Source organism: Gracilimonas sp. BCB1 (genome assembly GCF_040117685.2).
In the GTDB taxonomy this organism is placed as follows: domain Bacteria; phylum Bacteroidota; class Rhodothermia; order Balneolales; family Balneolaceae; genus Gracilimonas.
This window is the reverse complement of sequence record NZ_JBEDYP020000002.1, coordinates 173,015-230,685: the sequence shown is the minus strand read 5'-3', so window position 1 is coordinate 230,685 and position 57,671 is coordinate 173,015. Positions and strand designations below refer to the sequence as shown.

The following is a 57,671-nucleotide window of genomic DNA, read 5'->3' as shown; positions in this document are numbered from 1 at the left end:
CTGAACTTGATTCAGATCAATACTGATCTCTTCATCATCATTTCTGCGAATTTCAAATTCCCGGGTTTGCGTATCAAAGTTGAGTAATTCAGCTGTTAACTGATAGTTACCCACCGGTATGTTTCTGAAGGTCTTTGAACCAACCCATTCTTCTTGTACCTGACCATCCTTACGTAGGGTGAACTCGGTATTCTCTTGCTGGGCAATTACGAAAAGGTTACCTGTAATTTGTCCGAGAGTGATATTCTCGACAAGTGAATCGCCCTGACTTATGTCTACAGTTCTTCGAACCGGATCGAAACCGGAAGAACGTACTTCAAGTATGTGCGCCCCTGGAACCAGTTCTATATTTTCCCGCTGGCTTTGTGGCTGATCATCAATGAGAAGAGTAGCATCTTCTGGAGTGGTATTAACGGAAAGGTAGCCAATATACCGCTGCAGGTTATAGCTGAGCTCCGGGTTTTCGCCTGTAAATTCAAACTCATCCTCTACGTTGGAATATCCTGGATAGGTTAACCTGATTTTTAAATTTCCGGGATATATGTTTACCCTGAGGGGGGTAACTCCACGTGCACCGGGTTCATCATTTAAATAAATGGAGGCACCGGAAGGTGAAGAGTTAATTAAAACGGTAATAGGGTTGATTTCATCCATCGTATATCTAAAGGTATTTACCCTATCTGCTGAAATGGAAATGGAATCATCAATAAACTCATGCCGGTCTTTACGAATCTGTACAAAGTGATCGCCGGTAGTAAGTTCAGTATCAAACACAGTGCCCGGCACATTAAACTCTTCACCATCAATAAAAATCGTACTGTTTTCAGGAGAAATATTAAACTGAACCGGTTCCATCGTAGATTTTTGATCACCGGTTACCTGGATTTCCCACACTTCGCCGGCTTCCAGGTTGATGCCCTCATCATTTAAAACCAATTGAAAAGGAGGGTAGCCATCTTTGTAGATACTTACTACGCGTTCATTGGTAGAGAGATAAAGAAGGTTGTATCCGGGAAGCTGCTGAACCTTATGGATTCCGTTGTTCGACCGAAATGTTAAACCCGTAAGGTCTGAAATAATCCGTAGGCCAGCCGTCAGGTTACCATTAATGTCGCGGTTGTCATCCCTGTCAGCAATGATTTCGCTTGGCAGGCGTTCAGCCTGCCCAACGATTCTCAGTGAAGACATTTCTTCGTTATTATCCTGAGCCAGAATGTAGTTGAGGGGGGCTGCCCCAAATAACAGAGATAGGATAATGGGAACAAATAAGAGTTTAGATCTTTGTTTATGCACTTTTTTGATACTTCTTAAGATTAAAGTCACCGGTAACCCCCTGGCAAAACAGTCCCCATGAGGACTTTACCAAAGACATTACAAACATTTATGAAAACATTAACTACATATATATGTAGTATTAGTAACATACAGCTTGCCCACTACAAAGAGGGTTCAGCTATATCATATTTTTTTTATAAATAGAGAAGAATTGACGAACAGAAATCCCCAAATTTCTGTGCATCTGAAAAATTACCTAAAGCACCATTGCAATGCCTTTGGTTTCCCCTCCCCAAAACGATTAAATCGCAGTAATTAAGTTAAAAATTCACGTTAAAATTACCTAATTCCACTAATGCTTCCTCCGACCATTCCTTCGGCTGCCATGCCCGTACATAAATCTTGGGCTCTTCGTCATTAAAGTCGATCAGCAGGAATAGATAGCCTTCATCTGAGTAATTGGTAGAAGTATAACTTTGACGCATACTGATACCATAAATGCCTTCCTGATTATTCTTCCGAATGATATTAAAAGTGGAAAAACCTAAATGGATGTCCGGTTTGGATGCAAACAATACTTTCTGACGCTCTAAAAATTCCTGTTTTGTCTGTCGGAGGTATTCCACATCGGGCTGAGAAGGCTGATTCTGCTCATAGGCAAAATTGTTGCTGGCACTTTCGTCCACTTTCAGGACACGGCCTGTGATAATCACGGCTTGTTCAGCAAACATAGTTCCCAACTGGTTTAAATCACGGGTCATGTAAGCAGTTCGGTATTTTTCCACAAACTTGATCATTACCTGTCGCTTATCCCAGTCCTTTCCAAACTTAGAAGCCCGGCGGAATTCTTCATACATCCCGTCCATAATACCAAAGTTGATGTCGGTCATAGCTCCGGTGCTGTCAAAATCGGGAACCAGATACTCTTTGCTCTGCATGTTTACGGAAGGGTAACGAGCAGTAGAAGAGAGCTGCCGGAATTCCCATCCTTCCATCGTTTTATTAATATCAGACTTAGAGGTGTTGTTGGAAATACTCAAATTATTGAATTTCTCGAGGCTGGCCAGTTTGTTATCGAGGAACTCGTCTTCCTTCCATTCATCCGTTTCTTTCTCTTCATTAAAATAGGCCTGAAGGTTTTTCAAATGGTCGGGCACAATTTCTTTGAGTTCTTCAACATCAACAGCCTGCACTTCTTGCACGGCATCAGTTTGAGCAAACTCTTCCATGAATGTATTCAGCGTGAAGCTTTCATTCATGGGTTCATGAGCCACTTTTTCTTTCAGTTCTTCTTTCTTCTGTTGAGTTATCGGCTGGTCTAAATCCAGTTCTTTCGGGTAGTTGAAAGGAGGGCGGCGTACCAGCTCCCATAGGTCTCCCACTTCCTTAATTTCATCCTTATTCTCGTAATAAGAATACTTCACGTTAATTCTCAAAGAATTAAACTGTGTACTGGAACCATACAGGTTTATTGTAGCCGTTCCGTCAATAGATTTTGCCGAAACAGAATTACTTCCATCCCAAAAGCTGAAATCAAGCGTTTCGGCTTTTTCGCCATCCACCAAAACGGCTACGGTGATTTCCCGTTCCTTAGTGGTAAGCATTTCATCAGACAGGATATCGAACCTCACCGACTGAATGATGTCCGGGATACGAAAGCCGGGCTCTGTGTACAAATTGTTTCCGTTGTGCATCAACGTTGACTCGGGTATGGAATTCAGCAGCACAATGCTGAAATAATAGTATTTGAGGGCATTGGCAAAGTTACCTTCCTCTTCAAACTCCTCTGCTTTATCAAAAATGTCTTTAACCAGCTGTTTCCGGTTTTCAAAAATTTCGTTTACCGAAGATTTTTGAATATACCTGAACACATAGATTCCACAATTACGGGGTTCCTTAAAGGTCTTGAGGTTTTTTAGCTGAGCCGATGAATAGGTCTTAACAATTCCTTCTACTTCCTGCTTATACTCACCCTGATTGTCGGTGATACTTTCGGATACTTTATTGGTGAAGGAAGACTCAATATTTACCGCGATCTTTGACAGAAGCTGGTCGATGGCAGCAGACTCACTTTCGCTTTGGTTCTGTGAACAAAATTCACCCCAGTAATGGTCATCGCCGGCTTTAATGGCTTCTATGTCCGGAGTTTGGGCTAATGCATTCGATGAAATAAAAACAGCGAAGAGCATCGGTAGAATCAGTTGACTGATGGAATATTTCTTTGAATAGTACATTGTGATTATTGTAAGCTTACAATTTCTGGTTTTTCGTTTTTGTATTGAGTCATGGTCATTCCAACAGATGCATTTATATAGGTCGGATCTGCAACGATATATTTTTTCCCTGAATGATAATGGCTGTCGCCTTCCACTGTATTACCGGTGAAGGAAACGGCAGTAGCAAGATGCTTACTGTAACGCAGCCCAACTACTTCCAATCCCACCAGCTCCTGAACAAGGTTGGCAAACAGGATAGAGCGGTCATCACAATCAGAATAAGGATAGAAAAGAGTTTCTTCCGGAATCATGTATTTCTCACGATCAAATTGATCCTGATCGGTTTTATAATCAAAAGCCGTTTGTACAAATCGGAGGAGGAAGTTTACCGCTTCTTCTTCAGTCATATCCGCTATGGCAGGGGCCAGCTTTTCATAAATTGATTTTTTGGACGATTCAGAAAGGGAAGCCGTGAAGAATACGGGTAGCTCGGTTAGCGGGAAATATTCGAAATAGGTAATCAAATTCTTATCGATGGAAACCGGAATACTGTAGTCCTTATTATTAAAGGAAAATTCGAGAGTTCGGGACTCAACATTCTTGGTATCGCCCAAATTTGGAAAATCTTTAATTCTAAGATCCAGTTTTTTGCTCTGGCTTTGATGAGAGCCGGTGTAAGTAAAGATAGAGCTTGGGGTCTGCTTGTCTTCATTCAGATCAATTACATAGTACTGCTCGCCATCCAGTGTGTAGTACTTGGTGTTAAATACATTGTATTCTACCGCAAAGAGGATGTAAACATCGTTTTGGTCATAACCGATGCGTACCTTATAGCCTGCACGGGTAAGTAAAAACCAGTTGTACAGGTTTACAAGCTTTTTGTCGTACCCTTCATAAACGGTATTGGCAAAGTCGTTGATCAACAGCATATAGCCCCAATCGTTCAGCTTTAATTCTTCACGTACTTTATTGGAATAGGATATGATAGGGTCGTGGTTAATCCGGCTCACTTTATCCCAAAATTCGGCTATGCGCTTATTGTCTGTTTTCCTCATGGAAAATTCGCGGGGAGAATACAGAGCTCTGAGCTGAGTAGGATACTCAAAAGGAATAGTAGAGGAAAAGTAATTGATATTGGTGGTTCGGGTTTCAATATCCCCAAACATGGATTCCCGGGGCGGCATCTCTATCTTAATAGGCTCCGGCTCCGGAGCATCCGGAATGTCGATACTAATTCGTTCGCGAACCGGGGTGTCATCCTTGGGGGCCGTATTCTCAACAGTGGGTTTAGGCGGAGCTTTCGGGATGGTAATAGGCTTCCTTTCTTTGTAGAAGTCAGACCCCTGGTTGATACCCACTTCTTCCCAGGTTTTTTCCAGCATCTCAATAAACTCTTTATCAAATTTATCCTGATACTCTTTGAATTCAGCTTCTTGCTGTTTCTTCCATTTTTCGTACTCGGTGTCCTGAGCAGAAACCAATGCCGGCATCAGTATAAAGGAGAAGAAAAAAATCAGAAAAGCGGAAAAATATTTTTTCCCTGTATTATTGCAATCGAAAAACCCCATCTTTAAACCTCAACGTTACTTTTAGTAGTATATACGACAAAAATTGAACAAAATAGCGTGATAGTCAAATTAAAAAGATTTGTGTTGGTTGATATTTCATTTTATTATTCGCGAAACCAAATAATACCACAAAGGGGTAATTGATATGAAAATTAAATCTATTCTTTTAACGTTATTCGCATTTACATTCATGGTTTCCTGCGGGGGCGAAAAAGCCGTAACCAGCCAAAGCTCAATGCCAAACTGGGTAATGGTTCCTCCTACAGATACTGAAGAATTCTTTTACGCACCGGGACAAGCTGAAAGTAGTCGTCAGGGTACTGCACTGAGAATGGCTCAGAACAACGCTACCACTGCAATGGCTCAGAAACTGGAAGTAAAAGTATCTGCCCTTCAAAAATCTTTTGAAGAAGAAGTACAAAGCGGACCAAATGCTAACTACGCAGCTACTTTCTCCAGTGCCAGCGAGCAGCTCGTGAACAACACGATGAATGGTGTTACCCGCGACCGTGCCGAGTGTGAGCAACTGAATCCTGAAGTAACCGGCGGTAACGTAAATCAGCGATGCTATGTACTGGTTCGTATGCCGGTAGGGCAAGCCCGTTCCGTACTAGAAAATGCACTTTCTAAAGACGAAGAGCTTTACACCAAGTTTAAGGCTTCCAAAGCGTTTGAAGAACTGCAAAACAAACTTCATGAATTAGAAGACTAAATTCGAAATACAGTTTTCGTGAGATTTAGTCACATACTTTTAATTCAGACCGTTCTTATAAATTTAGTGCTCTGTGGAAACTTGTTTTCGCAGAGTACTTTTTTTTGGATGAAGATGAACAGCCTGTACTGATCTATCAATCTGAAACCGTACATGGATTCGGAATTGAACCGGTCTATTCCTACTCGGCGGAAGAAGAATTTGAGGATGCCTGCCAAAAGGCACTAAAAGAGTTGAACAGCAACTTGTTCATGTCGGTGTATATCGAAGAATTTCAGGCTAACGATTATTCAACGTATAATTTTCCTGAACTAAGTATCAGAGACACTGTTCTTACTTTTGATGATAATATTGTAAAGCAGGATTCAGTCATCATCGATGAACAAGCGGTTTGTGTAGCTGCACCGGCAAACAGGTCTTCCGGTATTAATGTTGAAATACCTTCTCTTTCAAAGTTATTTATTGGGCCGCAAAAAGTGGGGGACACCTGGTTTGCGGTTGGTAAAACCCGGGCTACTTCCTATAACCCCAGTCTGGCATGGATGAAAGCCAAGAATAACGCTCTTCAGGATCTGACCAAAGCCATCCGTATTTCGGTTCAGTCTATTGAACGACAGCTGGAAGAAGGGGATTACACCCAATCAGGCGGTATTACCTATTTCAAATCCAACCTGATCTACAACAGTATCTATAATGTAAGGAGATACACCACTCATAAATCTTTCCTGACGGTTATAGCGGTTAAAGAAAGTGATGTAATTGAGTATTAATCTTCACGGTTAATTTTGAAGGAAGGGTTTGTATCCTGCTTCAGCCGTTCCTGATCTATTTTTTGTTGATACAGCCGCTCCACATCTTTCAGGGTATCCACATCATCCGGGGATAAGTCCCAACGTATAGCTTTGAACCTCGGAAAACGGAGCGTGTAATTAGCTTTGGTTCTCTTGTTTTCCTGGATGTCATCAAATTCCAGTTCCACCACAATATCCGGATACAAACCCAGAGTTGGTCCGTATTTCTCAGCAGTAATTTTTTTGATGCGGTCGTTCATCATTTTAAGCTCATCATCACTGTAGCCCCCGTAGGCTTTCCCGATGGGAATGAATTCTTCTTCGTACCGCTCGTCGTCCCGAACCGAAACCCCAAGGGTGAAATCGGAATAAGTACCGCCACGTTTTCCGCTTCCGGCATGGGCGTACATCATGATGGTATCGATGGAACCGCCGGGTTTCTTCACCTTTAGCCATGATTTTCTTCGTTGCCCGTATTCATAGGTTGAGTCCTTCTGCTTCAGCATCAATCCTTCATTGCCATGAGCCAGTGCCAAGTCAAAGAGTTGCTCAATGTGTTCTTTGGACTGTATTTCCTGCTGTGTGGTGATGGGAAGGTTGTATTCTTCAGAAAGCTTGCTAAGCAGACTTCGTCTTTCGGATAAGGTGTGTTCAAAAATGGGCTTTCCGTCGTAGAATAACACATCATAAGAAATAAGCAGGCAGGGATACTTTTGCAGGACTTTCTTTGATGGCTTCTTCAATCCCATTCTTTTTTGAAGCAGCTGGAACGGAAGGATGGTATCATCTTTGAATACGCAGATTTCTCCATCCAGTACCAGTTCGGGTAAATCTTTTTCAGAAAAGAAATCTACAATCTCCGGGAAAGAGTATGTGATTTCGTTTAAATCACGGGAGTAAATTCTGACCTTACTTCCTGATACATGAAGCTGGCAACGCATGCCGTCAAATTTTTCTTCAGCTATATACGTGCTGTAATCCTCTACGGCTCTGCTTTCAATCGGAGAGGCCAGCATAAAAGCGATGGGCTGGAAAAGAGTGAACTTTGCCTCATCAAGCTGATTGTACTTTGCAAGCACAGCTGTTTTGCCAATGCTTCCGGTAATCATGTGCACATAGCGAACTTCATCAACTTTATAGCCGAAGGCTTTGGCGATGGCCGAAACAATACTCTTGGATTCAAACCCAATCCGTAACGAACCCCGCCCCATAATCCGCAGAAAATATTTCACCTCAAGCGGTGTCATTTGGAACCAGGCTTCTTTCAGGATTTCCTGCTTGTCGGCCCGGGATGAGACCTCATAGAGCTGATTAAACAAAACTTCCACATCTTTCAGCGACAGGTTCTCAGCTGTCCATTTTGCCCGCGCTTCCGGAATGTTGTGCAATAGCTTTTCGATGGTTTCGGAAGAACTACCGGTAGCCGTTTTGGAAGGCTTGAACACTTTCTCGTAATCAATTTCACAAATTTCAGCAGCCAGGGTAGAGTAGGTGCGACTTCCCACCGAAGCCCGTTTCCCTGACACATCCGAAAAAGCTCCTTCGCCTAAAAATCGAGCAGCCCGTCTCAAATCTTCATCATTATCAAGCGACTTAAAATATTCCGCACAGATTTTAATCTTGGCATTACTTCCCCGCGTCTCATTGATCTGCTGTGCCGTTTTTGCCAATGTGTGGAAGGTTGTATTTGGGGATGCTTTACTCATCGATGCGGGGCAATGTTAAGTGTTAAATTTTAAATGTTAAATGGGGTTATAGAAGTCACATTAGATAGTTTAATCAAAGACATCTTTAAGAGGCTTATATTTGTGATAAAGGCTGTATGTCACTTAGCACTTAATATTTAAAATTTAGAATTTATAACTAGTCATTCGGTTTCGCCGTTATATCTAAAAACTGTGCCGGAATATTCCGCTGGTCCAGGTAATGCTTTACCACATCCGGATTGGGAGTATGCGTGATATAGGTCATTTTGGGCTGAAGTTGTTCACAAAGGCAAATCAATTCAAAAAAGTCGAGATGATCGGAGAGGGGTATTAATTTATCAACCGTTAGCTGACTACGCCTCGCCTCCATCGCAGCCCAGCCGCTACAGTAGGCAATCCGCTTCTTCCGGACATTAGAAGCAAAGCCATTATTGATAGCTGAACTCGGACAAATCAGGATTTTTCCTTCACAAGTATCCCGGTCATAGGTTTTATAATTACCCAGGTCGATGCCTTCCTTCTCATACACATCACAGAGTTTGAACCCGGCGCCATGTATTTGCATGGGATGATTCAAATCCTTCACCAAGTGCATAATTTCCTGCGCCTTGCCAAGGTTGTATGCCAGAAATACCGGAGTATATCCTTCATCCAAAACAGATTGTGCAAAGTTGGTGATTTCAGCTCTCAGTTCATCATAATCAGCCCAGCGGTACACGGGCAGACTAAAAGTAGCCTCAGTTATAAAGCTGTCGATTTGGGCATTGGGGAGTTCGAAGCCTTCGGTAGCGGGAGCTGGTGGAGTGCGGTAATCTCCGGTGTAGAGCAGGTTACCGAAGTCGCTTTCCACGAAGGTCATAGCGGAGCCGAGTATATGTCCGGCCGGATAGAAGGTAACCCTGGCGTTATCAGTTTCTATAGATTGCTTAAAGGGGAGTTCCTGCACCTCGTATTTGGCTCCACGAAGGTTCATGAACTTTTTAGTAGCCGGAGTGGCATACACCACCCGGGCATTGGAACTCCAGGGAATGTGATCGGCATGGCCGTGAGATACAAATACATGCTCTGCCTTTTTGCCGCTATAATCCAGCCCTATTCCGAGCTGGGGCAGCAGTATTCCATGGTTTCCGGCTTTGGTGATTTTAAGCATGTGTTTCTCTGGTCTAAACTTGATGGGAGTGATTCTTCGCGTTAGCCTCAGGATGACAATAAAAAGAGGGCGCTTCCAATTCCTCCACACACTAAACTAAGAAGAACGAGTGACAGTTCGTGGCAGGGTGCTTCCATAATTTTCGAAATAGATAAAGAAAGCTAATCACAACAGCTAAATCCTTATTGCGCTTGTTTCCCGAAATTCTTAGATAGGATTCAACCTTTAAAATTGTTTCTACTATGAATCGAATCATTGCTTTTGCACTTCTTATCGCCGGCGGGCTCCTTCTTTATTTCGGATATCATGAATACAATTCCTTTGGGTCAGAGCTTGATCAGGCTTTTGGTGGGTCGGGTTCTACTGATGCCATTGTTATGCTGGTGGTTGGGGTAATCGCCGTTATCCTGGGTGGTTCGAGGCTGGTAAAGAAAAAGTAGTTCAAGAGAATTTCAGAGGATCTTACTGCAATTGCCTGTCCCTATCTCTGTCTCTTTCTCTAAGGCACTTTGTGAATAGGGTGTTGGCTGGTCATTACTTTAGATTTCAATCAGTGTCCTTGCTGAATCGGAACGTATGCGCCAGGGAAAGCGGACGCATGATTTAGTTATGGTGTAAAAGTATCTTTTCGTAGGAGACCTCATTTTTCTATTATTTTCAACAATAAAGTCATATGAATATTACCATCCGAAGAGAATCCAAAGCTGACCATTCTGATGTATTTGAACTTATAAGAAAGGCTTTTGAGGGTGAAGAATACAGCGACCAAACGGAGCACTTTTTAGTGGAGCGTTTGAGAACTTCAGACGCGTTCATTCCGGAATTATCTTTGGTAGCAGAACTGAAAGGAGAAATAGTCGGGCATATCCTTTTTACCCGCATTTTAATTAAGAGCGAACAACAAGAGTGGGAGTCTCTGGCTTTGGCTCCGGTTACGGTTCAGCCGGAATATCAGGGCAAAGGAATTGGGGGCGAGCTGATCAAAACCGGGCATGAAGCAGCACGGGAGGCAGGATTTACTTCTGTTATTTTAGCAGGTCATGCCGGATATTATCCCCGCTTCGGATATCGACCCTGTACTGATTTCGATATAACTCTTCCTTTCGACATACCACCCGAAAATTGTATGGCTATCGAGCTTGAGCCCAATGCTCTTAATGATGTTCATGGAGTAGTGGAATATCCTGCTGAATTTCACTAAGTCAGATCTGTGATGCAGTGTATCCGTACCATACTAAACTAATGCCCCATGGAAAGAGGACTCATGACAAAAGCAGGATGTTGAATCAGGTGATGTGAATATGCCGTTTGTAGGAGTAAAACTTTCTTCCTGTAAGCAAGTGAAGGGGTTCAGCCCTTCGCTTTCAAAAATCAAATGAATTGCGATTAACCATCGACCGAATGATCAATTTTCGAAGTAAGCAGTATTATTATTCTTCTTCAGGAGCCTGAGGTATTTCATTTTCTTTTTTGGGGAAGAGCATAGAAGCCCCAATAGATCCCACCAAAGCCAGGGCTACAAAACCCAGAGCCCAGGGAGTAGGAACGTGGTAAAATTCGGCAATCAGCATTTTGATTCCCACAAAAGATAGGATGGCCGCCAGCCCGTAGTGCAGGTAATGGAACAATTTCATTACCCCGTTTAAAGCAAAGTAGAGGGCACGCAATCCTAAAATGGCAAAGGCGTTGGAACTGTACACCAAAAACTCATCGGTGGTGATGGCAAGGATGGCCGGGATAGAGTCGATGGCGAAAACCACATCGGTGGTTTCGATCACAACAAGCACTACAAACAGCGGAGTGGCCATTAGCTTTCCGTCAACGCGGGTGAGGAAATGAGGCCCGTCAAATTTGTTGGTGACGGGTATGAACTTACGTGTCAGTTTTAACAGTGGATTTCGTTCAGGATGTACTTCCTTCTCGGTCTCAAAAGCCATTTTCAAACCGGTATACACCAGGAAAGCTCCGAAGATATAGACGATCCATTCGAAGCGCTCGATGAGGGCGACGCCCAGAAAGATAAAAAGAAAACGAAGTACCAGGGCGCCAAATATTCCCCAGAAAAGCACTTTATGCTGGTATTTAGCGGGGACCCCGAAATAGGAGAACACAAGGATAAACACAAAGATGTTATCCACGCTTAGCGATTTCTCAATCAGGTAGCCGGTGAAATAATCGAGAGAGCTGGCCGGGTCCATGTAAAAGTAAATACCCACGCCGAAAACACACGCCAGGAAAATCCAGACCCCTGTCCAGATCAGCGATTCCTTGATGGTAATCTCGTGTTCTTTACGATTGAAGACCACCAGGTCCACAATCAGCATGGCTACAATAAAAACATTGAAAATGATCCAGAGCGTTAAGCTATGTTCCATTATTCAATGACCATCGCTTCGTCCTGAGATTCCAATTCTTCGGGAATGGATTCTTTGATAAGATCAGCGAAGGCCTCGATCAGGTTTTTCTTTAAAAATTCGCGACTGTACACCAGTCTTATTTTCCGGGAGGGAATCGGATCCTCAAATTGCTTTACCACACCGTTGGCACATTTGGTGTCGTAGTCGTCCATGGCCAGGTAAGGCATCAGGGTGATACCAAAGTTCTGTTCCACCAGTCGTTTGAGCGTTTCCAGGTTACCGCTTTCAAAAACAATGGGTGCTTTGTTCAGCTTCTCGTTGTTCTGCTTGCAAATTTTGATGGTTTGATCACGGAAACAGTGACCTTCATTTAGTAACCATAAATCTTCTTTGTAGAGATCATCAATACATAACTTGTCTTTCTTAGCCAACTCGTGATCCACACTCACGTAACCCAGAAAAGGCTCTAAAAACAGATCTTTCTCATACATGTGTTTATCGGTTGGGGTGGCTATGATTCCCACATCAAAGTAGTCTTCATTCAATCCTTTAAGGACTTCCGCAGTCAGTGCTTCTTCAAAAACCAGCTCAACTTCAGGGTATTTATCCACAAAAGACTTTAGGAAAAGAGGAACTAAATACGGAGCTATAGTCGGGATAATGCCCACCCGGAAAGAGCCTTTGAGATTATCACCCTGAACGGCGACCATATCTTCAATATGTTTGGCTCCGCTTAAGATTTGCTTGGCCTGTTCAATAATTTCTTCGCCCATTGCTGTAGGTACAACCGGTGTTTTTGAGCGGTCAAAAATAAGTACTCCCAATTCATCCTCCAGCTTTTGAATTTGCATACTGAGCGTAGGCTGGGTAATGTAGATTTTCTGCGCTGCGGTGGCAAAGTGCCGGTGTTTGTCGACTGCAACGATGTATGAAAGCTGGGTTAAAGTCATATTCTTTTTATAATAATTGAACTCTAAGGTAAAGAAACCTTTTAATAATAGTAGCGGGTCTAAAATAGAACATTAAATTCAAAAAGGTAGATTTGTGAAGAAACATATTTTCATTTCCGGACGAGTTCAGGGTGTGGGGTTTCGCCATTTCACAAAAACCAGGGCCAGGTCTTTGGGGGTTAATGGTTGGGTCCGGAACCTCCCGGATGGTCGGGTTGAAGCCGTTTTTCAGGGAGACGAGCAATTAGTAGATCAGCTTATCGAAAAGTGCAAAAAAGGGCCGCGTTCAGCTTATGTGCAAAGCATAGAGGTGGAAGAGGACACGGGAGAGGAGGCATACACATCTTTTGACGTGAAGTTTTAAAAATTGTGGAAAACCCGTTGGCAACTTGGACGGTTTTGCTCGGGCAAGAATTGTATATTCATCCAGAAGTTTTACCAGAAGCTAACGCACGTATATGTATCTGATATTTGATACCGAGACCACCGGTTTACCGAACGATTTTTCTGCTCCTATTACCGATTTGGATAACTGGCCCCGGTTGGTTCAGCTTGCATGGCAACTTCACGACCACACCGGAAAGCTCATCAACAGTGGCAACCATATTGTTAAGCCGGAAGGGTTTACCATTCCTTTCAACTCAGAGAAAATCCACGGCATATCTACCCAACGTGCCATTGAAGAAGGGGTGGATCTTGAGTTTGTGCTGAAAGAGTTTTCCAAAGATATCGACAGAGCTCACTTCCTGATCGGCCACAATGTTAGTTTTGACGAGAAGATTATGGGGGCGGAATATCTTCGGAAGAAGATTCCCTCAGCCATTATCGACAAGCCCAAGATTGATACCAAAGACGATGGTACTGATGTAGCTAAAATCGAAGGCGGCCGCGGAGGAAATTACAAATGGCCATCTCTCGGTGAGTTGCACCATGCGCTTTTTGATAAAGGCTTCGAAGATGCCCACGATGCTGCAGCTGATGTAGAGGCAACCGCCCGCTGTTTTCTGGAAATGGTGAGGACAGGGGCTACCAAAGTCAACTTCCCGATGGATGCGAAGCTGTATGAGTCGTCGCAGAGTTATATAAAACGGGATGAATACATAGATCTGGTTTCACCGTCCCGCTTCAAGACCAAGCAAACCGACGAAGAAAAAGCGGCTCAAAAAAAAAGTGGAGATCAAGACGGGGTTGATGCTGAGCTGCTTGAGAAGGCTACTTTTACCCATCTTCACAATCATTCCAAGTTTTCGGTACTTCAGGCAACGGCCGGGATTAAAGAATTAGTGGCCAAGGCTAAAGCCGAGGGGATGTCGGCAGTGGGGCTGGCCGACCTCGGAAATATGTACGGAGCTTTTGCCTTTGCTGCAGCGGCGCATGCTGAGGATATCAAACCCATTATTGGTTGTGAGTTTTATGTAGTGGAAGACCGTCTTCAGAAGAAATTCACCCGCGATAATAAAGACCGGCGCTATCAAATCCCGATGTTTGCCAAAAACCAAAACGGGTATAAAAATCTTTCCAGACTTAGCTCCATCGGTTTTACGGAAGGATATTATTACAAATATCCGCGGATTGATAAAGAAGTGATTGCTCAATATGCTGAGGATATTATTTGCCTGAGTGGAGGCGTTCGGGGTTGGCTGGCCGACCTGATTCTGAATAAGGGGGAAGAGTTTGCCGAAGAAGAATTGCAGTGGTGGATGGAAACCTTCGGGGATGATTTTTACCTGGAAGTATTGAATCACGGGCTGGAAGAAGAGAAAAGGGTGAATGAAGTCTTCAAAAGCTATTCTGAAAAGTATGGAGTGAAGCTGGTTGCCACCAACAATGTATTTTACCTGGAGGAGGAAGACGCCAAAGCCCATGATGCCCTGATTTGTATTGACGACGGCGAACTGATGAGTACACCAAAGGGCAGAGGCCGTGGTTACCGGTATGGGTTCCCGAATGATGAGTTCTACTTCAAGACGCAGGATCAGATGAAGGAGCTCTTCGTAGATATGCCATCTGCTATTGAGAGAACCCAGGAGATTGTTGATAAAATTGAGCCGATTAAACTGGAGCGGGATGTAATTCTTCCCAATTTTGAACTACCGGAAGGTTTTGACACTGAAGATGCTTATCTGCGCCATCTTACCTACGAAGGCGCCAAGCCTCGCTATGAGGAAATGACCGATGAGGTAGTAGAAAGAATTGAACTGGAGCTGGGTATTATTCAGGAAATGGGCTTTGCAGGTTACTTCCTTATTGTGCAGGATTTTATTGCCGCTGCCCGAGATATGGGCGTGTATGTAGGCCCGGGAAGGGGTTCTGCTGCTGGTTCGGTGGTTGCCTATTGCACCGGTATCACTAACATCGATCCGCTGGAGTATGATCTGCTTTTTGAGCGTTTCCTGAACCCGGAACGTGTGTCCATGCCCGATATTGATATCGACTTTGATGATGACGGGCGACAGCGCGTGATTGAATATGTAGTAAATAAATACGGTAAAGATCAGGTGGCGCATATCATCACCTTTGGGTCGATGGCAGCCCGCTCTTCGGTTCGGGATGTAGCCCGGGTGCTTGATCTTCCGCTGGCCGATGCAGATCGTATTGCCAAATTGGTACCGGAGCGCCCGGGAACTTCTCTTGATGATGCTTTTTCGGAAGTCAAAGAACTCCGTGACATTAGGGATGGAGAAGGTCTGGAAGCGGAAACCCTTCGTATGGCTTACGTGCTCGAAGGCTCGGTTCGGAATACGGGGATTCACGCGGCCGGAGTCATTATCGCCCCGGATAAACTAACTGAATACATTCCGGTAAGTACGGCCAAAGATGCCGACCTGTATGTAACACAGTTCGATGGCAGTGTGATTGAAAATGCCGGTATGCTGAAGATGGACTTTTTGGGATTGAAGACCCTGTCTATTTTGAAAACAGCTATTGGTTATGTGAAGGAAAATTTCGGCAAGGAATATAACCTGGATGATATTCCTCTGGATGATGAAGCTACTTATAAAGTATTCCAGCAGGGAGGGACGGCCGGTATTTTCCAGTTTGAGAGTGACGGGATGCGCAAGCACCTCAAGAACCTGAAGCCGACCAGCATCAACGACCTGATTGCCATGAATGCCTTGTACCGTCCGGGTCCGATGCAGTTCATTCCGGATTATATCGAACGTAAACACGGCCGCGAGAAGGTAGAATACGATCATGAGGATTTGATTGAGTTGCTGGAGCCCACCTACGGTATTATGATCTACCAGGAGCAGATCATGAAGGTAGCGCAGCGAATGGGTGGCTACTCGCTTGGTGAAGCGGATGTACTTCGCCGAATCATGGGTAAGAAAAAGCCGGAACTCCTGCCACCGGAGGAAGAGAAGTTTGTAAATCAGGCCGTCGAAAAAGGTTATGATGAGAAAACCGCCAAGCAGGTTTTCGATAAGATGGCCATGTTTGCGGGTTACGGATTTAACAAATCTCACTCTGCCGCCTACTCGGTAGTGGCTTATCATACCATGTATTTTAAAGCCAATTACCCGGCGGAGTACATGGCTGCGGTGATGACCCACAATATGAGCAACATCGATAAGGTGTCGGCTTTTATTGAGGAATGTCAGCGTATGAATATTCCCGTTGACCCACCGAACATTAATACAGCCTGGGGTAAATTCCGCCCGAAAGAAGGACGTGTTCAGTACGGAATGTCGGCCATTAAAGGAGTGGGTTCTTCAGCCATTCAGCATATAGTAGAAGAGCGGGAAGAGAATGGGGATTACACCTCCATATTTGATTTTGCCACCCGCGTTGATCTTAAAGTGTGCAACCGAAAAACGCTGGAAAGTTTAATCATTGCCGGCGCTTTTGATACCCTGAATCCCAACCGGGCTCAACTTCACCATTCGCTGGAAGATATTCTTGCTTATGCTGTGCGAAAGCAGGAGGAAATCCGCTTGAATCAAGGAAACTTGTTTGGTGGTGACAGCGGAAGTGCTGCTTTGCAGGAACCGAAGCTGCAGGAGGTACAGCCGTGGACTCAAATCGAGCGGCTTAATAAGGAACGGGATCTTATTGGGTTTTATCTGAGTGGGCATCCCTTAAGCCGGTTCAAGGAAGAAATAAGGTTGTTCGGAAAGCAGAACCTCAGTGATGAGGTATTTGGTCAGATGAACGACCGGCAGGATATCCGGTTCATAGCCATCATTACGGGAGTAAAAAGAGTCACCGACAAGAAAGGGCGTCCTTTTGCTTTTCTTCAGGTAGAAGACCTGAATAACTCCACGGAAGTGATTGCTTTCAGTTCCACCTATGATAAATACATGGGACTCCTTCAGACCGACAATGTGCTATTTATAGACGGAACGGTGGATACGCGAAGCGGTCAGCCAAAAGTGATCGCAAATACCTTTGAACGGGTGGAAAATCTGCGTGAGAAATTTCAGGAGCAGTTGAATCTGAGAATCAGATTGAAGACCTCGGATTTGCAGAAAGATCATCTCAAACAAATCGAAACATTATTCTCTATAAACAAAGGAAGCACGCAGGTTAAACTGGCGGTTCACAGTGAGGAAGCCACGGCTCCGATTAAGATGAACGTTCGGAATTTCGTGGTGGAACCAAATGACGATTTACTGCGCGGTTTACGGGATGTGTTGGGGGAGGAAGCGGTGCAGTTGGTGCATGGGAGTTAAGTTGGTTAAGCACGAAGCACCAAGTACCAAGCTCAAATTCCAATGATCAAATATAAATGTGAAGCATCCTTGCCAATTCATTAAATGAAAGGGTTTGGAAATGCCGGGCGAGGATTTGGAGTAATTGTATGGCTACAAATGTGTTACTAAAACAGACTTCTCACTCATAAACCCCCGCTATTACGTCAATAATTTAAAAGTATGTGTAATGTTGAATGAATTATTCCGATATTTGTTCAGAATTGATGAACACTCAATAAAGAAATAAATATTATGTCAAAACCAATCGAGTTAACCGACTCCAATTTTGATGATGAAGTACTGAATTCAGACAAACCTGTATTAGTTGATTTTTGGGCTGAATGGTGCGGACCTTGCCGAATGATAGGGCCTATTGTTGAAGAATTGGCCGGTGAGTATGAAGGAAAAGCAAAAATTGGAAAAGTAGATGTGGATAGCAATCCTGAAGTATCCGTTAAGTACGGTATTCGAAGTATCCCTTCTCTGTTGATTTTCAAAGACGGCGAAGTTGTTGACCAAATTGTTGGTGCTGTTCCTAAATCACAGCTAAGCAAACAGCTTGAGGCACAAGTAGCTTAAGTAAGCGATTGTTAAGAGTATTAAAGCGATGTGGGAATCTCCTGCATCGCTTTTTTTTTTAATGTGATCAGTGATTCAGGTTCTGAAGGACAAATATTTTTTTACAAGGCTTTTCATGATTAAAGAATGCTAAAACCTGCACAAAGGTTACCTTTAGCAACACATTTCAATTTTCTAAACAGAATAAATGAAACGCATACTAATAGTTATAGGCGTATTGATTGCGGTGGGGCTGCTGGCCATTCCCAAATTAGAGGGATTAATAGGGCCGGCAAGTAATTCACCATCCAATAATTCAGAAAATAATACCCTTTCGGTGGATGTATATATTACCAAGCCTGATACCATTGAAAACAATATTTTTACCACCGGTACTTTGCTTGCCAATGAAGAAGTGGAGCTTGCCAGTGAAAGTTCAGGATTGATTGAAGAAATTTTTCTTGAAGAGGGGGAGTATGTGGAAAAAGGGGAGTTGCTTATCAAAATTAATGACAGTGAACTTCGGGCCCAGCTGAACCGGGCTGAGTTCAGGCTGAATCTTGCCGAAGACCGCGAAAAACGTCAGGCTCAGCTGCTGGATAAAGGAGGAATCAGCCAGGAAGAGTACGACGCCACGCTGAATGAAGTAAATGTAATGAGGGCTGAAGTGGCCCTGATAGAAGCTCAGATTGCTAAAACTGAAATTCGTGCACCGTTCTCCGGACAAATCGGTTTGAAATATGTAAGCGATGGAAGCTACATCACCCCTAATACACGAATAGCTACCTTGCAGGATATAGATCCAATCAAAATTGATTTCTCCATTCCTGAGCGATATGCAGCGATGGTGGAAGTGGGAAACAAAGTAGGATTCACCGTTTCCGGCCTGGATAAAACACTCACAGCAAGTGTGTATGCCAAAGAGCCAAGAATCGATACCGAAACCCGCTCGTTACAAGTACGGGCTAAGAGTCCGAATGAAAATGGAGCCTTACTGCCCGGCGCATTTGCAGATTTAGAACTCACGCTTTCCACTATTAATAATGCCCTGATGGTTCCTTCCATTTCTATTGTGCCCGAACTTCAGGGACAAAAAGTATTTGTGGTGAAGAACGGAATGGTTCAGCCTCAAACGGTTTCAACCGGACTCAGGAATGAGGCAAAAGTTCAAATCACCGAAGGTATCGCAGAAGGTGACTCGGTACTAACCAGCGGATTATTGCAGGTTCGTCCCGGGATGCCGGTTAATATTGGTAATGTAGAAACGGAGTAGCATGAGTTTATCATCACTGAGTATTCGTCGCCCGGTATTAGCTACCGTTTTTTCTATCGTCATTGTTCTGTTTGGGATTATTTCCTTTAACTACCTGCCTGTCAGAGAATATCCGGCCGTTGACCCGCCCATTGTGACCGTGAGTACCTCGTACATCGGGGCGAATGCGGAGGTCATTGAATCGCAGATTACTGAACCGCTGGAAGAAGAAATTAACGGTATTGCCGGCATCAAGAACCTGACTTCTGTAAGCCGTGAAGGGCGAAGTACGGTAACTGTCGAGTTTAATCTGGATGTGGACTTGGAAACCGCAGCCAACGATGTACGCGCCAGGGTTTCGCGAGCTGTCAGAAATATACCACCCGACGCCGACCCACCCGTAGTTTCAAAAGCGGATGCAGACGCCCGTCCGATTCTGTTCTTTAATATCAAAAGTGATTCCCGGAATCTTCTTCAGCTAACGGATGTGGCCATCAACTACTTTAAAGAGCGCGTTCAAACCATTGATGGTGTCAGTAGCGTGCAAATTTGGGGAGATAAAACCTACTCGATGCGTCTCTGGCTCGACCCCATGAAGCTGGCTGCTTACGATTTAACCCCGCTGGATGTACGAAATGCACTGGCCAGTGAGAACGTAGAATTACCTTCCGGCCGAATTGAAGGAGACCTGACTGAACTGACGGTTCGGACGATGGGCAGGATGACTACGGTAGAAGAGTTCAATGATCTTATCATAAGCCAGCGAAACGGAAGTAACATCAAACTTCGTGATTTGGGCTATGCTGAATTAGGTCCACAGAACGAGCGTACTATTTTGAAGCGAGATGGTGTGCCAATGGTAGGGGTAGTGCTGGTACCTCAGCCGGGAGCTAACCAAATTGACATAGCCGATGAGTTTTACAAGCGGGCGGATGCCATCGAAGAAGACCTTCCGGCCGATATTGAAACCGCCATTGGTTTCGATACAACCGAATACGTACGGGCTTCCATTGATGAAGTACAGCAGACTATTTTCATCGCCTTTTTACTGGTTATCGCTATTATATTTTTATTTCTGAGAGACTGGCGCACGACCATTATTCCGGTTGTAGTAATACCTATTGCTTTGATTGGAGCCTTCTTTGTGATGTACATGGCCGGATTTTCCATCAACGTATTAACATTACTGGCTATCGTATTAGCCATTGGTCTGGTGGTAGATGATGCCATTGTGGTACTGGAGAATATCTATGCTAAAATTGAGCAGGGCCTGGAGCCGACTATAGCCGGAATTTTAGGATCCAAAGAAATTTTCTTTGCTGTTATTGCAACGTCGGCGGCATTGGTTTCGGTATTTATGCCGATCCTGTTTTTAGGAGGAATAACCGGTCGTTTATTCCGTGAGTTTGGCGTTGTGATTGCAGGAGCTGTAGTTATTTCATCGTTCGTGGCTTTAACGCTAACTCCGATGTTATCTACAAAACTGCTCAAGAAAAGAGAACGGCATAACAGGTTTTATGAGATGACCGAGCCGTTCTTCCTGGCTATGAATAAAGCGTACAAAAACTCACTTCAGGCATTCATGAACAATCGCTGGGTTTCGTTTCTGGTGATTGCAGCATCCGGAGGATTGATTTACTTATTCATGATGACTCTTCCTCAGGAAATTGCTCCCCTGGAAGACCGAAGCCGGGTAAGGATGTTTGCACAAGCCCCGGAAGGAGCTTCCTATGAGTACATGGATAACTATATGGACCGCCTTATAACATTGGTGCAGGATAGTGTTCCGGAAGCAAAATCGGTGATCTCGGTAACCTCTCCTGGTTTTGGCGCTTCCAGTTCGGTGAATTCCGGTTTTGCCTTTGCCATTCTGGAAGAGCCCGAGAACAGGGAGCGTTCACAGGATGATGTAGCCAATGACTTGTCTCAGCTTGTAACAAATCTTAGCGGAGCTCAAACTTTTGTGTCTCAGGAACAAACGATTGGCAGCAGCAGGGGAGGCTTGCCGGTGCAGTATGTACTGCAGAACCAGAACTTCGAAAAGCTTAAAGAAGTGATTCCTGAATTTCTGGAAGAAGTGCGAAACAACCCGATGTTTACCTATCAGGATGTGGACCTGAAATTCAATAAACCGGAACTTCAGGTTACTATTGACCGGGAACGGGCTCAGGACTTAGGCGTTTCCGTCCGGGATATTGCTGAGACTTTACAGCTATCGTTGAGTGGCCAGCGGTTCGACTTTTTTATCATGAACGGAAAGCAATATCAGGTTATCGGACAGGTAAGCCGTACAAACCGAAATGAACCCGTGGATTTAAAAAGCCTGTATGTTCGAAACAATTCGGGTCGGCTCATTCAGCTGGATAACCTTGTAATGGTAGCTGAGCAAAGTAGTCCGCCCCAACTTTATCGTTTTAACCGGTATGCCTCAGCTACTATCTCGGCGAGTTTGGCACCCAGAAACACCATTGCCGATGGTATTGACACGATGGATGAAATTGCAGAAGGCGTTCTGGACGATACATTTGTAACCAGCCTTGCGGGGCCTTCCCGGGACTTTGTTGAAAGTTCATCCAGCCTTGGCTTCATTTTCCTGCTGGCTCTTGCTTTGGTTTACCTGGTACTTTCGGCTCAGTTTGAAAGTTTTCGTGACCCGTTTACCATTATGTTAACCGTGCCATTGGCTTTAGCCGGGGCGTTGCTGAGTATGTGGTATTTCAATGAGTCGCTCAACATCTTCAGCCAGATTGGAATGATTATGCTGATTGGGCTAGTGACTAAAAATGGAATACTGATCGTGGAATTTGCCAACCAACGACAGCGACAAGGGCTTTCCATTATGGACGCCATTCTGGATGCTTCTGCAGCACGTTTCCGCCCGATTTTGATGACCAGTATCTCTACGGTACTGGGAATTCTGCCTATTGCACTGGCTCTTGGTGCCGGCGCTGAAAGCCGAACTTCTATGGGTATCGCTGTAATTGGTGGATTGATCATTGGTAGTTTACTGACTCTGTTTGTGATTCCCGCCATGTACTCCTACCTCTCGCCGGTGAAATCCGATGATGATATAATTGACGAAGAGACGATCAAGAAAGCTGAAAAAGAATTAGATACTGCTCCTGTTTAAAATGAAAAGAATCTCCCTGTTTATACTGATCATTGGTACCGTTTGTATTCTGCAAAATCCGCTGATGGCTCAGGATACACTAAGCATTGAAAGCGTAATCAGAACCGGACTCGAGAATAATTTTGCCATCCGGATAGCTGAAAATGAAGTCCGTGTATCATCTAATAATAATTCACCGGGAAATGCCGGTTTTCTGCCTGTGATTACTGCTGATGGTACTTTTAATGAAAGCGTTGAAGATAATAGGGCCGAATATTCAACCAACGCTATTCCTGACCGAAACGACCAGAATGCCCGCACTACCATCTTCAGCTATGGGGTGAATGCAACATGGACTATTTTTGACGGTTTATCTATGTTCGCCACTTCCGACCGGCTATCACTGGAAGAGGAGATTGATGAAAAGGAAGCCCGTCTTCAGCTTGAACAAGTGCTGGCTGATATCATCAGTACTTATTACCAAATTGTAGGCCAGCAGAATGCCTATCACGTGCTGGAGAATACCGTTGAGGTATCTCAGGAAAGAATTCGTATAGCCGAGACTCGGCTTGATTTAGGTTCCGGTTCAGAATATGACCTCATACAATCCCGGGCCGACTTCAATGCTGACCGTGCAGCACTCATTCGATCCGGAACAGGCCTGAAGCAAGCCAAGATTTTACTTACCCAGGTTTTGGCAGATTCTAGCTTATCAGGATATGACGTAAGTAGCGATATCATTTTGGCAGAGAAGCTAAGGCTTGAGCCTTTAATTGAGGAAGCGCTGCAACAGAATAGTGAATTACAAATAGCACGATTGAACCAGGATGCTGCCGAGGCCGAAATCCGTGAGATTACCGGAGAGTTTTTTCCACAGATAAGTTTAAACGGGGGGTATGGTTATCAGCGAACTGAAGCCAGTAGCGGCTTTGCGGATTTCACAGAAACCAGTGGATTTACCTATGGTGTAACGGCCCGGATCAACCTGTTTGATGGGCTGAATAAAAACCGGCGCAGACAAAACGCTAAGATTGCCGGGAAAAATCAGGAGTTGCTTCTGCAGGATGTTCGGTTTCAGATAACCTCCCGGATTCGCCAAATCTATGCTCAGTACAGCGATGCCCTTTCCCTGATTGAGTTGGAGAAAGAAAATCTTCAGTATGCTCAACAAAGCCAGGAAATAGCCCTGGAGCGATTTCGGTTGGGGACCATTAACTCAGTAGAATTGAGAGAAGCCCAGCAGAGTTTATTGGATGCTGAAAACCGACTGATTGCAGCCCAAATTGAAGCAAAGACAGCCGAAACTCAATTGCTTAGATTAAGCGGTCGTATACTTTCCGCTGCAGAATAATAAAAAGTCATCCTGAGCGGAATAAATATGTATGGGCCTGGTTATCAATCGCGGGACCTTAGCAAGATAACGCTTGGTAATCATTTCCGGGCAAAGGTTCATTGTCAAGGTTCCTGGACTCTGAATGACAATCATGGTAATCCTAAAATCAAGCTAATCAAGGTTCCATAGTTTTTGAACCATGGTTTATAGGATTTTTGGATTTTCTTGATCACCTCAAACCATCATATTTGGAAAAGGATCTGTTCCCATTAATAATTGAGGAGCGGTTCATAACAAAGATTCATCGCTACGCTCTGAATGACTTTATGGGATTGTATGGGATTCAAGAGTAGCTCAAAAACCCACTTACCTACATTCACTCCGGCAAGGTAAAAACCAGCTTCAGTCGTGTTCCGTTTTCAGTGTAGGAAACCTCCTCAGCATATTCTTCCATCAGGAAAACACCACGTCCGCTGGGTTTAAGTAAGTTTTCCTCAGCAAGAGGATCCGGGATAGATTCGGGGTCAAATCCTTCGCCCTGATCTTTTGAATCAAAGATAAGCTTGTTTCCATCTTTAAACGCCTCAATGGTAACCGTTTTGGATTCATCCAGTTTGTTGCCGTGAAGAATGCCATTGGTAGCTGCTTCCGAAACGGTGAGCATCAGCCGGGCATAGAATTCATCATTAAAGCCGAGTTCTTCCTGGAGAGCAGTAAGCAATTCTTCCACTCTCTCAACTTCCTCGTACGTTGACTGTAGGGTAAGGGTCTGTAGTAATTTCATTTATTAAGCATATATACCACGCAGTTTCAGCGTTGTGGCCACCCGGTCGATGGCATACACATAAGCCGCTTGACGGAGCGTAATACTATACTTTTCACTCACCATAAACAAGTTGTCAAACGATTCTCTCATCATACGGTTCAGGCGGCGGTTTACGCGTTCCTCTGTCCAGAAATATCCGTGGCGGTCTTGTACCCACTCAAAATAGGAAACCGTTACACCCCCGGCATTTGCAAGGATGTCAGGAATGACCATAATCCCATTCTCTTCCAGCAATTTATCGGCATTGGCCGTAACGGGACCGTTAGCACCTTCAGCGATAATCTTAGCTTTGATCCTGGATGCATTTTCTTTGTTAATCTGGTCTTCTTTTGCCGCGGGAATCAAAACATCACATTCAAGTTCAAGCAGATCCTGATTGCTGATGGGCTCTGCTCCGTCAAAACCTTCCAGTGAATTCCCATGCGTTTGGGAATAGCGAATAGCTTCTTCAATGTCGATACCATTCTTGTTGTAATAACCACCACTGATATCGCTGATGGCAATTACTTCAGCTCCCTGCTCATACATAAGCTGAGCCGAAACAGAACCTACATTTCCGAATCCCTGTACTACCACGGTTGTGTTGCTTGGGGAAATGCGAAGTTTACCTAAAGCTGCAAGCGTACAGGTTACCACGCCACGTCCGGTGGCTTCTTTGCGTCCTTTTGATCCGCCGAGGATAATGGGTTTTCCGGTAACCACCGCATTTTCCGTTTTCTTCTGCTTCATGCTGTAGGTATCCATTATCCACGCCATCACCTGCTCGTTGGTATTCATATCCGGGGCGGGGATATCACGGTCGGGACCAAACACGTCCAGCATATTGGCGGTGTATCGCCGGGTGAGTCGCTCCAGTTCGGCCTGTGATAAGTTCTTTGGGTTTACCCTAACGCCGCCTTTTGCTCCGCCAAAGGGAACATTAACGACCGCACATTTCCAGGTCATCCAGGCAGCAAGTGCTTTAACTTCATCAATGGTGACGTCTTCCGAATACCGGATCCCACCTTTGGATGGCCCGAGAATACTGTTATGGATAACGCGGTACCCTTCAAATACTTCGATACTTCCATCGTCCATCGTGACCGGGATGGAAACCATGACTACCTTTTCGGGACTGGATAAATATTTAAAAACACCTTCATCTAAATCGAGAATTTCTGCTGCAAACCGGAAGCGCTCCATCATAGAAGCAAAAGGGGAGTCGTGAGCAATATGAGGAACCGGTTCTTTGTAATAGCCGCTGGCAATAGAGTCTTTTGTGGACATCGTCTGTATTTGATGGTTTTGTAGCTTGAATCGCTCAAAAAAGCGGTTCCAAATATAAAAGGAATATGGAAAACAAGTATAACTTTATATGAAAAAGACGGTGAAATTTTGGCAGAATCAGAACTTCATGGACAGCGACAATGCAGGTGCGGTTTGTCCGGAGGAGGGATCATAAAGTTGGGTCGCTGAAACATTAAACTTTGATGGCTCTTGTTTTTGAGGAGCATTGAAAAACCGAATGCTGTTATAAACTAATGACGCTGTGCCTACGGCAATATTTGCTATGGAGAGGTGTGTGCGGGCTTTATTCGTATAAGTGGTAGTGGTAGTCCAGCATATACAAGGTTGTTCAGGAGCCGGTGAAGAAGTTTCCGAATATCTGTTATCGAGGTTTACCAATCCCAAGGTGAGGGAAGCAGCACCAAGTGCCGAGTTAAAAACAGAGACTTTTCTGATATCGGATGGTGAGCCATCGGTTAGCAGACTATAGCTCAATGCACCTAACTGAGCCCCGGCCAAAAGAGAAGAGCCTATGGCATATTCGGTTTCAATATTGTTTTGGTTTCTGGTAATTGATGATTGATATGCAGGCTGAATCATAGCAGCTTCTTTTTGGGTAAGCCCGTTTTCAGCCAGCCAGCTATTGATATGCTTTGGGTCAATATCTTTGATGTAATCGAACTTATGATCCCGGTTTATTCTTTGGGCCGCTTTGAGTCCTTCTGTTTTGGCAATTAAATAACCAACGGCACACAAGTTCCCATCCCGGTCTATAAAAACAGGTCTGCGATTTTCAAAATGATGATTCTTTGGGAACTCGCCGGTACCTATGTACTCCTTAAGTAAAGTGATAATGTGCTTTCTGTTTTCCGCCTGCTCAGTATTCAGGTGATGTGTTTCCGTATTCCCAAGGATTTCAATTACATATTGAAGGTGAGTTTTGATCCGGGTTTCTTCAGAGGCAGAAGCGTCCGGTTGAACCCCAAATTCTTTCTCATAACTGATATCACCAATAACGCTATTGACGGTGTTGAATTGAAATTCAGGATGTTGTGTCGGGGAAGTGAAGCTACCGATAATTATTAGCAGGGCGGATGCAAAAGGAAGTAGGGTGCGAAGCATGGCAGTAGGTTTAATTACTTATGATCATTCATAAATAAAAGGGTTTGGCGGATAAAATGAAATAACATGGGTATGTGATTTTCAAGGCCTTAGGCCTTAAAGTTTCTATTGTTATAAAATTGTTAAGTATTGGCTAAATCTGCCTCTCGTAACACTGTCTTAACATGAGCTTAGTACCCTTGGTGCAAATATTCAGCACACTAATACAAATCAATGTCAAATACACAATCTAACGAAAGTGAACAAAGCCCTATGGAACGGCTAATCCCAACCGGCTTTTACGATGTAATTAAACAAGAACGAATTTTTATAGGCCTGATTGGTCTTTTCTTTTTTATCTCCGGTGTGGTTTTTCCCTATGCAGAACTGGCTATGTGGGTTGGTTTTGTGTTTGCCGGTTATTCTGCTATAGCTAATGACAGTATTCAAACCATCGGTACCTTTCTGGCCTCCAACATGGATAAAAAATGGTGGATGCTTTGGTTATGGATCGGAGGGATTTTCCTGGTCACCGTTTCTGTAAGCTGGTATATATTTGACGGGGATGTAACTTACCAGCGCCTGACCTCCAAAGGGTTTTCGGAAGCTCCCACGGAGTTTTCATTCCTTCAGGTAGCCGCGCCTGTATTCTTGTTGATACTGACCCGTATGCGTATGCCGGTTTCAACCACCTTCTTACTGTTAAGCTGTTTCGCCACTTCTGCAGAAGGGATTACCTCGGTACTCGGTAAAAGTTTACAGGGATATGGCATTGCCCTGGTAACCGGACTTGCGGTATGGTTGTTGGTAACCAATACCATTGAGAAGAGATTTAAGGGAGAACCCAAAAAATTCTGGGTTCCTTTGCAGTGGATTATTTCAGGTACGCTTTGGGCTGTTTGGGTAATGCAGGATGCTGCCAACATAGCCGTGTATCTTCCCCGATCGTTAGACTTCACTCAATTCCTCGGATTTGCACTCTTTATCTTCTTCGGCCTTGGACTGCTGTTTTACCTAAGAGGAGATAAGATTCAGGAAATTGTTACCGAGAAATCCAGGGTTACCGATGTTCGTTCAGCAACCATCATCGATTTTGTGTACGCCATCTTGCTGGTGTACAAACTAACAATCAGTACCGTACCGATGAGCACTACCTGGGTGTTTCTGGGACTGCTTGCCGGCCGTGAAATTGGAATGAGTATTATGGACGGAAAAGAAAAAGGACGGCCTATGGGTAAAGTGTTTGGCATGGCCTTCAAGGACCTGAGTTACGCTTTAATAGGGCTGGCCGTATCTATTATACTGGCAATCTCAATCAACGATGAAGTGCGAGATCAGCTGTTAGGAATGATTGGCTATTGATATTTAAAGCCAAATACCTCATACTAAGGCGTGCTTGCATCAGCGAGCGCGCCTTTTTTTTGTTTCATATTCTGCATTCATCATGGAAGTAAATTTTCGAAATATCATCAACAGACCTTAAACCCGGATGCACGATGAACGCCAACGTGTTAGTTTTAAATCAAGACTACCAGCCGCTTAGTATTTGTTCCGTACAGCGGTCTATGAAACTGATCTTCCTTGAGAAAGCGGAGCTTCTTCATGATGATCCGGAAAAAGAGGTGCGTACCCCACGGGAGTCTTTTCAATTTCCTTCTGTAATCCGGTTGCGCAACTACATTCGGGTTCCCTATACCAAAATTGTGCTTTCCCGCAGAAATGTAATGCGCAGGGATGATTTTACCTGCCAGTATTGTGGTAAAAAATCAAGCCTTACTATCGATCATATCATCCCCAAAAGCCGAGGTGGTAAAGATACCTGGGAGAACCTGACCACAGCCTGCGATAAATGTAACGTGCATAAAGGAAATCGCACCCCGAAAGAGGCCCGTATGCCGCTGAAGAAGAAGCCCTACCGACCCATTCCTATTACCTTCTTCCGCGACTCCAACGGTGGCGTTCAAGAGCCCTGGAAACCCTATCTGTATATGACTTAATAAACACCGAACAAGAAACGCCCAACGCTGAACACCTAAGTTCAAAGTTGGATGTTCGATATTCCTTGTTCAATGTCCCCCCGGCTCTGTCAACCGTCCTGAAAAAGCCTTATCTTTGACGTTCATTAAACGTCAAGAAGTATATTTAACTTCCTTTCTATGAGTAAAAAAGGCAGAGTATTAGTAGCCATGAGTGGCGGTGTCGATTCATCCGTAGCAGCCGTGATGCTGCAGGAACAAGGCTACGAAGTGATCGGTATTACCATGAAAACCTGGGATTATCACCGGAGCGGCGGAAATTCTGACAAAGAAACCGGCTGTTGTACGGTGGAGTCTATGAATGATGCCCGCCATATTGCGGTCAATCATGGGTTCAAGCATTTTATAGTTGATATCCGTGAAGAGTTTGGCGACTGGGTTATCGATCGTTTTGTAGATGATTACCTGGGTGGGAGAACACCAAACCCATGCGTGCTTTGTAATACGCATATCAAGTGGGCGGCTCTGCTGAAAAGAGCGGATAACCTGGGTTGTGACTTTATAGCAACCGGGCATTATGCGAAAGTTCGGGAAGAAAATGGCCGTTATGTAATTTCACGCGGACATGATCCCAAAAAAGATCAGTCGTACGCCTTATGGGGAGTGGCTCAAAAACATTTGGCCCGAACTATTTTTCCACTCGGAAACTATCCCAAAACGGAAATCCGGCAGATTGCTGAAGACCACGGACTGTTGAATGTGGCCAACAAACCGGATTCCTATGAAATCTGCTTTGTGCCGGATGATGATTACCGTCGCTTCCTCAGAGACCGTGTGGATGGACTCGAAGAGCGGGTGTCCGGTGGTAAGTTTGTAGATAAGGATGGAAACATCGTTGGCGAACATGAAGGCTATCCGTTTTATACCATCGGTCAGCGGCGCGGGCTGGATTTAGCCATGGGCAAACCGGTGTATGTAACGCACATCGATCCGGCCACCAACACCATCACCATAGGTGAAAAGGAAGACCTGGTAAGCTCCACACTTATTGCCGGGGAAATGAACCTGATCAAGTACGACAAAATCCCTGAAGACAACATGGAGATTACGGGAGCCATCCGGTATAACGATGACGGTGCAATTGGTCAGCTTACCCAAATCAGCGACAATGAAATGAAAGTTCACTTTCCGGCCGGAAGGGAAGCCATCACTCCCGGACAGGCTATTGTCTGTTACGAAGGCGATGATGTAGTTGCCGGCGGCTGGATTAAAAAAGTGAGCGTGGGTATGGATGATTTAATCCCCGCCTGATATATTCTCACGAAACAACTCTATTCCTGAGGCGTTAAACTACTCGTCATTCAATCAACAAAAAAAGACTATGAACACAAGACGACTATTCGGTACTGCATTATTTTTATTGGCCATTCTGTACTCCTCATCTGCTTTTGCTCAGTTTGAAGGACATATTACCATGAACCTCTACGGTGAGAATAACGGACAGAAAGAGGTGAGCGAGCTAAACCTCTACGCTACGGCTGATCGCATCATGATTAAAGGAGAGGAGAGCCTGGAAGTAATGGGTAAAGTAAGTGCCGGTGGATTATTGATCCGAAATGATATGAAGGATTTCATCATCATGACCGAAAAGGATAAAGCCTTGCAGGCGACTAAAACCGGTATTGAGTCTCTTGTTGAAATGCTGTTCAGCTGGGCCGGAGAATCAGAAAGCTCTTCATCGGATACCCCTGAAGCAGAATATGAGTACACCGACCGAACAAAAACGATCCTGGGATATGAAACTACAGAACTTATTGTCAGAAGTACAGATGACCCAGAAAACTACCTTTCCGTATGGCTGACTCCCGGTATCGACATCAACTGGGGAATGCTGGCTGAGCCGTGGAAAGGGATGCCTAAAGACATTGACAAAGAACTAAACGGCATGTCTCAGGATGTGATTTTTAAAGGCAAGAATTTCCCGCTGATGATTGAAGTAGTGGAAGGAGAAGAGCGACAGGTTGTAATGGATGTGAAGAATGTAAATCGTTCAAGTATCGCCAAAGCCATGGTAGAAGTTCCATCCGGCGTTCAGCTGATTAGCCTGCAGGAATATATCTTCAGTATGATGATGGAATAATTTCTAAAATAGATTACAGAATAAGAAAAGGCGCTGTTCAGTTAAGAACAGCGCCTTTTTTGTTGAGGTATAAGCTGTTGGGCTTATTTAATAAGTGTCATTTGCTTGGTCAGTGTCTGTCCGTTTGCCTGCAAGCGGTAAATGTAAATACCGGACGCTAATGCACTGGCATCAAAGTTTACCGAATGCTCACCGGCACTGAATCGCTCGTTGGCAACTACGGCAACTTCTTGTCCCAGCATGTTATACACAGTCAGGGAAGCCTGGCCTGCTTCAGCAAGGGAGAAGTTAATACTTGTAGTTGGGTTGAACGGATTCGGGTAGTTCTGTCCTAATTCAAATCTCTCGGGAGTTCCGGATAAGATATCTTCATTAGACGTTACCGTTCCTCGTTCAACATTTGCAGAACGTGGCTCGCTTGAAGCTTCATCGCTGCCATCGGTGGCAATCACGCGGTGGTAAACCGTTGTTGAAGCTCCAACGTCAACACCAAGATCGGCAAGCAGTGTATCCAGAGCGCCAAAAGTGGTTTCAAAAGAAGTGGAAGCACCTACATTTGCATTCACTACAACATTACTGAATGTTGCATCTGTGGATAGCTGCCAGATGTAAGCCAGTTCGTTACCGTTAGTATCTGTTGCAGCTTCCCAGGTTGCTTCAAAAGCAGTGGAAGCTTCACCTTCAAGGGAAAGGGTAACATCGTCAGCCGGTCCGGTTAGCATCGGTGCAGATGGAGTGAAATTGGAAGAAAACAGTACTTGTCCTCTCAATTCTCCTGCATTAAAATTCTCGGAATGCACGTTTACATACATGCCTTCTTCAAAAAGGGTGGTTTGTTGCTCGGAAGACAACGTAAACATGTTGTTGGAGGCAACCATGGTTCCTGCAGTATCATTTTCACTGAGGGTAATATCCAGTCCAAAAGCTACTCCACCGTTGGCATCAACACTGCCTGAGTGTAAGTGACCACTGGTACCGGCAATCTCAATAGCTGAGCTGCTTAATCCTTCAAATCCACCGCTTACCATAATGTCGCCATTACTCATAAACTCTACGGCAGCTGCGCCGAAAGCATCACTCATAATAGGCTGCACTTCATGTACGCCGGATAAGTTGGTGTGAAAGTATGCGGCTGCATCTCCCATCACTTGTCCGCGGATTTCGCCGGCAGGATTCTCAACACTATGCACATTTACATACATATTGCGGGCAAATAAAGCCGTTTTCTGCTCGGCAGTAAGAGTGTATTCGTTGTTTGTGGCAGAATAGGTTGCTGCTGTAAGTTCTGCATTAAGGTCGGCATCTAATGTAATAGCTACATCGCCATTCTCTCCGGCATGGCCTACATGCAGGTGAGATCCTACTTGTGCATTAAAGGAGGATTCCAATCCGGCAAAAGAACCGGTTACAATTAAGGTGTCATTGAGCACTTCCAATACGGCAGATCCTGCAGCATCCGTAGTAGCTGATGGGATCTCCGCGCTTCCCGAAAGCTGTGCAAAAAAGGTAGTGGAAGCAGCCGGAACTACTTGTCCGCGTAATTCGCCACCTGCATACGCTGTGGTATGGATATTGGTGTAGAAATTACGATTCATCAATGCTGTTTTTTGCTCTTCGGTAAGTTCAAATCGGTTGTCGGAAGCCAGATAAACACCGGATCTGTTGTCCGCAGCTACATCTGCATCTAAAGTAAGTGCAATGTCACCATTAGACCCTGCAGGTGCAATATGAAGGTGAGAACCTCCGGCGACAGAAGCGTCAAATTCTCCTTCAAGATTTGCAAAAGAACCGGATACGAATAGGGAATCTCCAACCAGTTCAAATACTAATGAACCGCTGGCCATGGTTTTGGCTGCGGGCACTTCAAAAGCACCGGAGAGATTAGACCGATAGTAAGCATCGGCTTCGGGAACAAGTTGCCCGCGAAGTTCTCCTCCGGCATAATTCTCGGAATGGATGTTAACATATAATCCTCTCATCATGAGAGTATCAACCTGACCGGATGTAAGGGTAAAGGTGTTTTCAGAACCTACAAAAGCTCCGCCCTGGCTGTCACCGTCGGCATTAATGGTAAGGGGGAAAAGTACTCCACCACTTGCTCCTGCCATTCCGGTATGGATATGTGCTCCACCGGCAATGTCGGTGGCTATGGCACTGCTCAGATTATCGAACGAGCCTTCTACAACCAGTTCGTTCCCGTTTAGCGTGGCGGTTACTGAACCGCTCGCCATGGAAGTAATAGGGGTAGCTTCGTTACTTCCGCTTAGTTGTGCTTCGAATACTGTTTGTGCGTTTGAGAAGGAGGTCAATCCAAACATCAGTAAACACAAAGCAGTTAAAAAAGATGGTAACTGTTTTAGCGTCTTCATTTGATTTAGTTTTTATTAGAAATTATAAACCCATAAAGGGTCTTCGTTCTCTTGACTAATCTATACGAGATAAATCGCCGTACAGATTGTTTTGTACTAAATCAAAGAAGTTTAAGCGGATAAAGTTTCGAATTTATCCGCATCTAAAATTATTCTAATCCGGTGTTTTGGATTACATATTACCCAGGAGATACATATCGCCGGTTGGTTGGGGAACTCCGCCTTTAGGCTCCATGGTAATGGCAAAGGCCCCTTCTCGTGCATCACTTTGCAGCTGCTCGATCTTGAAGAAGTTATCCCGTTGCGGATCGTCCACAGCAAATACTCCGGCACTTATGGGTTGTCCATTCACGATAAACCACAGCTGATAATCTTTATCGGTGGGTACGGCCGGCATGTTGGCTACCTGAAGCAGGGCCCGACCGCCTTGCTTGTCCCACACCACTTTTCCGTAGCCATTCGGGTTGGTGTTTTCCATACCCGCCATCATCACGAGGTCCACTTCCCGGGCTTCCAGGATGGTGAGAAGTTCTTCTTTGCGTTGCACTTCACTTTCAAGTTGTTCGATGGTTGTTTGTTGTTGTGCTATAGTCTGAGACTGCCCACGCATGTCTTCTTCCAGTGACTGCGAGTAAAATAACAGTCCAATGGATGTAAAGATAAAGATGAAGGAAGCTGCAACCGCTACCCGGTACCATCTCATGCGATTCACATTGGCCGGCCCGGTTTTACCGGACTGACTATTGGCAACACCGGTAGCCATTTGCATAATACTTTCTTTAACGGACAGGGAAGGCCTCTCAGCCGGAGCAAGGGTAGCCATTTCGGCTGCTACTGCCTTCAGTTCGTCGTAAAGCGCAAGCTGATCTTCATTGGCATCAGCTAAAAGCTGCTGAAATTTTTTCTCTTCACTGTCGCTCAGCGCATTGAGTACATGCCCCGTACAAAGCTCAGTAAATCTGTTATTTTCGTTGCTCATAATTCTATTTCCTTCGCTAAAAGCTCTCTTAATTTTATCATGCCGTCTCTCATTCTTGTTTTAACAGTTCCGAGAGGGATGTCGTATTCGTCTGCGATTTCACTCTGGCTCATCCCGTTAAAATAAGCCACTTGTAATACCTTCCTTTGCTTGTCAGATATTTGGTCCAACGCGTCACGCAATTTTTTTGCACGATCGGTTAATATGGTATTTTCCAACGGATCTGTCTCATCTGAATACAGCGGATAAAAAACATCCTCGTTATCCAGGCTGGTGGACTGTTTCTTTTGTTCCTTATAAACCTTGGACCGTAACCGGTCGATTGATTTATTCCGGGTTAAGGAAACAATCCAGGTGTACACAGTTCCTCGTTCCAAATCAAACTGTTCAGCTTTTTCCCAGATCTGTGTAAAAACTTCCTGAAGGGTGTCTTCCGCTTCCTCTCTTTTTTTGAGGATGGAAAGAATCAGGCCAAACAACAGTCTGTTATATTGATCATACAATTCGGAGAGGGCAGAAGCATCCCGCGCTTTAATGCGAGCCATAATGTCCCGGTCCCTTTCTTCGTCCTTTGTCAGGACTTTACCAATCGCAGATAAAATAAAAAATAGCATAAATGTCTGATGTGATTATATACGCAGGCCGTTCAACATTGGATTGACATCCTGATAAAATTATGAGGTAAATAAAAGGAAAAACTGATCATTAACCCAAAGCTTTCTTCATTTTTTCTAAATCAGTGATGGGCTGATCGCAGGCAAAATTCCTGCATATAAATAGCGTGGGCTTATTATCTATTCTATTTTGGGTGCCCACATAGTCTGCAATTTCAGTAAGGGATTTCTGATGTTCATCCGTAACAAAATGCAGTACCCTGAACGGTGAGAAGCGGCTTCTGAGAAGATCCATCACTTCTTCTATTTCAGAAAATTCACCACGCAGCGTTATTTCTTTTGCTTCTGCATGTAAAAACTGAATAGCCTGCATGCTGTGGCAAATACTTGCCCCCGACCGGATTAGATCAGCGGAGAATGCCCTTCCGATCTTATCTGCATAATCTTCGAATGCGCTATTTCCCGTAAGCCTGCTTAAACGGATCAGGTTCGTTATGGCTACGGAGTTGGAGGAAGGCATGGCCCCATCAAAAATCTGTTTTTGTCGCCCATATACCTGGTCTTCATCCGCAATACTGAAATAAAACCCTCCTTTGTCCTCATCCCAGAATAACTCAATAAATCGTTCATTTTGTTTTAATGCTTTTTTGAGGTATTCCGGCTTTCCGGTAGCTTCATACAGTTCAATCAAGCCCCACACTAAAAATGCATAATCATCGGCCATTGCATCTATCCCCGAGTCACCGTCATTGTAACGGTGCAGCAGGTTGTTGTTTTCCTGGAGATTTTCTTCGATGAACTGAAAGGCGTTTTCGGCGAGATAGGTAAATCGTTCTTCACCAAAAGTGAAACCGGCCTTAGCAAAAGCAGCGATCATTAAGCCGTTCCAGTCGGTAAGAATTTTATCATCCAGCAGCGGACGTTCCCGCTCTTCCCGTTCCTCAAAAAGCGAGCTTCTAACTTCGTTAAACCATGTTGACTGTTCTTCGGACAACTCAGAATTCAAATGCGGAATGTTCTTCCCGGTTCGCTGTTTGGAAGCTTCATCCTCAAAGTTTCCTTCTCCGGAGATGTTAAACAGGTCGATAAAATTTGAGGCATCATCAGAAAGCACCGATTCGATTTCTTCCTTCTTCCACACATAGAATTTTCCTTCTTCGCCTTCGCTGTCGGCATCTTCAGCGGAATAAAATCCACCTTCAGGGTGAACTAAATCCCGTTCCACGTATTCGGCGATCTCATAAACCGTTTGTTTAAGAAGCGGGTTCTGTGTGGCTTGCCAGCCTTCGGTGTAGGCCATCATCAACAAAGCCTGGTCGTACAGCATTTTCTCAAAGTGGGGGAGCAGCCATTCCTGATCGGTGGAGTACCGGTGGAACCCAAAACCGATGTGATCCCAGATTCCGCCCAGACGCATTTTTTCCAGCGTATCCGTCACCATATTTAGGAAGCGTTCTTCGCCGGTCAGCTTCCATTGCCTGAGCATAAACATCAGGTTATGCGGGCTGGGGAATTTCGGAGCTGATCCAAATCCACCATGTTCGGCATCATATCGCTGGGCAAGTTGTTCGGCGGCAAAGTCGGTGGCTTCGGTTCCTGGAAACTTGCCGCTTTCAAATTCCTGCGAACGGGTAAATCCTTCCCGGATTTTAGTCGTTGCTTTTTCCACCCGTTTGGGTTCGTTCTTCCACATGCCCTTTACCCCGGGGATAAGCTGCCGGAGGCCAATTCTGTCGTACCGTGCTTCTTTCGGGATGTAGGTTCCGGCAAAGAAAGGCTCCTTATCCGGAGTCATAATGATTGTCAACGGCCAGCCGCCCTGCCCGGTCAGCATCTGGCATACGGTCATATACGTGCTGTCGATATCGGGGCGTTCTTCCCGGTCCACCTTCACATTGATGAACGCATCGTTCATGAGTTCAGCGATATCCGGGTCTTCAAAACTCTCGTGCGCCATAACATGACACCAATGACAGGTTGCATACCCGATGGAAAGAAAGACCGGTTTATTCTCTTTTTTCGCTTTTTGGAAAGCTTCCTCACCCCACGGATACCAATCCACGGGATTTTCGGCGTGTTGTTTTAGGTATGGGCTTTTCTCGTCTTTGAGGTTATTCGGCATGGTAATCTTTTTTGAAACGCTGACTGTAGTCAACGATAAATCGGTCGTATTTCGTTTTCATTAGGGGTGAAGTGATCAGGAAGTCGGCCGAGGAGCGGTTACAGGCCATTGGGATGTTATACACGATGCTGATGCGCTGCAGGGCTTTCACGTCCACATCGTGTGGCTGAGCCTGTAGCGGATCCCAGAAAAAGATCATCACATCAATTTCATTTTGAACAATAGCGGTCCCGATTTGTAGGTCGCCGCCGAGTGGACCACTTTTAAAGGTGAACACCGGCAAGTCCAGTTTTTCTGAAACCAGTGAGCCGGTGGTTCCGGTACCAAACAAGTTGTGTTCGGAGAGGTGATCGCGGTTGTATTCGGCCCAGTCCAGTAGATCAGCTTTACGATGATCGTGAGCAATCAGCGCGATGTTCTTTTTGGGTTTCATGGGCTGAATGGTATCCGCGATGGACGGATGTAATTGCTTTGCAGACATAAGAAGATGTTGAGTTGAGTGAGTTTGTATAACTCAAAGATGCGAAGTGATGGGCAATTATAAAAATGGTGGGTGGGGAGGTGAGAATTCTGCTAGTAATAAAATTTGTGAGCTAATTATTCAATTTTAAAACGGAGGGGGTATGAGTTGGTTGAAAGAGCAAAATTAAATTCTTACAAATTGGTCTAGCGTACTTCGTATGTGTCCTATTTAAAGTGCCCTGCTATACTACGTTTCTTTAGAATACATAGCTAAAACATAGCTCTCACCATTTGAATTTCTCGAAGGACAGTTTTCATCTCCTTTTCTATAATCAACAGGTGCAGTTATAGTCAAGTCAAAGTGACCCTCTGCAGAAAATGTAAATTCGTATAACCCTTTCTTTGTACCAAAACCACAAGGAATAGTACATTCCATTATTGAGTCTTTGACAACTATGTTATTTGAAATTTCCTCAGTAAGAGAAATTGGATCTATTTTTAGACTGTCAATTTTCACATTAGAAATTTTGACAAAATATAAACTATCTGTTGTACCAGTAGATGTTGCTCCTGTTACTGAAAATATTGGCTCTTTATATGTGTCTTTACATGGTTCAACATTCGGTTGACAGCTAATGAAAACAGTAAAAACAGTGAATAATATTATTAAATTTTTCATATCTCTCTGTTTAAATGTAGAATAGCGAAGGGCCTGGGGTTAAAATTAACGACCTGACTGTGTTTGAGTCCACTTGAAACGATGAATATGCTGCTAGTTGATTTCAAATGATTTATAAAATTCTTCTGCCTCTTCTCTTGCATCGTGATTCATTCCTGATACATATATTTGAAGCAGTTTTTGGTCAAAAAGTAGAATTTGATGATAAACTGTAAATTGAGTTGATTCTTCTATATAAGAAATACCATGATAATCACTTATCTCAAATTCTTCTATTTGTTGAATTTCTCCACCAATTCTAGGAGTTACACCATTATTCAGAGTATTTAGAATTGCACTTTTCGAATTCAACATTTTGCCCATCGGAAAATCATTACAAGTAACAGAATAATTTACTCCAGATTCTGAAAAAGCTATGTACTCTGTGATCTTTAATAAATTTCCTTGAGCCTGAACTGAATCTTTTCTGATAATTGGTTCTTCTGGAAATTGAGCTGAAAATTTACACTCGTCAGATCTAAAAGTATTGATTGAGCTTTCTTGAGCAAACAGTGAATTGGAAATAAGGAAAAGAGCAACAAGTATTAATAATTGTTTCATATCTAGTTTAATTAAGCTTAGAACCATAAAGACCCGAACCCTAAAAGAGTCCGCTTAACACGCCTTGTTAAGCTTGCAGTTTTAACTTTCTTTAGGTCCATAAACAATGTGAATTATAACCATGTTCGCAAAACCCATGACCAAAAATAACAAGTTAATAACTAGTGCCACTGAGAAGCTCGGTTCAACTTTTTTTCCGTTAAAAGTGAGATCAATTTCACCAACGAACATTGAGTAGTTTATAAGAATTAATAGAATGATGACAACTACCCAAGATGCTTTGGAGTAGAGACTCGCTTTTCTTGGATTCTCAAATAATTGCACGGTTATTCTCCAGCCTAGGATAAAATTATAAGAACAAAGCTACTTTATTGTAATCTATCAAACAACTGTTTTTCAGGGAGTAAAGAGTAATTCCAAAGATGAGTTGTTTATAAATCGGTTGCCGACCTCTTTTGTTTTCTCCTTCGCAAGGAGAAAGACTCGTTGATTAATAATAATGCTGATATTGTTTAGGATACTTTTACAGCTATAGAAGTTTCCCCTGAAGAAGGAGGAGATTTAGAGGAGGTCGGTAGTGGTATAAGGGAAAAATTTTATGAGTCGATGTCATTCCGCGGCGAAGGCAGGAATCTAAATATTCTTGTAGGCTTCAACAGTTTATTATCATATAAGAATGAGATCCCTGCCTGCGCTGGGATGACCTGAGTAAATGGTTAATCTTAAGATATAGGGAAGGTAGAAGAAAATGAGTGCTACTTAAACAACCAGTCGCATTGGAGGGCGCTCCAGGCGGATTTGCTTCACCTTAAATTCTTCGTCGTCGAAACCTTTCAGCTCTTTCATGCTTTCCTTCACGAAAAAGGTGTCGGAGTGTTTGTCGAGATACAGTTGCACATCCGGGTGATTGAAGACCGCTTCCGAAACCATGATCTCTTTTTCAGAGGCAATATCGACCAGGCGGGAGGCAATGTTTACCGTGGTGCCAAAATAGTCGATGCGTCCGTTCAGGTTTACGGCGGTGCAGTCCCCGAAGTGGACGCCGGCTTTAATTTTAAAGGCATCTCCCATAGAGGTAGAAGTAGTAAAAATCTGCTGAATACGCTGTACGGCTTTCAGGGCAGAAACCGGCTCCCAGAAAACGGCCATCACCGAATCCCCGATCGTTTTCACAATACCGCCCCGTTCCTCGGCTACAATTTGTTGTATAATTTTAAAATGCCCCATCACGCGACCAATAGCTGATTCATCACCTTCCTGAACGTAGAGTTCGGTGGAGTTCATCAGGTCGGTGAACAACATGGTTACTTCCGAAGCCTTCACCTTGCTCGTTTCTTTCAGGGTTTCGCGGGAGAATAATTCCCTGAAATCATGCGAAGAACTTACCTCGCTGGCGTAAATGGCTTCTTCTTTCCAATTCAGCTTGTCAATAAAACAGACAGCTTTCTGAGAAGAACGATTACTGATAATCAGGTTGGGATTGGTAGAAATGGTGATTTCCTGTCCGTCCAGTTCATCATCGGTAATAAATACGGTGATGTTATCAGGCCCTTCTTCCCGCACATGCATTATGATGTGCCCCTCATGGTTGTGTGTTCGGAAAAGGTAGGTGCCTTCTTCCAATTGTATTTGGGGATATTTGGCATCTCCGATACCCAACGTTTGTTGGGTTACGCGGTGCGGTTTGGACTGGGGTCCGCCTAATGAATACTTTTTATCGGTGATTTTACGGATCAGAGGATGGGGAGTAAACACCAGGTGGGTGTTCCGGTTAAAGTCCATCATGTAGTCGGCTTCACAATCATTACAATACAGGTGAACTCGTGCTTCCCGCATTTTGCGGAAAGTATGCTTTGGGGATTTACACTGTGGGCAGCAAACATCCCAGCTGAAATCCAACAAGTCGAGTTTGGCGGCGTGGAGAAATACATTCAGCACGGAGTATTTTTTCTCTCCCCAATATTCGGCAAGGGAATAGGGATGAATGCGTTCCAGCTCTTCATCATCTGCCAGCAGAATTAAATCAAACAACTTGTTAACGATCCGTTTTCTTTTGCTGTTCTCAATCAGCCGGGTTTTTATCTGCTTTATCTTTCGTTCTGCACCCCGGACCAGCTTCTTAGGTTTAGAATTTTCGTAGGGTCTCAGGTTTTTGGAAATACTTTCATCCACTTGCTGCAGGTATTTAGCCAGCCTTCGCTTAATGAAATATTCGACATAAGCTTTTATGAGGAATGAAAAAAGGGCATTGCTGGGCTGAACCCATACCTTGATGTTTACCCTGGTTTCATCATCCAAAGAGACAAATTCTGTAGCAAACTTAAGCTCCTTTAGAATTCCGAGCTTGTAGTGTCGGCTTACTCCAAAACGGTAAGGATACTCCCAGATGTAAGGGGTTTGGCGCCAGCTTACATACGATTTCAGCTTGTTGTGGCTGAGTTCTAACGACCCTTTGGGGGTGCTTCGGGAAAGAGAGGTTTCACTGACGGGGGTAGCACCTAATATTCGGAATATCCGGTTGGTATCCGAAACGTAAGGCCATAGCTTTGCCGGTGACGCCGACAGGCTGAATTGCCAGTGATAAAATTGCTGTTGTCCTTCTTTCATTTAACTAACCGAATAACTCTATTAATATAAAGGTTCGACACTTGATGAATGAACCCGTATCTTTATCGTTACTAAATAGAGTTTCTGTTAAGTAGAATGTTACAAAATTTTAATAGACAATAATAATGGCTAAAGAACGAACACTGACTATTCTGAAACCCGATTGCGTACGAAAAGGACTGATCGGAGAAGTAACAAAACGAATTCAAGAGGCCGGCTTTTCTATCCTGGCGATGAAAATGACACGGCTAACCAAAGACACAGCCGGCGGTTTTTACGCCGTTCACAAAGAGCGACCTTTTTATGATGAGCTTTGCGAATTCATGAGCAGCGGAGCTTGTGTGCCCATGATCCTCGAAAAAGATAACGCAATTGCTGACTTCCGCGAATTGATTGGTGCTACCAATCCTGCTGAAGCTGATGAAGGTACCATCCGTGCCGATTTTGCCGACAGCGTTGGAGAAAACATCATTCATGGTTCCGACTCTGTAGAAAACGGAAAAATTGAAGCAGCATATTTCTTTGCTGAATCTGAAGTGGTAGCAAATCAGGCTTAATTAATTCCTGCAATCATACTACATTCAAGCCCCTCAGGTTTACTGCGGGGCTTTTTCATTTCTAAATAAATCTTTCCATGAAAAGTATACTCATTTCGTTTTTACTAACCCTGATTTTAGCGGGTTGCTCTTCCAAAGAGCCACAGAAAGTCAATATCGTAAAAACCGGTGCCGAAGTGTTACTGGATCAACACTTGGCTGAGTTAGAAGGAAAACGAGTAGGGTTGGTGATGAATCCTACTTCACGGGTTGAGGGCGTCCATATGGTGGATACCCTGTTGAGCCTTGGGGTAAATGTCACCGCTTTGTTTGCTGCCGAACATGGTTTTCGCGGAGAAGCTGGTGCGGGTGAGCAAATAACCGATGGAGTAGATGAAGAAACCGGGTTGCCTGTGTTTTCACTGTATGGCTCTGCCAAAAAACCAACGGCTGAGATGCTTGATGAGGTTGATTTACTACTTTTTGATTTACCTGATATGGGTGTCCGGTTCTACACCTACAACTCTACTATGGGACTGGTGATGGAGGCGATAGCAGAGAATGATAAAGAATTGTGGATTCTGGATCGACCCAATCCGCTGGGAGGAAAATATGTGGCCGGATGGATTCTCAGAGATGAGTACAAATCATTTGTAGGTTCATACCCGGTACCTATCGCCTATGGGATGACGATGGGGGAGATAGCTCGGATGGCTGTGGGAGAGCAGTGGCTGGATTTGCCTGCCAAGCCGAACTACAAAGTGATAAAAACATCAGGCTGGGAGCGCGATATGCGCTGGCCCGATACAGGGTTGCAGTGGATGGCCCCTTCTCCAAACCTGCCTGCAATTGAACATGCATTTTTTTACCCCGGCACGGTAATTTTTGAAGGAACAAATCTTTCTGAAGGAAGGGGAACAGAAAATCCTTTTCTGACTATCGGAGCTCCTGATTTTGAGATCAGTAAGGAAGAACTTAGAGAACTGGAGTTGAAGCACTCTGTAGTATTGGATTCCATTACTTTCACCCCCCGATCCATTCTGGGTAAAGCAATACATCCAAAGCATGAAGGGCAGGAGTGCACCGGAATTCGGGTTTCCCTTCAGGGAGATTATGAAGATACGGACCCGGTACGGTTAGGACTGGACTTGCTGAAGTATGCCCGGGCTCATACCCCTAACTTTGAGATGAAGGCCTTTGCTAATAAACTTTATGGTATCAACCTGAAATCAATCATGGAAAACAACGAAGAAATTCCTTCGTGGCAAGCTGATGTTAAAGCATTCAAAGAGCAACGCACCCCATACCTTCTATACTGATGTTATGAATCGGTTGCAGGATTTTGGCGCATCCACTCATAGCTGACTAAGGCAGCACTCACTGAAGCATTCAGAGATTCTACATTATGTTGCATAGGAATGTGTATCACCTCATTGCATCGCTTTAAGTTTTCGGGGTGAATTCCTTCACCTTCGCTTCCCACTAAAAAGGCCACGGGTTTATTCAGGTCAGCTTCCCATAGCGATTTCTTACCAGAGCCATCCAGACCAACAATGGAAAAGCCGGTAGCTGTGAGGTCTTTAATCCCCTGGTTGATGTCATGAATACGGATGACAGGTATTCTGCCCGCAGTACCTGCTGAAGTTTTAAATACTGTGGAATTAACGGGAGCCTGATTTTGCATCGGGATGATAACGGCATCCATACCTGCGGCGGCGGCGGAACGTAAGATGGCTCCGAAGTTATGCGGGTCTTCAATGCCATGTAAAAGCAGCACGGCCGGATTTTTTGACATAATTAATGTCTCCACCCAATCAAAAAAGGGCGTGTAAGACACTGTACTCATTTGAGCGACAAATCCCTGGTCGTTGACCTTGCCAACCAGGCTGAAAATTTTTGGGCCGGGAACCTTAACCAAAGGGACATCGTTGGTATCTGCAAGCTCAGAAATATTTTGATAAGAAGAAGGCTTGATATTATTCTTGACGTAAATTTTGTCAATTTCGGCAGGTTGATTTTGGAGCGCTTCCTCTACCGGATTGCGTCCATAGATGAAAAAGTTTTCAGATTTGCTCATAAAAAATTTTAAAGTCGTTTTAGTTTCATTATAATAAATGAGTGTCAGAAGACAGGTTAGCTAAAAAATAAAGGACATGTTTGAAGAAGAGAAACATAAAAACCCATTAGTTAGCGATGGTTTAGAGCAACTCAATATAACCAACCGTAAGGCTACAGGCATCTCTGATTTCATGGATCGTGTGCACTCCATAAATGGACTGCATTTTGTGTCGGCCATAACTCAGATTTTTTTAGGCACGTCTGTGGTAGCGCTTTCATTGATAAATAGCATTCAGCCGTTTTGGCTGGCTACCATCATGACCGTGTTTGGAAGTATTACCACAATGGTAGGATTATATTTCATGTATAGTATTATTACTCACTCAGGCGCATTCGATTCCCTTTTACACAAAGCCATCAAGCGAGTGATAAGCTCACAAAATTAATTCATTGTTAGCAGTTTTTTTATATCAATAACAACCTGCCTTGTTATTATGGGGTAATCTGCGCATTTCAAAAATCTTCTGTCAATTTGAGATTTCTTTTTTACCTAATCCCCTTATTATTGCTGGCAAGTATAAATGTTAATTCACAGCCAGCATCAGTGAACCTACCCGTAAAACTATATTCCGGCTCCGAAGATAATTTTGTAGTGATTGGCCACAGGGGAGCCAGTGCCTATTATCCCGAAAATACGATGGCGGCATTTAAGGCAGCTTATGAAATGGGAGCCGAAATGATCGAGCTCGATATTTTACTAAGCAAGGATGGCGTTCCGGTTGTTTTTCATGATGAAACGTTAGACCGCACCACCAACGGTACCGGCAAAGTAGCTGACTACACTTTAACGGAGTTACGAAAGTTAGATGCGGGACTTTGGTTTGGAAGAGAACATGCCGGTGAACAAATCCCCACGCTGGAAGAAGTGCTTCAATTTGCCAAGGATAGAATAGCGCTCAACATCGAAATTAAAACCGAAGCTGTGACGGATGAACACCTCGGGGGCATTGAAGAGAAGACACTAAATTTGGTGAAAAAGTATGACATGGAGGACTATGTATTGTTCTCCAGTTTTGATTATCGGGCTATATCTCATCTTAAACAGCTGGATGTGGACATCTCGGCGGCATTGCTGTACGAAAAGAAGCAGTCGTCCCGCCGGCTTCCTTCCGAATTGGTTGAGGATTATACCGCTGATGCTTTTAATTGCAGCAGGCGTCAGTACACAAAAAGATGGACAGAAGATACCCAAAGGCATAATATTCCTGTTTTTGTGTATACCGTAAATAAAGAAAGGCAGATGGGAAAAATGATTAACCAGGGAGTGAGCGGTATTTTCTCCGATAAGCCGGATGTGCTGAAGCGGGTTGTGGATAACATGTGGAAAACAAAGTAGCTTTTCTTGCCATTCTGCATTGAATGGGGGTAGGGAACCTCCTATATTTTACATCCATCAACTACACTCATTTCCCGCATGTCCACCAAATATATTTTTGTAACCGGAGGAGTTACATCTTCGCTCGGAAAAGGAATCATTTGTGCATCTCTCGGTCGTCTGTTGGTTGCGCAAGGCCTCAAAGTAACCGTTCAAAAACTGGATCCTTATATCAATGTGGATCCGGGAACCATGAACCCTACGAACACGGTGAAGTTTATGTAACCGATGACGGTGCTGAAACCGATCTGGACCTTGGGCACTACGAGCGATTTCTGGATATCAAAACATCACAAAGTAATAATGTGACTACCGGTCGTATTTATTATGATGTGATTACGAAGGAGCGACAGGGAGCTTATCTTGGGAAAACGGTTCAGGTAATTCCTCATATCACCGATGAGATTCAGTCTCATGTGCTCAAACTGGGGCAGTCCGGGAATTATGATGTGGTGATTATAGAAATTGGCGGTACCGTGGGTGATATCGAGAGCTTGCCTTACATTGAAGCCGTTCGTCAGTTGCGGTATAATGTTGGCCGCCAAAACACCCTTTCCATTCACCTGACACTGGTTCCATACCTGGCAGCAGCCGGAGAGTTGAAAACCAAGCCCACCCAGCATTCGGTTAAAACCTTGTCGGAAAGCGGACTTCAGCCCGATATCCTGGTCTGCCGTACCGAACACCACCTTGACGAAACTATTCGCCGGAAAGTAGCTCAGTTCTGTAATGTGGATTTGGAGGACGTGATCGAATCACGCGATGCCCGTAGTATTTATGAAGTTCCGCTTTTGATGCAGGAAGAAGGTCTCGATAAAAGGGTAATTGAAAAGCTGAAACTAAAAACGGAAGAGCCAAACCTGGATAACTGGATTGGTTTTGTGGAGGCGGTTTGTAATCCCTCCGGAGATATAAATATTGCACTGGTTGGGAAGTACGTTGAGCACCACGATTCTTACAAATCTATTGTTGAGGCATTTATCCATGCCGGTGCGGTAAACGACTGTAAAGTAAATATCAGGTGGATTCAGTCAGACAACCTGACCCGCAAGAATGTTGAAAAAGAATTCAAAGATATATCTGGTGTTTTGGTGGCTCCGGGTTTTGGCGGGCGTGGAATCTCCGGAAAGTTAGCCGCTGTTGAGTACGCCAGAATAAACGATATCCCATTTTTTGGCATATGCCTGGGTATGCAGTGTGCGGTTATCGAGTATGCACGGGATGTGTGTGGTTGGGAAGATGCCAACAGTACTGAATTTGGTGAAGATTCCGAATACCCCATTATCGATATTATGCACGATCAAAAGAATATCGAAAATATGGGCGGAACCATGCGGCTGGGTAAATACACCTGCAAACTTAAGAAGGGTACCAAGTCTTATGATGCGTATGGTGAGGAGATTATTGAAGAGCGCCATCGTCACCGATATGAAGTGAATAACAACCTCCGGTACAAATTGACGGAAAACGCAATGGTTTTGGCGGGAATGAACCCCGAACGGGACTTGGTGGAAATTGTAGAGATACCGGATCATCCATGGTTTGTGGGTGTTCAGTTTCACCCCGAATTAAGAAGTACCGTGAATAATCCGCATCCGCTTTTTGTGGATTTTGTGAAAGCCAGTCTGAAATATGCAAAATCTTCGAAGCTGTATAAGCCGCGAAAGGCGAAGAAAGCTGTAACTGAAAATTCATAATGTCAGCTTCTTACACGAATCGGGTACGCGTTCGATCTTGTGGGTTGTTACTTAATGAGGGAAAGCTTTTACTTGTGGAGCTGATGTCTCCGGTTACAAACCAATGGACCTGGATTCCACCAGGCGGTGGAGTTGAATTTGGTGAATCTCTTGAGGATGCACTCATTCGTGAATTCAGAGAAGAAACCGGACTCATTATATCTGTTGGTAAACAGGTTCATATAAATGAGGTTATTCAAGGCGCGATTCATGCCATTGAATTCTATTATATTGTAAATCAGGAAGGCGGTAAACTAAAACTCGGATCAGATCCTGAGATAAGTACAGGTCGGCAGCTATTGCGGAATATAGATTTCTTTAGCCGAGAGGAAATTTCAGAATTAAATACCGCTCCGGATTTTATTAACCCTTCTCTCTGGGATGAACTTGTCCGGTGATCCGGTTCTTGAAGACTTCAGTATAAATAAAAGTGTAAGGGAAAACCTCAAAGCTTGCAAAACGCTTATCAAAGCGCTTTTCTTTCCTTATATTCAGCAAAATTCTAACCAATAAATACCCATGAAAAAGCTATTCATTCTACTTTTTGTACTCGGATTTTCAATCAGTGCCTGTACGAATTCCGGAGACGTCAAGACTTTTATTAATGCCAACGGTTATACCTTCTCCGCAGATTCACTGGTTACCTTTAGGACCATGGTTGTTGAAGATGGAAAAATTAAAAAGGTGGGTGGACAGGAGTTATCGGAAGAAGCCGGGGGAGAGATTATTGATTTAGCAGGAAAGACCGTACTCCCTGGTTTAATAGATGCCCACGGTCACGTAATGGGACTTGGGTTCCAGGAACTGAACGTGAATGTAGCCGGGATAGAATCACTGGAAGCTACCCTTGATACCATTAAGGCTTATGCTGAAGCGAACCCGGATTTGGAATGGATACAAGGCCGCGGCTGGAACCAAACCCTGTGGGAAGAAAATGAATTTCCAACGGCAGAAGACCTGGATCGGGTTGTTCCCGACCGGCCGGTGTATCTCTCCCGCATAGATGGCCATGCAGGATGGGTGAATAGTAAAGCCCTTGAACTGGCTCAAATCAGTAAAGATACTCCTGATCCACAAGGTGGAAAAATAATCCGGGATACCAACGGAGAAGCAACGGGTGTATTTGTAGATGCGGCAGAAAACTACATTATGGAAATTATTCCCGAACCCACAGAAGTGGAAAGAAAGCGTGCACTGGAGCTGGCTCTTGAGCAAATGGCGAGAATGGGCCTTACCTCCGTCCATGATGCAGGAGTAAGTGCAACAAACTGGGAGATTTATAAAGAGTTTGCCGACCAGGGCAAAATGACAGGCCGTATCTATGCTATGATTGGAGGGATGACTGCTTTTGAAGAACTCTCTCAAAATGGCCCGGTTGATTCATACGCGAACGACCGGTTAGCACTCAGAAGCGTGAAGCTCTATTCTGACGGTGCGCTCGGAAGCCGGGGAGCTGCCATGATTGAGCCTTACTCGGATGATCCGGGGAACCGTGGGCTTCTTTTTGCCGATCAGGACGAATTTAATGAAATCATGATGACAACGGCTTCAGCCGGATTTCAAACCAACGTGCACGCAATTGGGGATCGTGCAAACCGTGTGATCCTGAATGCTTTTGCCCATGTGCGCGATGAACTTGGCAACCAGGGACTTCGTCACCGAATTGAACACGCGCAAATCGTATCACTTGAAGATATTCCACGATTCGCAGAGCTGGATATTATAGCTTCCATGCAGCCCCGCCATGCCACCAGCGACAAAAATATGGCGGTTGATCGTGTGGGGGAAGAACGCATTGAAGGCGGTTATGCCTGGCAGACTTTCTTAGATCAGGGTACAATCGTTGCTGCGGGTTCCGACTTTCCGGTAGAGCCTTCGAACCCATTTTGGGGACTATATTCTGCTGTAACAAGAATGGATCATGAAGGAACCCCTCCGGGCGGCTGGTATCCGGATGAGTCCCTGAGCAGAGAGCACGCTCTTAAGGCCTTCACTATTGATGCGGCTTATGCTGCCCATCAGGAAGAAGTACTCGGTTCCATCGAAGAAGGAAAATGGGCTGACTTTGTAATTATAGACCAGGATTATTTTAAGGTCCCGGCCAAAGATATGTATAAGATAGATGTGCTTGAAACCTGGGTAGCCGGTGAAAAGGTGTACACCAAGTCTGACTGATTAAATCGGGAACATCAGTTTTAGTACCGGGTTAAAGGTAATGAACATCTAAAAAATCAATATTTATGAAGTATAGAATAACCACATTTACTTGTTTGTTACTTTCCGTTTCGCTGTTTTTGTTTTCGTGTAATACAACGAACAGTGACAAAAATCCTCCGGAGATGCCCCCACCCGAATCAATGAAAGTTGATATGTCGGAGATGGAGTCGGCATCGAATAAAGCGGTTGCTAAAGCTGCCGAATCTAATTTTAACACAGCTTTATTTGCCGCCGGAGTAGCGAAAGTTATTTTAGAAGCGAACCTGGCTATTCCAAGGGCACTCATGACAGCCGCTCAGGACAAATCAGCTGAGGCTGTAAATGGTAATGAGTGGGAGTGGAGCTACACCACGGCAGCCAACGGTGAAAACTATGGAGTTCGGCTGACCGCCAGTGTGGAATCTACCGAAGAAGTAAGCTGGAATTTCTATGTCACCAATTCTGAATTGGGATACGATAATCAGCTGTTCTTTACAGGAACTTCCGATTTTGAAGCCACATCAGGTACCTGGACTTATTTTGATTTAGAGTCAGGTAATGAAGTATCGGTTGTAACCTGGAATCGCACTGATAGTGAGGCTTCTGTAACACTGGAAGTTAAAAGCGACCGAAATGATAACCTCGGCGATTCCATCAGCTACGATTTTGATGGAACGGTTAAGACAGTAGTATTTGTGGATGTATCTGAAGATGAGACTACAACCATAAGCTATAACACGGAAACCATGACAGGTTTCATCATTTCACCGAATTACAATGAAGGTGCAAAATCTTGCTGGGATGAAAATCTCAACAATACTACTTGTAGTAGCTAACAACTGGTTATAAGCCTTGAAAAGTACTTAAGCCTCGTCTTTTTTAAGACGAGGCTTTTTGTTTTTTAAAAGCATCTGAAATCATATATTATATGTGCAATATATGTATAAAATTTCAGGAGGCATTTATGAAAGGCAAACAAAATCCGTTAAGAGGGAGGGGAGCATCAGATAATCCCGTCAATCGTTTTGAGGGAAATTATATAGACTATGATGTAGATGAGGAGACGGGTGAAAAGCCATCCCCGAAAACACAGCTAATCAGGGATGATACCAAAACAATAATTACCTATAACAAAAGTGAAGACATCAGCTTTGATGCGAGCGTTAATCCATACCGGGGATGTGAGCATGGGTGCATCTATTGCTATGCCCGGCCTTTTCATGAATATCTGGGGTATTCGTCCGGGTTGGATTTTGAGTCCAAAATTGTGGTAAAGTACGACGCTCCCGAGCTACTCAGAAAAGAACTAAGCTCACCCAAATGGAAGCCACAGGTAATTGCGATGAGTGGTGTTACCGATGTATATCAACCTCTCGAACGGAAGCTGGAACTGACAAGAGGGTGCCTGGAAGTACTGGCTGAGTTTCGAAATCCGGTAGGGCTAATCACCAAGAATCATTTGATTACCCGCGACATCGACATTCTTTGTGAGTTGAATGACTACAACTGCGTTAGCGTGACGGTATCAGTCACTACGCTGGATAATGACCTGACAGGAGTGATGGAACCGAGAACTTCTCGCCCCAATCGCAGGTTAGATGCCATTCGTCAGCTGGCCGATGCGGGGATACCGGTTGGCGTAAACGTAGCTCCTATCATTCCGGGATTAACCGATCACGAGTGTGCAGAGATTCTGGAAAAAGCATCGGCGGCCGGAGCATCATTTGCAAATTATATCATTCTACGGTTGCCATATAAAGTAAAGGACATGTTTCAGGAATGGCTGGGGCAGCACTACCCGGAGAGAAAGAAGAAAGTGTTGCGCAAGATTCTGGATCTTCGGGAAGGAAAATTAAACAGCTATGAATGGAAAGAACGAATGAAGGGGAAGGGAAATTTCTCAAAACAGATTTCTGATCTGTTTAAAGTACAGACTAAACGTTTGGGGCTCAATGAGAAGAAACAATACCTCTCTATAGACCATTTTAAAAAATCCACGGGCACACAACTGAACTTATTTTGACAACATTACAATTAATTAACAATTAAAAAGAAACTATTAGGATTTTTCTTCGTCTTAATACTGTGTTAAGTAGCTTTTTAAAAGCCCGATATCTATAAGCACCGAGAGCAACCTCAAGAAAAGTAGCTTTTTCAACATATTAGCCCTCGAGACAGATGTCGGGTTTTTTTTTGTTCCAATATCTGATAAAGGTACTTCATCTAATCTTCAAAATAGAGGCGTATTTCTAATTTGACATTTGACGACCTGGAAATTACAATTCAGGAGCCAATCTAAAACTCTTATAAGAGGAGGATACGTTATGAATGAAGAGACAGCATTTCTCGATGCCGCAGAAAGCGGCGATATTAAAACCATCAAATCTCTGCTGCAAGATGGTATGGACGTAAACACAAAAGACAACCACGAACGAACCGCTCTGCTTAAGGCTGCGAAACATGGGCACATGAACATAGTTGAGCTTTTAATTAAACACGGTGCCGAGATAGATCATCGTGATAACAGGGGAACGTCGGCTTTGTATTGGGCTTCGACAAACGGACATTACGATATTGTACAATTATTAATTGAGAACAGCGGAGATGTGGATGTTCATGACGACCGCGGATGGTCAGCTAAAGATCAGGCCATAACGCATCACCATGATGGAGTTGTGGATTTGTTAAATGAAGCCGGAGCTCATTAACCGGAAAAGCGATCTATAGTAACAAGTGATTAAAGCCCCTTCGATATTCGATGGGGTTTTTTATTCTTTGGCGTAAAGCAAAAAGATGGTCGGTCGCTTATCGAGGTCCGGTAGCTTCATTGACTCCCACTCTGAAATATGCTTCGAAATAATTTCCTCAGAAGGAAGTGTAATATCCGTAGCCGTGCAAAGCCGGGTGGCTGGTGAACAAGCAGAAATGACATCGTTCAGCAGCTCGTTATTTCGGTAAGGAGCTTCCATAAAAATCTGAGTTCGGTCGTGCCTGCGTGACTCGCCTTCCAGCTGACTGATCATAGACTTTCTTTTCTTTTGGTCCATGGGGAGGTAGCCGTGAAAGGAAAATTGCTGCCCATTAAATCCGGATGCCATAAGAGCGAGAAGGATAGAGGAAGGGCCCACAAGAGGAACCACATTAATCTGATACTGATGAGCCAGCTTGACCAAACGTGCACCGGGATCGGCAACCCCGGGTGCTCCGGCTTCTGAAAGAATCCCGGCATCCCGACCGTTGAGCAGAGGTTTAAGAAACGAGTGTATTTCTTGCTCCGGGGTGTTCTTATTGAGGGGATAAAAGTCTATCTCGTACTCGGGAACGGTATCCCCAACCCATTGAAGGAAAGAAGTAGCAGACTTCAGATTTTCTACCATCAGCACATCGATTTTTCTTAAGACATCAAGCGTGTATTCCGGGATGGTATTATTTCCGGGAGTTTTGCCTAAGGTGGTGGGAATCAGATATAGTGTGCCGGTATTCATTAATCTACCCGTTCAATTTCAAATTTCTCATCATTTTCATTTGTTACTTTTCTGCGCACATATCGGTTTACAAAAAAACCGGAAATAACAGTCACAACCAAGCCAATAAACGCGACACTCATATTAAAAAGCGAAGTGCTTTTCTGAATGTTGAAAGTGGGATAAAGCACAATTTCCTGGAAAGCCCCCTTTTGATAACGGACAGGGATAGTATTGGTCTTCATGAGTTCCTGAGCCATTTGCACCGACAGAGATAGCCGCCGCTCAATCAGCTCGTCCTCCGTTTCAAACCGGATATCAACATATCCGTTACTTTGAGCCGCAATTTGTTTGATGTCAAAGTCAGTGACTTCGGCAAGGTAGGTAGTTCCATTTTCGTAGGTATCAATGGAACTTTGATAAACCAGGCCTTGCTGGATTACCAGGAATAAAAGATACGCCGGAATAGCCCAGAAAAGATAAAGGAGTCGGTAATTATTCATTGTTCGCGGCTATTTCATTTTGTGTGGTTTCATAAAGAGCAGGGTCCCAGATCAGGCGTTGCTGAAAGTCCTCCTGCATATGGTTGGCGCTCATATGAACCCAGAACCCAACGGGAAGCTGATCAAAGAATACCGCCTGAACAGAAGTGTGACCGTCATAAACAGAAGTACCGAAATCGATTCCGCCCAACAGGCCCATGCGGTTATCATAAATAGCCCCATAGTCTTCGAAACTGCGGGAAATTGGTTCGGAACCCATGGGCCAGCGAAGCTTTTCTTTCACAGCTTCTGTGACTTCTTCAGATACCACCTGATTTTTCAGAAGCCGGGCCATTAGATCGGCCAGCTGCTTGGTGGTAGCTTGAGGAAAATACGCCAGTGCATCCCGTTCCTGCATAAAGGTGAGAGAAAGACGGTCATCATAAAACTGATTTTTCACCTGCTGATTATAAGCAGGATCATCTTTTAGCTTTTGAGCTTCGGAGATAGATTGATTGGCAAATTCAGCAAAATTTAAAGCCTCAAACGCTGCTGAATCATTCAGAGATGGATTGATACGCATATACATCCCACTGAAGGGAAGAGGCAGAGCCGATTCGGGCATCCCTAATGAGTCAATCAGCATTCTGATATTCTCCTCTCCAAGCCGAAACCAAAGATAGTCTGCAGAAACCAGATCGCTGTTCTGAAGCATAGCCAAAACCACATCATCCAGCGGGGCCTTGCCATCTTCAAACTCTTCAATCAATTTGTCGTGGTTACTCTCACTGATCTCAGGCAGGGCAAATTTCTTGATTTCACTCAGGCTGATGGTTTCATTAGGATCCAGAAGTCCTTCAGCAACCTGCCGTTCGTATTCCATCAATAGAAACAAATTGGAGGTAGCTCCAAGCGCTCTGGGAATATCCTCTTGGTAGAAAATGCCGGAATCAGGATTATTTACATTATAGGAAGTAATAGAAACCCATTCAGGGTGCTCGCCTATGAACGTGGCCAGTCCGGCCAGAGAGTAGGTATTCTCAACGTATTGACTGCCTTCGGCCATACCGGCTTCGTTCTCAAACAGCGTTTCAAAGCCGGAATAGTTAAGGCCTATGACCATTGCAAATACGAAGGCGGCTGCAGCCAGAAAGGTGAACAGGAACTTAAGTGCTCTCTTCAAGAAACAGGATATTTAATTGATTTAATATTAGCTCCAAAGATACGAATAAGAGTAAAGCTTATCTTGAATTTTGAAAGGAATTCTTTCTTGTTCTAACTACGAAATGGAACCCGAGTGAAGCGGATTATTACGGATTAGAAAACCTGGAATTAGCCTTCCAAAATCTCTACCTCATACAACTGCAATAGCGCAAGTGTCCACTTGTGCGGTGGTGTATCAAATTTAAGTAGTCTGGGTTAAAACCGATTCAGCTTAAAAAAAGGACATCTTCTGTCTTCTCCTTCTCAAGGAGAAGGACGCCTGAATCATATTTAAAGTAATAAAGAGAATGGTTTTTAGTGGTTAGGTGTGAAAGCCTCTCCTTGTGAAGGAGAGGTCGGAAGTTGGGGTATCAACCAAGTCTGCCAACAGCGCAAGTGTCCACTTGTGCGGTGGTGTATCAAATTTACCTAGTCTGGTTCAAAGCCGATTCAGCTTAAGAAAAGGACCTCTTCTGTCTTCTCCCTCTCAAGGATAAGGACTCCTATACTAACTTTTGAATAGAAAGCACGGTATAGCCTGATGTCAGGATGATAAATGGAATCTTTCCTTGCGACTGAGCCACTTCCAGAATCATTATACACTCAACTTATATCACATGCCCGAAATGGCCTGCATCATGATAGCGCATAAATAAGCTCCGTAGGTACCTAAGGCATAACCTAATACAGCAAGTAATACACCAACCGGAGCTAAAGCTGAATGGAAAGCTGAGGCTACAATGGGAGCGGATGCTGCTCCACCTACATTGGCCTGACTTCCAACGGCAACAAAGAAGAAAGGTGCTTTAATGAGCTTTCCAACCGTCAACAATACACCAACGTGGATCAGAATCCACACGGCACCGATCACAAAGAAACCGGGTGCATCCAGCATGGATGCAATGTTCATTTTCATCCCGATGGTCATTACCAGGATGTAGAGAAACAGACTTCCCAGTTTAGAAGCTCCTGCACCTTCAAGGTTTCGAACTTTGGTGAACGACAGGATAAGTCCGCCGGTGGTAGCTACGACTACTATCCAAAAGAAGGCTGAGTTCAGGCTTAAATCAGCCAGTGCAGGTGCATTTTCATCGATCCAGGGAGCGATGGAATCTCCGGCGAGGTGACCAAGAGCAACTATGGAAAAGGCAACGGCTATTATTTTAGTGAAATCCACCAAGGTGGGAACACGTGCAATGTTGGCCTGATACTCAGCGATGTTGTGTTTCAGTTCATCGATAGCTGAGGCATCGGCTTTAAACCATTTATCCACCTGTTCGGAAATGCCGGCTCCATAGAGCAGGAACGCCAACCAGATGTTGGCAACAATAATATCCACGGTAACCATGGCTCCGAATAAATCGGTACTCGGCTCAAATACCTCCAGCATTGCGGTTTGGTTGGCACCACCACCGATCCAGCTTCCGGCCACGGTTGCAAGTCCACGCCAGACTGAATCCGGTCCGGTTCCACCTACAATTTCAGGACTGATGGTACCTACAATAAGCAGGGCAATGGGACCACCAATCATAATACTTCCGGTTCCGGCCAAAAACATAATGACCGCTTTCGGCCCCAGGTTCATAATTCCTTTGAGGTCAATACTCAATGTTAACAGTACCAAGCTTGCCGGAAGTAAATATTGGGAAGCTACATGATATAGATTGGAATCTGCCTCGGAAACCACGCCAAAAGTGGTTAAAAGCGAAGGAATGAAATAGCACAAGAGAAGCGAAGGCACAAACTTGTAGAATTTTTGCCATTTGGGATTCTCACTATGGGAGGTGATGAAGATTCCGGCCAGTATAGCCATCAAAAGTCCAAAGGTAACCGCATCGCTGGTGATAAGTGCTGAATCCATGAAGTGAAATTTGTTCTGAATTTAATGTCGAGTGAGGATACAAAATTCTTGGGAATGAGGCATATCCTCATTCAACTCTTAAAAACCGTAAAAAAATGGTTAAACAGATCTTTTCTATAGGGGATTGGAGCAAAGAGTCTTTATTTTCTTTGCTCACTCATTCATCAATAAACTTTTTAGAATTAATGATTGTATCCAAATTCGGAGGCACCAGCGTGGGCACGTTCGAGGCCATGCAGCGTAGTGCCAAAATTGTTGCGTCTGATCTGGACCGACAGCTTATCGTGATAAGTGCCACATCCGGCACCACCAACGACTTAGTTGCTCTATCTGCCAGTCAATTAGATTCAACCCAAAGGGAAGAACTCCTTGGTAATATAGAGAAGCGACACCTTGCCATTATTGAGCAGTGTGAAGCTGAAGAAAAGCTGAGAGATGCCTTCTACACCGAGTTTTCGGGACTGCGCGAACATCTCGATTTTGTAGGTCGTGATAAGCGATGGAAAGATGCTTTATATGCATTTGGGGAGTTGATGTCCACACGGGTGTTTGTAGAGGTATTAAGGGAAAACGGAGTGGATGCCGAGTGGCTGGATGCGCGTAATGTGATGAAAACGGATTCCACATTTGGGAATGCTGAGCCTATTTTAGCATCCATAAAGAAGAAAGCTGCAAAGCATATTCAGAAAGGGAAGACCTATCTGACTCAGGGCTTTATTGGTTCGGATGTATTTGGGAATACAACCACACTGGGGCGTGGCGGAAGTGATTTTTCAGCTTCTTTATTTGCCGAGACTGTTGGTGCCGATACCCTGGAAATATGGACGGATGTAGCCGGGGTGTTTACTACTGATCCCCGTATTGTTCCCGATGCTTTTCCCATAAACGAAATCACTTTTGATGAAGCTGCGGAGCTTTCGGTTTTTGGCGGGAAAGTGTTGCACCCTGCAACCTTAAAACCGGCAATGAGAGCAGGGGTAAATGTACGGGTAGCCTCCAGTTCTGATCCCGATAATCCCGGAACATACATTGTAAAAGATGCAGAGAAAAAGCCGGCTATTCGGGCAATATCCCTGCGTAAAGACCAAACCCTGCTGACGGTGAACAGCCTGGAAATGCTTCACCAGCATGGATTTCTGGCACATTTGTTTAAGGTTCTGGCTGAACACAGAATATCAGTTGACCTGGTAAGTACCAGTGAGGTAAGTGTGGCACTTACCCTGGACACGGCTGTAAATGCAGCCAACAAGGTAGAGTTGAATGAGGATGTGCTGGAAGAACTGGGCCG

The 57,671-nt window shown here is 44.3% G+C and carries 47 protein-coding genes and 1 pseudogene (2 of these 48 running past the window's edge); 25 read left to right on the top strand and 23 right to left on the bottom strand.

Annotation, left to right across the window (positions count from 1 at the left end; translation table 11 throughout):
• From ABFW99_RS01245 to ABFW99_RS01235, 3 genes are all read right to left on the bottom strand, one after another.
• On the bottom strand, positions 1-1,293 hold the 5' portion of the coding sequence (locus ABFW99_RS01245) for a PEGA domain-containing protein (protein ID WP_349355413.1). 660 nt of this gene lie to the left of the window's left edge; only the first 1,293 of its 1,953 coding nucleotides appear in the window; its start codon is at positions 1,291-1,293; the stop codon falls past the left edge of the window.
• A gap of 302 nt (positions 1,294-1,595) precedes the next feature.
• The gene (locus ABFW99_RS01240; RefSeq protein ID WP_349355412.1) at positions 1,596-3,509 is read right to left on the bottom strand and encodes a hypothetical protein; all 1,914 of its coding nucleotides are present in this window, start codon (positions 3,507-3,509) and stop codon (positions 1,596-1,598) included.
• Positions 3,510-3,514: 5 nt separating this feature from the next.
• Positions 3,515-5,059: a hypothetical protein gene (locus ABFW99_RS01235; RefSeq protein ID WP_349355411.1), complete on the bottom strand. Its 1,545-nt coding sequence runs from the start codon at positions 5,057-5,059 to the stop codon at positions 3,515-3,517.
• Positions 5,060-5,204: 145 nt separating this feature from the next.
• On the opposite strand from ABFW99_RS01235, the gene ABFW99_RS01230 reads away from it, so the two are divergent.
• Positions 5,205-5,771, top strand: a complete 567-nt coding sequence (locus ABFW99_RS01230; RefSeq protein ID WP_349355410.1) for an LPP20 family lipoprotein — start codon at positions 5,205-5,207, stop codon at positions 5,769-5,771.
• A gap of 104 nt (positions 5,772-5,875) precedes the next feature.
• The gene (locus ABFW99_RS01225; protein WP_349355409.1) at positions 5,876-6,541 is read left to right on the top strand and encodes a hypothetical protein; all 666 of its coding nucleotides are present in this window, start codon (positions 5,876-5,878) and stop codon (positions 6,539-6,541) included.
• On the opposite strand, the gene ABFW99_RS01220 is transcribed toward ABFW99_RS01225, so the two are convergent.
• Together ABFW99_RS01220 and ABFW99_RS01215 are read right to left on the bottom strand one after the other, a co-directional pair.
• Complete coding sequence (locus ABFW99_RS01220; RefSeq protein ID WP_349355408.1) at positions 6,538-8,268, bottom strand: ATP-dependent DNA ligase; 1,731 nt, start codon at positions 8,266-8,268, stop codon at positions 6,538-6,540. The genes ABFW99_RS01225 and ABFW99_RS01220 overlap by 4 nt on opposite strands.
• Positions 8,269-8,425: 157 nt before the next feature.
• The gene (locus ABFW99_RS01215) at positions 8,426-9,418 is read right to left on the bottom strand and encodes a hypothetical protein (RefSeq protein ID WP_349355407.1); all 993 of its coding nucleotides are present in this window, start codon (positions 9,416-9,418) and stop codon (positions 8,426-8,428) included.
• A gap of 242 nt (positions 9,419-9,660) precedes the next feature.
• Between ABFW99_RS01215 and ABFW99_RS01210 the strand changes: the two genes are divergently transcribed.
• On the top strand, positions 9,661-9,858 hold the full coding sequence (locus ABFW99_RS01210) for a DUF3185 family protein (protein WP_349355406.1): 198 nt from the start codon (positions 9,661-9,663) through the stop codon (positions 9,856-9,858).
• Between the two features lie 233 nt (positions 9,859-10,091).
• A complete protein-coding gene (locus ABFW99_RS01205; RefSeq protein WP_349355405.1) occupies positions 10,092-10,619 on the top strand; it encodes a GNAT family N-acetyltransferase in 528 nt (175 codons plus the stop codon).
• A gap of 229 nt (positions 10,620-10,848) precedes the next feature.
• Here the strand turns inward: ABFW99_RS01205 and ABFW99_RS01200 are convergent, their stop codons facing one another.
• Both ABFW99_RS01200 and ABFW99_RS01195 read right to left on the bottom strand, forming a co-directional pair.
• On the bottom strand, positions 10,849-11,793 hold the full coding sequence (locus tag ABFW99_RS01200) for a TerC family protein (RefSeq protein WP_349355404.1): 945 nt from the start codon (positions 11,791-11,793) through the stop codon (positions 10,849-10,851).
• Positions 11,793-12,725 carry a hydrogen peroxide-inducible genes activator gene (locus ABFW99_RS01195; protein ID WP_349355403.1) on the bottom strand — a complete coding sequence of 311 codons (933 nt, stop codon included), beginning with the start codon at positions 12,723-12,725 and terminating at the stop codon, positions 11,793-11,795. The genes ABFW99_RS01200 and ABFW99_RS01195 overlap by 1 nt, the downstream gene beginning before the upstream one ends.
• 94 nt (positions 12,726-12,819) lie before the next feature.
• On the opposite strand from ABFW99_RS01195, the gene ABFW99_RS01190 reads away from it, so the two are divergent.
• From ABFW99_RS01190 to ABFW99_RS01165, 6 genes are all read left to right on the top strand, one after another.
• Positions 12,820-13,089: an acylphosphatase gene (locus tag ABFW99_RS01190; protein WP_349355402.1), complete on the top strand. Its 270-nt coding sequence runs from the start codon at positions 12,820-12,822 to the stop codon at positions 13,087-13,089.
• 94 nt (positions 13,090-13,183) lie between these two features.
• Positions 13,184-17,398 (top strand): DNA polymerase III subunit alpha, encoded by a 4,215-nt coding sequence (gene dnaE / locus ABFW99_RS01185; protein WP_349355401.1) that lies wholly within the window; start codon positions 13,184-13,186, stop codon positions 17,396-17,398.
• Between the two features lie 273 nt (positions 17,399-17,671).
• Positions 17,672-17,998, top strand: a complete 327-nt coding sequence (trxA, locus tag ABFW99_RS01180; protein WP_349355400.1) for a thioredoxin — start codon at positions 17,672-17,674, stop codon at positions 17,996-17,998.
• A 187-nt stretch (positions 17,999-18,185) separates the two neighbouring features.
• Positions 18,186-19,250, top strand: coding sequence for an efflux RND transporter periplasmic adaptor subunit (locus ABFW99_RS01175; RefSeq protein ID WP_349355399.1), 1,065 nt, complete (start codon positions 18,186-18,188; stop codon positions 19,248-19,250).
• Position 19,251: 1 nt separating this feature from the next.
• Positions 19,252-22,359 carry an efflux RND transporter permease subunit gene (locus ABFW99_RS01170; protein ID WP_349355398.1) on the top strand — a complete coding sequence of 1,036 codons (3,108 nt, stop codon included), beginning with the start codon at positions 19,252-19,254 and terminating at the stop codon, positions 22,357-22,359.
• Between the two features lies 1 nt (position 22,360).
• Positions 22,361-23,689, top strand: coding sequence for a TolC family protein (locus ABFW99_RS01165; RefSeq protein ID WP_349355397.1), 1,329 nt, complete (start codon positions 22,361-22,363; stop codon positions 23,687-23,689).
• Positions 23,690-24,047: 358 nt separating this feature from the next.
• Here ABFW99_RS01165 and ABFW99_RS01160 read toward each other — a convergent pair whose 3' ends face one another.
• The 3 genes from ABFW99_RS01160 to ABFW99_RS01150 form a co-directional block, all read right to left on the bottom strand.
• On the bottom strand, positions 24,048-24,455 hold the full coding sequence (locus ABFW99_RS01160; protein ID WP_349355396.1) for an ATP-binding protein: 408 nt from the start codon (positions 24,453-24,455) through the stop codon (positions 24,048-24,050).
• A gap of 3 nt (positions 24,456-24,458) precedes the next feature.
• Positions 24,459-25,763: a Glu/Leu/Phe/Val family dehydrogenase gene (locus ABFW99_RS01155; RefSeq protein ID WP_349355395.1), complete on the bottom strand. Its 1,305-nt coding sequence runs from the start codon at positions 25,761-25,763 to the stop codon at positions 24,459-24,461.
• 117 nt (positions 25,764-25,880) lie between these two features.
• A complete protein-coding gene (locus ABFW99_RS01150) occupies positions 25,881-26,885 on the bottom strand; it encodes a hypothetical protein (protein WP_349355394.1) in 1,005 nt (334 codons plus the stop codon).
• A gap of 213 nt (positions 26,886-27,098) precedes the next feature.
• On the opposite strand from ABFW99_RS01150, the gene ABFW99_RS01145 reads away from it, so the two are divergent.
• From ABFW99_RS01145 to ABFW99_RS01130, 4 genes are all read left to right on the top strand, one after another.
• A complete protein-coding gene (locus ABFW99_RS01145; RefSeq protein ID WP_349355393.1) occupies positions 27,099-28,226 on the top strand; it encodes a hypothetical protein in 1,128 nt (375 codons plus the stop codon).
• Positions 28,227-28,429: 203 nt separating this feature from the next.
• On the top strand, positions 28,430-28,861 hold the full coding sequence (locus ABFW99_RS01140) for an HNH endonuclease (protein ID WP_349355392.1): 432 nt from the start codon (positions 28,430-28,432) through the stop codon (positions 28,859-28,861).
• Positions 28,862-29,020: 159 nt separating this feature from the next.
• Positions 29,021-30,151, top strand: coding sequence for a tRNA 2-thiouridine(34) synthase MnmA (mnmA, locus tag ABFW99_RS01135; protein ID WP_255134974.1), 1,131 nt, complete (start codon positions 29,021-29,023; stop codon positions 30,149-30,151).
• Between the two features lie 70 nt (positions 30,152-30,221).
• The gene (locus ABFW99_RS01130; protein ID WP_349355391.1) at positions 30,222-30,980 is read left to right on the top strand and encodes a DUF4412 domain-containing protein; all 759 of its coding nucleotides are present in this window, start codon (positions 30,222-30,224) and stop codon (positions 30,978-30,980) included.
• Positions 30,981-31,063: 83 nt separating this feature from the next.
• On the opposite strand, the gene ABFW99_RS01125 is transcribed toward ABFW99_RS01130, so the two are convergent.
• The 8 genes from ABFW99_RS01125 to ABFW99_RS01090 all read right to left on the bottom strand — a co-directional run bounded on the left by ABFW99_RS01125 (position 31,064) and on the right by ABFW99_RS01090 (position 41,412).
• Positions 31,064-33,349, bottom strand: coding sequence for a CHRD domain-containing protein (locus ABFW99_RS01125; RefSeq protein WP_349355390.1), 2,286 nt, complete (start codon positions 33,347-33,349; stop codon positions 31,064-31,066).
• A gap of 172 nt (positions 33,350-33,521) precedes the next feature.
• Positions 33,522-34,328 (bottom strand): anti-sigma factor, encoded by an 807-nt coding sequence (locus tag ABFW99_RS01120; protein ID WP_349355389.1) that lies wholly within the window; start codon positions 34,326-34,328, stop codon positions 33,522-33,524.
• Entirely contained in the window at positions 34,325-34,942 is a 618-nt protein-coding gene (locus ABFW99_RS01115; protein WP_349355388.1) for a sigma-70 family RNA polymerase sigma factor, read from the bottom strand. The genes ABFW99_RS01120 and ABFW99_RS01115 overlap by 4 nt, the downstream gene beginning before the upstream one ends.
• Before the next feature lie 91 nt (positions 34,943-35,033).
• Positions 35,034-37,064: a thioredoxin domain-containing protein gene (locus ABFW99_RS01110; RefSeq protein ID WP_349355387.1), complete on the bottom strand. Its 2,031-nt coding sequence runs from the start codon at positions 37,062-37,064 to the stop codon at positions 35,034-35,036.
• Complete coding sequence (locus ABFW99_RS01105) at positions 37,054-37,497, bottom strand: methylglyoxal synthase (RefSeq protein WP_349355452.1); 444 nt, start codon at positions 37,495-37,497, stop codon at positions 37,054-37,056. The genes ABFW99_RS01110 and ABFW99_RS01105 overlap by 11 nt, the downstream gene beginning before the upstream one ends.
• A gap of 276 nt (positions 37,498-37,773) precedes the next feature.
• Positions 37,774-38,205 carry a hypothetical protein gene (locus ABFW99_RS01100; protein WP_349355386.1) on the bottom strand — a complete coding sequence of 144 codons (432 nt, stop codon included), beginning with the start codon at positions 38,203-38,205 and terminating at the stop codon, positions 37,774-37,776.
• Positions 38,206-38,298: 93 nt separating this feature from the next.
• On the bottom strand, positions 38,299-38,805 hold the full coding sequence (locus tag ABFW99_RS01095) for a hypothetical protein (RefSeq protein ID WP_349355385.1): 507 nt from the start codon (positions 38,803-38,805) through the stop codon (positions 38,299-38,301).
• A gap of 759 nt (positions 38,806-39,564) precedes the next feature.
• Entirely contained in the window at positions 39,565-41,412 is a 1,848-nt protein-coding gene (locus ABFW99_RS01090; protein ID WP_349355384.1) for an adenylate/guanylate cyclase domain-containing protein, read from the bottom strand.
• Positions 41,413-41,537: 125 nt separating this feature from the next.
• Between ABFW99_RS01090 and ndk the strand changes: the two genes are divergently transcribed.
• On the top strand, positions 41,538-41,969 hold the full coding sequence (gene ndk / locus ABFW99_RS01085) for a nucleoside-diphosphate kinase (protein ID WP_349355383.1): 432 nt from the start codon (positions 41,538-41,540) through the stop codon (positions 41,967-41,969).
• Between the two features lie 77 nt (positions 41,970-42,046).
• Positions 42,047-43,267 (top strand): DUF1343 domain-containing protein, encoded by a 1,221-nt coding sequence (locus ABFW99_RS01080; protein ID WP_349355382.1) that lies wholly within the window; start codon positions 42,047-42,049, stop codon positions 43,265-43,267.
• A gap of 2 nt (positions 43,268-43,269) precedes the next feature.
• Here ABFW99_RS01080 and rlmB read toward each other — a convergent pair whose 3' ends face one another.
• Positions 43,270-44,025 (bottom strand): 23S rRNA (guanosine(2251)-2'-O)-methyltransferase RlmB, encoded by a 756-nt coding sequence (rlmB, locus tag ABFW99_RS01075; protein WP_349355381.1) that lies wholly within the window; start codon positions 44,023-44,025, stop codon positions 43,270-43,272.
• Positions 44,026-44,101: 76 nt separating this feature from the next.
• On the opposite strand from rlmB, the gene ABFW99_RS01070 reads away from it, so the two are divergent.
• The 8 genes and pseudogenes from ABFW99_RS01070 (at position 44,102) to ABFW99_RS01035 (ending at position 52,081) form a co-directional block, all read left to right on the top strand.
• On the top strand, positions 44,102-44,452 hold the full coding sequence (locus ABFW99_RS01070) for a hypothetical protein (protein WP_255134956.1): 351 nt from the start codon (positions 44,102-44,104) through the stop codon (positions 44,450-44,452).
• 158 nt (positions 44,453-44,610) lie between these two features.
• Positions 44,611-45,402, top strand: coding sequence for a glycerophosphodiester phosphodiesterase (locus ABFW99_RS01065; RefSeq protein ID WP_349355380.1), 792 nt, complete (start codon positions 44,611-44,613; stop codon positions 45,400-45,402).
• 78 nt (positions 45,403-45,480) lie between these two features.
• Positions 45,481-47,138, top strand: a pseudogene (locus ABFW99_RS01060) (CTP synthase).
• The gene (locus ABFW99_RS01055) at positions 47,138-47,575 is read left to right on the top strand and encodes an NUDIX hydrolase (RefSeq protein ID WP_349355379.1); all 438 of its coding nucleotides are present in this window, start codon (positions 47,138-47,140) and stop codon (positions 47,573-47,575) included. Before ABFW99_RS01060 ends, ABFW99_RS01055 begins: the two are co-directional and overlap by 1 nt.
• A gap of 121 nt (positions 47,576-47,696) precedes the next feature.
• Entirely contained in the window at positions 47,697-49,352 is a 1,656-nt protein-coding gene (locus ABFW99_RS01050) for an amidohydrolase (protein WP_349355378.1), read from the top strand.
• A gap of 164 nt (positions 49,353-49,516) precedes the next feature.
• The gene (locus tag ABFW99_RS01045; protein WP_349355377.1) at positions 49,517-50,209 is read left to right on the top strand and encodes a hypothetical protein; all 693 of its coding nucleotides are present in this window, start codon (positions 49,517-49,519) and stop codon (positions 50,207-50,209) included.
• Between the two features lie 128 nt (positions 50,210-50,337).
• Positions 50,338-51,396 (top strand): PA0069 family radical SAM protein, encoded by a 1,059-nt coding sequence (locus ABFW99_RS01040; RefSeq protein ID WP_349355376.1) that lies wholly within the window; start codon positions 50,338-50,340, stop codon positions 51,394-51,396.
• Positions 51,397-51,634: 238 nt separating this feature from the next.
• Positions 51,635-52,081 carry an ankyrin repeat domain-containing protein gene (locus ABFW99_RS01035; protein WP_349355375.1) on the top strand — a complete coding sequence of 149 codons (447 nt, stop codon included), beginning with the start codon at positions 51,635-51,637 and terminating at the stop codon, positions 52,079-52,081.
• 60 nt (positions 52,082-52,141) lie between these two features.
• On the opposite strand, the gene ABFW99_RS01030 is transcribed toward ABFW99_RS01035, so the two are convergent.
• The 4 genes from ABFW99_RS01030 to ABFW99_RS01015 form a co-directional block, all read right to left on the bottom strand.
• On the bottom strand, positions 52,142-52,858 hold the full coding sequence (locus ABFW99_RS01030; protein ID WP_349355374.1) for an SAM-dependent methyltransferase: 717 nt from the start codon (positions 52,856-52,858) through the stop codon (positions 52,142-52,144).
• Complete coding sequence (locus ABFW99_RS01025; protein ID WP_349355373.1) at positions 52,858-53,340, bottom strand: hypothetical protein; 483 nt, start codon at positions 53,338-53,340, stop codon at positions 52,858-52,860. Before ABFW99_RS01025 ends, ABFW99_RS01030 begins: the two co-directional genes overlap by 1 nt.
• Positions 53,333-54,502 (bottom strand): serine hydrolase, encoded by a 1,170-nt coding sequence (locus tag ABFW99_RS01020; RefSeq protein WP_349355372.1) that lies wholly within the window; start codon positions 54,500-54,502, stop codon positions 53,333-53,335. Before ABFW99_RS01020 ends, ABFW99_RS01025 begins: the two co-directional genes overlap by 8 nt.
• A gap of 633 nt (positions 54,503-55,135) precedes the next feature.
• Positions 55,136-56,383, bottom strand: coding sequence for a DUF819 family protein (locus tag ABFW99_RS01015; RefSeq protein ID WP_349355371.1), 1,248 nt, complete (start codon positions 56,381-56,383; stop codon positions 55,136-55,138).
• Positions 56,384-56,568: 185 nt separating this feature from the next.
• On the opposite strand from ABFW99_RS01015, the gene lysC reads away from it, so the two are divergent.
• Positions 56,569-57,671 carry the 5' portion of a lysine-sensitive aspartokinase 3 gene (gene lysC, locus ABFW99_RS01010; protein ID WP_349355370.1) on the top strand. The gene runs 226 nt beyond the window's last position, so only the first 1,103 of its 1,329 coding nucleotides appear in the window; its start codon is at positions 56,569-56,571; the stop codon falls past the right edge of the window.

Bases quoted from the DNA above. Each gene is read 5' to 3' on its own strand.
- ABFW99_RS01240 (WP_349355412.1), bottom strand. From the start codon at position 3,509: ATGTACTATTCAAAGAAATATTCCATCAGTCAACTGATTCTACCGATG.
- ABFW99_RS01235 (WP_349355411.1), bottom strand. From the start codon at position 5,059: ATGGGGTTTTTCGATTGCAATAATACAGGGAAAAAATATTTTTCCGCT.
- ABFW99_RS01230 (WP_349355410.1), top strand. From the start codon at position 5,205: ATGAAAATTAAATCTATTCTTTTAACGTTATTCGCATTTACATTCATG.
- ABFW99_RS01220 (WP_349355408.1), bottom strand. From the start codon at position 8,268: ATGAGTAAAGCATCCCCAAATACAACCTTCCACACATTGGCAAAAACG.
- ABFW99_RS01215 (WP_349355407.1), bottom strand. From the start codon at position 9,418: ATGCTTAAAATCACCAAAGCCGGAAACCATGGAATACTGCTGCCCCAG.
- ABFW99_RS01210 (WP_349355406.1), top strand. From the start codon at position 9,661: ATGAATCGAATCATTGCTTTTGCACTTCTTATCGCCGGCGGGCTCCTT.
- ABFW99_RS01205 (WP_349355405.1), top strand. From the start codon at position 10,092: ATGAATATTACCATCCGAAGAGAATCCAAAGCTGACCATTCTGATGTA.
- ABFW99_RS01200 (WP_349355404.1), bottom strand. From the start codon at position 11,793: ATGGAACATAGCTTAACGCTCTGGATCATTTTCAATGTTTTTATTGTA.
- ABFW99_RS01195 (WP_349355403.1), bottom strand. From the start codon at position 12,725: ATGACTTTAACCCAGCTTTCATACATCGTTGCAGTCGACAAACACCGG.
- dnaE (WP_349355401.1), top strand. From the start codon at position 13,184: ATGTATCTGATATTTGATACCGAGACCACCGGTTTACCGAACGATTTT.
- trxA (WP_349355400.1), top strand. From the start codon at position 17,672: ATGTCAAAACCAATCGAGTTAACCGACTCCAATTTTGATGATGAAGTA.
- ABFW99_RS01175 (WP_349355399.1), top strand. From the start codon at position 18,186: ATGAAACGCATACTAATAGTTATAGGCGTATTGATTGCGGTGGGGCTG.
- ABFW99_RS01170 (WP_349355398.1), top strand. From the start codon at position 19,252: ATGAGTTTATCATCACTGAGTATTCGTCGCCCGGTATTAGCTACCGTT.
- ABFW99_RS01165 (WP_349355397.1), top strand. From the start codon at position 22,361: ATGAAAAGAATCTCCCTGTTTATACTGATCATTGGTACCGTTTGTATT.
- ABFW99_RS01160 (WP_349355396.1), bottom strand. From the start codon at position 24,455: ATGAAATTACTACAGACCCTTACCCTACAGTCAACGTACGAGGAAGTT.
- ABFW99_RS01155 (WP_349355395.1), bottom strand. From the start codon at position 25,763: ATGTCCACAAAAGACTCTATTGCCAGCGGCTATTACAAAGAACCGGTT.
- ABFW99_RS01150 (WP_349355394.1), bottom strand. From the start codon at position 26,885: ATGCTTCGCACCCTACTTCCTTTTGCATCCGCCCTGCTAATAATTATC.
- ABFW99_RS01145 (WP_349355393.1), top strand. From the start codon at position 27,099: ATGTCAAATACACAATCTAACGAAAGTGAACAAAGCCCTATGGAACGG.
- ABFW99_RS01140 (WP_349355392.1), top strand. From the start codon at position 28,430: ATGAAACTGATCTTCCTTGAGAAAGCGGAGCTTCTTCATGATGATCCG.
- mnmA (WP_255134974.1), top strand. From the start codon at position 29,021: ATGAGTAAAAAAGGCAGAGTATTAGTAGCCATGAGTGGCGGTGTCGAT.
- ABFW99_RS01130 (WP_349355391.1), top strand. From the start codon at position 30,222: ATGAACACAAGACGACTATTCGGTACTGCATTATTTTTATTGGCCATT.
- ABFW99_RS01125 (WP_349355390.1), bottom strand. From the start codon at position 33,349: ATGAAGACGCTAAAACAGTTACCATCTTTTTTAACTGCTTTGTGTTTA.
- ABFW99_RS01120 (WP_349355389.1), bottom strand. From the start codon at position 34,328: ATGAGCAACGAAAATAACAGATTTACTGAGCTTTGTACGGGGCATGTA.
- ABFW99_RS01115 (WP_349355388.1), bottom strand. From the start codon at position 34,942: ATGCTATTTTTTATTTTATCTGCGATTGGTAAAGTCCTGACAAAGGAC.
- ABFW99_RS01110 (WP_349355387.1), bottom strand. From the start codon at position 37,064: ATGCCGAATAACCTCAAAGACGAGAAAAGCCCATACCTAAAACAACAC.
- ABFW99_RS01105 (WP_349355452.1), bottom strand. From the start codon at position 37,497: ATGAAACCCAAAAAGAACATCGCGCTGATTGCTCACGATCATCGTAAA.
- ABFW99_RS01100 (WP_349355386.1), bottom strand. From the start codon at position 38,205: ATGAAAAATTTAATAATATTATTCACTGTTTTTACTGTTTTCATTAGC.
- ABFW99_RS01095 (WP_349355385.1), bottom strand. From the start codon at position 38,805: ATGAAACAATTATTAATACTTGTTGCTCTTTTCCTTATTTCCAATTCA.
- ABFW99_RS01090 (WP_349355384.1), bottom strand. From the start codon at position 41,412: ATGAAAGAAGGACAACAGCAATTTTATCACTGGCAATTCAGCCTGTCG.
- ndk (WP_349355383.1), top strand. From the start codon at position 41,538: ATGGCTAAAGAACGAACACTGACTATTCTGAAACCCGATTGCGTACGA.
- ABFW99_RS01080 (WP_349355382.1), top strand. From the start codon at position 42,047: ATGAAAAGTATACTCATTTCGTTTTTACTAACCCTGATTTTAGCGGGT.
- rlmB (WP_349355381.1), bottom strand. From the start codon at position 44,025: ATGAGCAAATCTGAAAACTTTTTCATCTATGGACGCAATCCGGTAGAG.
- ABFW99_RS01070 (WP_255134956.1), top strand. From the start codon at position 44,102: ATGTTTGAAGAAGAGAAACATAAAAACCCATTAGTTAGCGATGGTTTA.
- ABFW99_RS01055 (WP_349355379.1), top strand. From the start codon at position 47,138: ATGTCAGCTTCTTACACGAATCGGGTACGCGTTCGATCTTGTGGGTTG.
- ABFW99_RS01050 (WP_349355378.1), top strand. From the start codon at position 47,697: ATGAAAAAGCTATTCATTCTACTTTTTGTACTCGGATTTTCAATCAGT.
- ABFW99_RS01045 (WP_349355377.1), top strand. From the start codon at position 49,517: ATGCCCCCACCCGAATCAATGAAAGTTGATATGTCGGAGATGGAGTCG.
- ABFW99_RS01040 (WP_349355376.1), top strand. From the start codon at position 50,338: ATGAAAGGCAAACAAAATCCGTTAAGAGGGAGGGGAGCATCAGATAAT.
- ABFW99_RS01030 (WP_349355374.1), bottom strand. From the start codon at position 52,858: ATGAATACCGGCACACTATATCTGATTCCCACCACCTTAGGCAAAACT.
- ABFW99_RS01025 (WP_349355373.1), bottom strand. From the start codon at position 53,340: ATGAATAATTACCGACTCCTTTATCTTTTCTGGGCTATTCCGGCGTAT.
- ABFW99_RS01015 (WP_349355371.1), bottom strand. From the start codon at position 56,383: ATGGATTCAGCACTTATCACCAGCGATGCGGTTACCTTTGGACTTTTG.